The organism is Providencia alcalifaciens DSM 30120, assembly GCF_000173415.1.
Lineage (GTDB): Bacteria > Pseudomonadota > Gammaproteobacteria > Enterobacterales > Enterobacteriaceae > Providencia > Providencia alcalifaciens.
Map to the genome: position 1 here is coordinate 1 of NZ_ABXW01000018.1, position 57,671 is coordinate 57,671.

Annotated in this window: 48 protein-coding genes and 4 tRNA genes (1 of these 52 running past the window's edge); 17 read left to right on the top strand and 35 right to left on the bottom strand. The window is 42.6% G+C overall.

Annotation, left to right across the window (positions count from 1 at the left end; genetic code table 11):
• Positions 1-374 precede the first annotated feature (374 nt).
• The gene (gene orn / locus PROVALCAL_RS05590; protein ID WP_006658163.1) at positions 375-917 is read right to left on the bottom strand and encodes an oligoribonuclease; all 543 of its coding nucleotides are present in this window, start codon (positions 915-917) and stop codon (positions 375-377) included.
• A 137-nt stretch (positions 918-1,054) separates the two neighbouring features.
• Between orn and rsgA the strand changes: the two genes are divergently transcribed.
• The 4 genes from rsgA (at position 1,055) to PROVALCAL_RS05610 (ending at position 6,925) form a co-directional block, all read left to right on the top strand.
• Positions 1,055-2,107 (top strand): small ribosomal subunit biogenesis GTPase RsgA, encoded by a 1,053-nt coding sequence (rsgA, locus tag PROVALCAL_RS05595; RefSeq protein WP_006658164.1) that lies wholly within the window; start codon positions 1,055-1,057, stop codon positions 2,105-2,107.
• Positions 2,108-2,252: 145 nt separating this feature from the next.
• Positions 2,253-3,146, top strand: coding sequence for an archaetidylserine decarboxylase (gene asd, locus PROVALCAL_RS05600; RefSeq protein WP_006658165.1), 894 nt, complete (start codon positions 2,253-2,255; stop codon positions 3,144-3,146).
• A gap of 48 nt (positions 3,147-3,194) precedes the next feature.
• Positions 3,195-6,536 carry a miniconductance mechanosensitive channel MscM gene (gene mscM / locus PROVALCAL_RS05605; RefSeq protein ID WP_006658166.1) on the top strand — a complete coding sequence of 1,114 codons (3,342 nt, stop codon included), beginning with the start codon at positions 3,195-3,197 and terminating at the stop codon, positions 6,534-6,536.
• 59 nt (positions 6,537-6,595) lie between these two features.
• Positions 6,596-6,925, top strand: coding sequence for a hypothetical protein (locus PROVALCAL_RS05610; RefSeq protein ID WP_006658167.1), 330 nt, complete (start codon positions 6,596-6,598; stop codon positions 6,923-6,925).
• Positions 6,926-6,939: 14 nt separating this feature from the next.
• Here the strand turns inward: PROVALCAL_RS05610 and PROVALCAL_RS05615 are convergent, their stop codons facing one another.
• The 5 genes from PROVALCAL_RS05615 to pldA all read right to left on the bottom strand — a co-directional run bounded on the left by PROVALCAL_RS05615 (position 6,940) and on the right by pldA (position 12,648).
• Positions 6,940-7,737: a tetratricopeptide repeat protein gene (locus PROVALCAL_RS05615; RefSeq protein ID WP_006658168.1), complete on the bottom strand. Its 798-nt coding sequence runs from the start codon at positions 7,735-7,737 to the stop codon at positions 6,940-6,942.
• Positions 7,738-7,998: 261 nt separating this feature from the next.
• Entirely contained in the window at positions 7,999-8,811 is an 813-nt protein-coding gene (gene yigL / locus PROVALCAL_RS05620; protein ID WP_006658169.1) for a sugar/pyridoxal phosphate phosphatase YigL, read from the bottom strand.
• A 19-nt stretch (positions 8,812-8,830) separates the two neighbouring features.
• Positions 8,831-9,826 (bottom strand): lysophospholipase L2, encoded by a 996-nt coding sequence (pldB, locus tag PROVALCAL_RS05625; protein WP_006658170.1) that lies wholly within the window; start codon positions 9,824-9,826, stop codon positions 8,831-8,833.
• 9 nt (positions 9,827-9,835) lie between these two features.
• Positions 9,836-11,662 (bottom strand): ATP-dependent DNA helicase RecQ, encoded by a 1,827-nt coding sequence (gene recQ, locus PROVALCAL_RS05630; protein ID WP_006658171.1) that lies wholly within the window; start codon positions 11,660-11,662, stop codon positions 9,836-9,838.
• Between the two features lie 92 nt (positions 11,663-11,754).
• Complete coding sequence (gene pldA / locus PROVALCAL_RS05635) at positions 11,755-12,648, bottom strand: phospholipase A (RefSeq protein ID WP_006658172.1); 894 nt, start codon at positions 12,646-12,648, stop codon at positions 11,755-11,757.
• A gap of 152 nt (positions 12,649-12,800) precedes the next feature.
• Between pldA and PROVALCAL_RS05640 the strand changes: the two genes are divergently transcribed.
• From PROVALCAL_RS05640 to prfH, 6 genes are all read left to right on the top strand, one after another.
• A complete protein-coding gene (locus PROVALCAL_RS05640) occupies positions 12,801-13,271 on the top strand; it encodes a thioesterase family protein (RefSeq protein WP_036963225.1) in 471 nt (156 codons plus the stop codon).
• Between the two features lie 149 nt (positions 13,272-13,420).
• Entirely contained in the window at positions 13,421-14,314 is an 894-nt protein-coding gene (gene rarD, locus PROVALCAL_RS05645; protein WP_039861667.1) for an EamA family transporter RarD, read from the top strand.
• 686 nt (positions 14,315-15,000) lie between these two features.
• Positions 15,001-16,374, top strand: coding sequence for an APC family permease (locus PROVALCAL_RS05650; RefSeq protein ID WP_036963223.1), 1,374 nt, complete (start codon positions 15,001-15,003; stop codon positions 16,372-16,374).
• Between the two features lie 262 nt (positions 16,375-16,636).
• Positions 16,637-18,358, top strand: coding sequence for an amidohydrolase (locus tag PROVALCAL_RS05655; protein WP_006658176.1), 1,722 nt, complete (start codon positions 16,637-16,639; stop codon positions 18,356-18,358).
• Positions 18,359-19,220: 862 nt separating this feature from the next.
• The gene (locus PROVALCAL_RS05660) at positions 19,221-20,357 is read left to right on the top strand and encodes an RNA ligase RtcB family protein (RefSeq protein ID WP_006658179.1); all 1,137 of its coding nucleotides are present in this window, start codon (positions 19,221-19,223) and stop codon (positions 20,355-20,357) included.
• Positions 20,354-20,965: a peptide chain release factor H gene (gene prfH / locus PROVALCAL_RS05665; RefSeq protein WP_006658180.1), complete on the top strand. Its 612-nt coding sequence runs from the start codon at positions 20,354-20,356 to the stop codon at positions 20,963-20,965. Before PROVALCAL_RS05660 ends, prfH begins: the two co-directional genes overlap by 4 nt.
• Positions 20,966-21,009: 44 nt before the next feature.
• Here the strand turns inward: prfH and PROVALCAL_RS05670 are convergent, their stop codons facing one another.
• The 9 genes from PROVALCAL_RS05670 to lptM all read right to left on the bottom strand — a co-directional run bounded on the left by PROVALCAL_RS05670 (position 21,010) and on the right by lptM (position 29,469).
• Complete coding sequence (locus PROVALCAL_RS05670; RefSeq protein WP_112860781.1) at positions 21,010-21,708, bottom strand: hypothetical protein; 699 nt, start codon at positions 21,706-21,708, stop codon at positions 21,010-21,012.
• 192 nt (positions 21,709-21,900) lie between these two features.
• Positions 21,901-22,485: a 2OG-Fe(II) oxygenase gene (locus PROVALCAL_RS05675; protein ID WP_006658182.1), complete on the bottom strand. Its 585-nt coding sequence runs from the start codon at positions 22,483-22,485 to the stop codon at positions 21,901-21,903.
• 259 nt (positions 22,486-22,744) lie between these two features.
• Entirely contained in the window at positions 22,745-23,515 is a 771-nt protein-coding gene (locus PROVALCAL_RS05680) for a hypothetical protein (protein WP_117584508.1), read from the bottom strand.
• A gap of 188 nt (positions 23,516-23,703) precedes the next feature.
• The gene (gene uvrD, locus PROVALCAL_RS05685) at positions 23,704-25,866 is read right to left on the bottom strand and encodes a DNA helicase II (protein ID WP_006662365.1); all 2,163 of its coding nucleotides are present in this window, start codon (positions 25,864-25,866) and stop codon (positions 23,704-23,706) included.
• Positions 25,867-26,084: 218 nt separating this feature from the next.
• A complete protein-coding gene (gene yigB, locus PROVALCAL_RS05690) occupies positions 26,085-26,801 on the bottom strand; it encodes a 5-amino-6-(5-phospho-D-ribitylamino)uracil phosphatase YigB (protein ID WP_006658185.1) in 717 nt (238 codons plus the stop codon).
• On the bottom strand, positions 26,801-27,730 hold the full coding sequence (xerC, locus tag PROVALCAL_RS05695; RefSeq protein WP_006658186.1) for a tyrosine recombinase XerC: 930 nt from the start codon (positions 27,728-27,730) through the stop codon (positions 26,801-26,803). The genes yigB and xerC overlap by 1 nt, the downstream gene beginning before the upstream one ends.
• A complete protein-coding gene (locus PROVALCAL_RS05700) occupies positions 27,712-28,416 on the bottom strand; it encodes a DUF484 family protein (protein WP_006658187.1) in 705 nt (234 codons plus the stop codon). The genes xerC and PROVALCAL_RS05700 overlap by 19 nt, the downstream gene beginning before the upstream one ends.
• A gap of 27 nt (positions 28,417-28,443) precedes the next feature.
• Positions 28,444-29,268, bottom strand: a complete 825-nt coding sequence (gene dapF, locus PROVALCAL_RS05705) for a diaminopimelate epimerase (RefSeq protein ID WP_006662364.1) — start codon at positions 29,266-29,268, stop codon at positions 28,444-28,446.
• Between the two features lie 21 nt (positions 29,269-29,289).
• Positions 29,290-29,469, bottom strand: coding sequence for an LPS translocon maturation chaperone LptM (gene lptM, locus PROVALCAL_RS05710; protein ID WP_006658189.1), 180 nt, complete (start codon positions 29,467-29,469; stop codon positions 29,290-29,292).
• 214 nt (positions 29,470-29,683) lie between these two features.
• Between lptM and cyaY the strand changes: the two genes are divergently transcribed.
• Positions 29,684-30,001 (top strand): iron donor protein CyaY, encoded by a 318-nt coding sequence (gene cyaY / locus PROVALCAL_RS05715; protein WP_006658190.1) that lies wholly within the window; start codon positions 29,684-29,686, stop codon positions 29,999-30,001.
• 82 nt (positions 30,002-30,083) lie between these two features.
• Here cyaY and PROVALCAL_RS05720 read toward each other — a convergent pair whose 3' ends face one another.
• A complete protein-coding gene (locus PROVALCAL_RS05720) occupies positions 30,084-32,669 on the bottom strand; it encodes a class I adenylate cyclase (protein ID WP_006662363.1) in 2,586 nt (861 codons plus the stop codon).
• Positions 32,670-33,285: 616 nt separating this feature from the next.
• Here PROVALCAL_RS05720 and hemC point away from each other — a divergent pair.
• The 5 genes from hemC (at position 33,286) to PROVALCAL_RS05745 (ending at position 37,888) form a co-directional block, all read left to right on the top strand.
• Positions 33,286-34,230, top strand: a complete 945-nt coding sequence (gene hemC / locus PROVALCAL_RS05725) for a hydroxymethylbilane synthase (protein WP_006658193.1) — start codon at positions 33,286-33,288, stop codon at positions 34,228-34,230.
• Positions 34,227-34,982 carry a uroporphyrinogen-III synthase gene (locus tag PROVALCAL_RS05730; protein WP_006658194.1) on the top strand — a complete coding sequence of 252 codons (756 nt, stop codon included), beginning with the start codon at positions 34,227-34,229 and terminating at the stop codon, positions 34,980-34,982. The genes hemC and PROVALCAL_RS05730 overlap by 4 nt, the downstream gene beginning before the upstream one ends.
• A gap of 3 nt (positions 34,983-34,985) precedes the next feature.
• Positions 34,986-36,251, top strand: a complete 1,266-nt coding sequence (gene hemX, locus PROVALCAL_RS05735) for a uroporphyrinogen-III C-methyltransferase (protein WP_006658195.1) — start codon at positions 34,986-34,988, stop codon at positions 36,249-36,251.
• Between the two features lie 2 nt (positions 36,252-36,253).
• Positions 36,254-37,447 carry a protoheme IX biogenesis protein HemY gene (gene hemY / locus PROVALCAL_RS05740; RefSeq protein WP_006658196.1) on the top strand — a complete coding sequence of 398 codons (1,194 nt, stop codon included), beginning with the start codon at positions 36,254-36,256 and terminating at the stop codon, positions 37,445-37,447.
• Positions 37,448-37,657: 210 nt separating this feature from the next.
• Positions 37,658-37,888: a DUF4014 domain-containing protein gene (locus PROVALCAL_RS05745; RefSeq protein ID WP_006658197.1), complete on the top strand. Its 231-nt coding sequence runs from the start codon at positions 37,658-37,660 to the stop codon at positions 37,886-37,888.
• Between the two features lie 760 nt (positions 37,889-38,648).
• On the opposite strand, the gene PROVALCAL_RS05750 is transcribed toward PROVALCAL_RS05745, so the two are convergent.
• The 19 genes from PROVALCAL_RS05750 to trxA form a co-directional block, all read right to left on the bottom strand.
• Positions 38,649-38,725: transfer RNA gene (locus PROVALCAL_RS05750), tRNA-Pro, on the bottom strand.
• 43 nt (positions 38,726-38,768) lie between these two features.
• Positions 38,769-38,854: transfer RNA gene (locus PROVALCAL_RS05755), tRNA-Leu, on the bottom strand.
• Positions 38,855-38,870: 16 nt separating this feature from the next.
• Positions 38,871-38,946 (bottom strand) — tRNA-His (locus tag PROVALCAL_RS05760).
• A gap of 79 nt (positions 38,947-39,025) precedes the next feature.
• Positions 39,026-39,102, bottom strand: a tRNA-Arg gene (locus PROVALCAL_RS05765).
• Between the two features lie 164 nt (positions 39,103-39,266).
• Positions 39,267-40,646 (bottom strand): bifunctional threonine/serine APC transporter ThrP, encoded by a 1,380-nt coding sequence (thrP, locus tag PROVALCAL_RS05770; RefSeq protein ID WP_006658198.1) that lies wholly within the window; start codon positions 40,644-40,646, stop codon positions 39,267-39,269.
• Between the two features lie 235 nt (positions 40,647-40,881).
• Positions 40,882-41,619: a lipopolysaccharide N-acetylmannosaminouronosyltransferase gene (wecG, locus tag PROVALCAL_RS05775; RefSeq protein ID WP_006658199.1), complete on the bottom strand. Its 738-nt coding sequence runs from the start codon at positions 41,617-41,619 to the stop codon at positions 40,882-40,884.
• Between the two features lie 10 nt (positions 41,620-41,629).
• Positions 41,630-42,985, bottom strand: a complete 1,356-nt coding sequence (gene wzyE, locus PROVALCAL_RS05780) for an ECA oligosaccharide polymerase (protein WP_006658200.1) — start codon at positions 42,983-42,985, stop codon at positions 41,630-41,632.
• The gene (locus PROVALCAL_RS05785; RefSeq protein ID WP_006658201.1) at positions 42,982-44,064 is read right to left on the bottom strand and encodes a TDP-N-acetylfucosamine:lipid II N-acetylfucosaminyltransferase; all 1,083 of its coding nucleotides are present in this window, start codon (positions 44,062-44,064) and stop codon (positions 42,982-42,984) included. Before PROVALCAL_RS05785 ends, wzyE begins: the two co-directional genes overlap by 4 nt.
• Positions 44,061-45,311, bottom strand: a complete 1,251-nt coding sequence (gene wzxE / locus PROVALCAL_RS05790) for a lipid III flippase WzxE (protein ID WP_006658202.1) — start codon at positions 45,309-45,311, stop codon at positions 44,061-44,063. Before wzxE ends, PROVALCAL_RS05785 begins: the two co-directional genes overlap by 4 nt.
• The gene (gene rffA, locus PROVALCAL_RS05795; RefSeq protein ID WP_006658203.1) at positions 45,311-46,441 is read right to left on the bottom strand and encodes a dTDP-4-amino-4,6-dideoxygalactose transaminase; all 1,131 of its coding nucleotides are present in this window, start codon (positions 46,439-46,441) and stop codon (positions 45,311-45,313) included. The genes wzxE and rffA overlap by 1 nt, the downstream gene beginning before the upstream one ends.
• A complete protein-coding gene (gene rffC, locus PROVALCAL_RS05800) occupies positions 46,428-47,168 on the bottom strand; it encodes a dTDP-4-amino-4,6-dideoxy-D-galactose acyltransferase (RefSeq protein ID WP_006658204.1) in 741 nt (246 codons plus the stop codon). The genes rffA and rffC overlap by 14 nt, the downstream gene beginning before the upstream one ends.
• On the bottom strand, positions 47,146-48,027 hold the full coding sequence (gene rfbA, locus PROVALCAL_RS05805) for a glucose-1-phosphate thymidylyltransferase RfbA (protein WP_006658205.1): 882 nt from the start codon (positions 48,025-48,027) through the stop codon (positions 47,146-47,148). Before rfbA ends, rffC begins: the two co-directional genes overlap by 23 nt.
• Before the next feature lie 8 nt (positions 48,028-48,035).
• Entirely contained in the window at positions 48,036-49,109 is a 1,074-nt protein-coding gene (gene rffG / locus PROVALCAL_RS05810; protein WP_006658206.1) for a dTDP-glucose 4,6-dehydratase, read from the bottom strand.
• Complete coding sequence (gene wecC, locus PROVALCAL_RS05815; RefSeq protein WP_006658207.1) at positions 49,100-50,362, bottom strand: UDP-N-acetyl-D-mannosamine dehydrogenase; 1,263 nt, start codon at positions 50,360-50,362, stop codon at positions 49,100-49,102. The genes rffG and wecC overlap by 10 nt, the downstream gene beginning before the upstream one ends.
• On the bottom strand, positions 50,359-51,489 hold the full coding sequence (gene wecB / locus PROVALCAL_RS05820; RefSeq protein WP_006658208.1) for a non-hydrolyzing UDP-N-acetylglucosamine 2-epimerase: 1,131 nt from the start codon (positions 51,487-51,489) through the stop codon (positions 50,359-50,361). Before wecB ends, wecC begins: the two co-directional genes overlap by 4 nt.
• Positions 51,490-51,585: 96 nt before the next feature.
• Positions 51,586-52,644, bottom strand: a complete 1,059-nt coding sequence (gene wzzE / locus PROVALCAL_RS05825) for an ECA polysaccharide chain length modulation protein (protein WP_006658209.1) — start codon at positions 52,642-52,644, stop codon at positions 51,586-51,588.
• A gap of 29 nt (positions 52,645-52,673) precedes the next feature.
• The gene (wecA, locus tag PROVALCAL_RS05830) at positions 52,674-53,741 is read right to left on the bottom strand and encodes a UDP-N-acetylglucosamine--undecaprenyl-phosphate N-acetylglucosaminephosphotransferase (RefSeq protein WP_006658210.1); all 1,068 of its coding nucleotides are present in this window, start codon (positions 53,739-53,741) and stop codon (positions 52,674-52,676) included.
• Between the two features lie 536 nt (positions 53,742-54,277).
• Positions 54,278-55,537 (bottom strand): transcription termination factor Rho, encoded by a 1,260-nt coding sequence (rho, locus tag PROVALCAL_RS05835; protein ID WP_004915469.1) that lies wholly within the window; start codon positions 55,535-55,537, stop codon positions 54,278-54,280.
• 585 nt (positions 55,538-56,122) lie between these two features.
• Entirely contained in the window at positions 56,123-56,449 is a 327-nt protein-coding gene (gene trxA, locus PROVALCAL_RS05840) for a thioredoxin TrxA (RefSeq protein WP_006662353.1), read from the bottom strand.
• A gap of 117 nt (positions 56,450-56,566) precedes the next feature.
• Here trxA and rhlB point away from each other — a divergent pair, with 117 nt between their 5' ends.
• On the top strand, positions 56,567-57,671 hold the 5' portion of the coding sequence (gene rhlB, locus PROVALCAL_RS05845) for an ATP-dependent RNA helicase RhlB (RefSeq protein ID WP_006658212.1). It continues 182 nt past the right edge of the window; only the first 1,105 of its 1,287 coding nucleotides appear in the window; the start codon lies at positions 56,567-56,569; the stop codon falls past the right edge of the window.

Sequence of the window (57,671 nt, forward strand, 5' to 3'; positions counted from 1 at the left end):
AACCAATTCTTGGTGCTTTAATCGCGCCGACAAAACAGTAAAAACTTCATCGGTACGGGGAGCGCATTATACGAAAAATTAAGATACTAGCAAGGGTTTGAACTCAAATTTTTTATTTTTTTGTTCGTTTGATGATAAAACAATCACAGTGATGATTTTATCATCGCTGATTGTTAAATAAGAATTTCAACGTGTTAAGTTTGTTAACCTTTTACTTTCTTATAATGACGTCACCTAATCTTCCACTCTCAAACCATCAACGCTTTCAAACTCGCGAGTGTAATTTGCCATGATGATATCTCCCAAACAATGCCATATAACTTGAGCATATGGCATTCTTAAGATTGCTATAATACTGGGTACTCTAGAGCCCGTTATTTAATAAACGTTTCTCGGTAATAAACCAGCTCGGCAATCGACTCGCGGATATCATCCAGCGCTTGGTGGGTATTTTTCTTGGAGAATCCAGCAAGGATCTCAGGTTTCCAACGGCGGGCTAACTCTTTTAATGTACTCACATCCAAATAGCGGTAGTGAAAATAGCTTTCCAATTCTGGCATATAATTAAATAAGAAGCGGCGATCTTGACCTACGCTGTTTCCACAGATTGGTGATACGCCTTTTGGTACCCATTTTTCTAAAAATTCAATGGTCGCTAACTCAGCTTCACGTTCACTAATCACACTTTTACGGATTCGCTCGACTAAACCGCTATTGGTATGAGTATTTACATTCCACTCATCCATTAATGCCAGCTGCTCCTCGGTTTGATGAACCGCAATAACCGGACCTTCCGCTAAAATATTCAGGTTACTGTCAGTCACAATAGTGGCAATTTCAATAATACGATCACGAATAGGATCGAGTCCGGTCATTTCTAAATCGATCCAAATTAAATTATTCTCATTCTTTTGCATGATATGCCCTAACTGAATACGGTGGAGTTAAGGTATGATAACACCCTTCGTGCTATCAGTTATAGGTATGTCATTTTTGAACAACGTACCTATCGGTTATAATATAGACGCCAAATTATTTATGTGAGAGAGGTCAGGTGGCTAAGCAGAAACTTTCGAAAGGTCAACAGCGCCGCGTGCAAGAAAATCATCAAAAAAGACTCAAAAAGCAGAAAACGATTGAGATTGATGATAGCCAATTAGGTGAGGCTCAAGAGGGCTTAGTGATTAGCCGTTTTGGTCAGCATGCGGATATTGAAGCCGCAGATGGCACCATACAGCGCTGTAACCTGCGCCGAACCATCTCATCCTTAGTAACGGGTGATAATGTTGTCTGGCGCCCTGCTCTCAATACCCAAAGTGACATTAAAGTGAACGGAATTGTGGAAGCGGTTCATGAACGCCACTCTGTCTTAACTCGCCCTGATTATTATGATGGGCTCAAACCGATCGCTGCTAATATCGACCAAATCGTGGTAGTTTCTGCGATTTTACCTGAATTATCTCTGAATATTATCGATCGTTACTTAGTTGCCTGCGAGACAACAGGAATTCAACCCATTATTGTCTTAAACAAAGTTGACCTGCTAGATGATGAAAATCGTGAGTGGATTAGCGATTTAATGACAATTTATACGGATATTGGTTATCAAGTCCTCGAAGTGTCCAGCCACACAGGCGAAGGAATGGAAGCACTCACTAACATTTTAGCAGGGAAAGTTTCCGTCTTTGTCGGTCAATCTGGGGTAGGTAAATCCAGTTTATTAAATACATTACTCCCTGATAATGCACAGAGCATCTTAGTCAATAATGTTTCCGATATCTCTGGTTTAGGACAACACACCACGACAGCGTCTAGACTCTATCATTTCCCACATGGGGGCGATGTTATTGACTCACCTGGGGTACGCGAGTTTGGTCTATGGCATCTCACGAAGGAACAAGTCACTAAAGGGTTTGTCGAATTTAAAGATTACCTTGGCGGCTGCAAATTCCGTGACTGTAAACATTTAGATGATCCTGGATGTTTGCTGCGAGAGGCGATGGAAGATGGCAGGATTGCCGAATCACGCTTTGAAAACTATCACCGTATTTTAGAAAGTATGGAACAAGTGAAACTGCGCGGTAACTTTACCGCTAAAGAAAAATAATCCCCAAAATCAGTCTAAAATAAGTTAGTGGGCGCTTACATTCGATCGATCGTTTCACCCGCTTTCTGAAATAATTCGAAAGCGCATTAGTTTCGGTTACAATAGCGCCCTTTCACTAACTTACCTTTAAAATTCAGAGGTTAACGTGCTAGATAAAATCAAAATCCGCTTGCAGTTTATGCTGCCTAAACAAGGGCTTACCCAACTTGCAGGATGGTTTGCTAGTCGAAATGTGGGCATTGTCACCCAGTGGGCCATAAAACTGTTCGCTAAAGCGTATAAAGTGAATATGAATGAAGCTCAAAAAAGTGAGTTAACAGCGTATTCAACCTTTAACGACTTTTTCATTCGTACGCTAAAAGATGACGCACGCCCAATTGTGGCAGCCGAACATCAACTTGCACAGCCAGCAGATGGCGCAGTTAGTCAGTTAGGCTCTATTGATAATGATTTGATTTTACAAGCAAAAGGTCATAACTATACCGTTGAAGCCTTGCTGGCAGGTCAATATGAATTAGCGGATAAGTTCCGTAATGGTGATTTTATCACCACCTATTTATCCCCAAGTGACTATCACCGCGTCCATATGCCGTGTGATGGTTTATTAACCGAGATGATTTACGTTCCTGGCGACCTTTTTTCTGTTAACCCATTAACCGCAGCCAACGTACCTAATTTATTTGCACGTAATGAACGTTTAATCTGCGTATTTGATACCCCTTTTGGTGCCATGGTACAGATTTTAGTCGGGGCAACCATTGTCGGTAGTATTGATACCGTTTGGAGCGGTTGTGTTAATCCACAACGTGAAGGCGTAATCAAACGTTGGACTTACCCAGAGCAAGATGAAGAAGGGGCAATTTTCCTACGTAAAGGGGAAGAAATGGGTCTATTCAAGCTGGGTTCTACTGTCATCAACCTGTTTGAACCAAACAAAATTCGTTTTAATGCATCATTGATCCCTGGCTATGCAACCCGCATGGGTGAGCTGTTAGCAGAGTCTGTTGATGGACAACAACGCACTGAAACTGTTAGCTAATCATTTAAACTATAATTAAGTTATCTATCGCTGAAGGAGCTCCTCACTGTGCGTTTGATTATCAGTTTTTTACTTAGCCTGTTAATCGTTTTTTCATCTTATGCGGCGCCAGCCTCCGTACAAGATGAAGCACAGATTACGCAGGAGCTTAAACAGCTTGATCCAAGCAAAAACCCGAAGGACGCTGAGGTTGCTCAAGCGTTACAAGGGGCATTGAGCTGGATTAATGAAGCCCGTGAGTCAGATAGAAAAGCCAAGTCATACCAAGATGCGATTGATAATTTTCCTAAGATTATCAAAACAATCCGCCAGAATCTGCTCAATGAAGCGGATACACCGCCTGCCATTCCCACCAGCATTAGCTTAAGCGAATTAGAGCAACGCATCACCCAGCTCAGCAGCCAGTTGCTTGACCAAGGTCGATTAATGCAGCAAGAACAGGATAAAGGGCGCGAAATTAGCGAATCCCTAAATGTTTTGCCGCAACAATTATCTGAAGCGCGCCGCCAGTTAACCGATGCATCAACACGGCTTCAATCGCTCAATACTCCGGGAACACCATTAGCAGAAGCTCAATATACACTAGCTCAAGCCGAAGTAAGCGCTCGCAAATCTACTGTGAATGAGCTAGAAATGGCGCAATTGTCTGCCAATAACCGCCAAGAAATTTCCCGAATGGCGCTTGAACTTGAGAAAAAGCGTTATCAACGCCTAGAGCTTGAGTTACAACAGTTACGCGATTTCCAAAACACTCAGCGCCAACAGAAAGCCATTTTGGCGTTAGAACACACGGAAATGTTGGCGGAACAAGGTGAATTGACGCCGTTCTTAAAAGAGCAGCTTGATATCAACCGTAAGATGTCTCAAGAGTTGACCGAGCAAGCTCAACGTATGAGTGCCATCACCACCAATCAAACAGAGATTTCCACAAGCATTCGTAATGCACGACAAGCGCTGTCAACGATCCGTGAACAAGCTCAGTGGATCAGCAGCTCGAGCACCTTAGGGGAAGCACTGCGTACCCAGCTTTCTCGACTGCCTGAAATTCCGAAAAGCCAACAGCTTGACCGAGAAATGGCAGATTTACGTGTCCAGCGCTTAAATTACGAAGATATGCTTGAGCGCCTCGCTAAACTCGACGTTTCTGTACAAGAAAGTGCGAATGATTTAAACCCTGCTCAGTCGCAAGTGTACCAATCCTTAATGAAAACCCGTAAAGAGCTATTAACCTCACTTATTTCGGGTTTTGACGGTGAAATGTTGGAGCTAACCAAGCTCAATGTGGCGACAGGACAATTGACTGATGCATTAAAAGAAGTGAAAGATGCATCAAACCGCTATCTCTTCTGGGTTGCGGATGTTCCAGCAATTAGCATCAATTACCCTGTTATTGTGGTCACAGACATGACCCAATTACTATCACTGGATACCCTCTCCCAGTTGGCCGGGGCACTAGAGGTCATGGTCACCAGCCAAGATTCATTCTTGTATCTGCTGGGTTCTATTATCTTAGTGATTTTTAGTGTCAGTACACGTCGCCATTATCAAGCTTTCTTAGACCGCTCTAGCTTGCGTATTGGCAAAGTGACACAAGACCGCTTTTATCTAACGATTCGTACAATTTTTTGGTCCATTATCGTTGCACTTCCCCTGCCCATGATGTGGTCGGCTATTGGTTACGGGTTGCAAAGTGCTTGGCAATATCCGATGGCAGCCGCTATTGGCTACGGTGTTAGCGCAACCACCCCGCTGCTCTGGCTATTTATGATCAGTGAAACGTTTTCACGACCAACAGGACTATTTATTGCGCATTTTGGTTGGGATAAAGACGCGGTCAAACGGGCAATGCGCCATTATCGTTTAGCGATTTTTGTGATTGTCCCACTTGTGATGGCCATCATCACCTTTGAACACTATAGCGAAAGAGAGTTTTCTGCGACCTTAGGGCGCCTCTGTTTCCTCATTCTGTGTGTCGCATTAAGCTTAATCACCAATAACTTACGCCGTTCTAAAATTCCATTATATTTGGACCGACACGGCTCCGGTGAAAACTTAATCAATACCGCATTATGGTGGCTGATCTTTATTGCCCCTGTGATTGCTGCATTTTTCTCCGTATTAGGGTACTTCTCTACCTCTCAAGCGTTATTAGCTCGCTTAGAAACATCTGTGGCGATTTGGTTTGTGATTTTGATTGTCTATCACACTATCCAACGCTGGATGTCGATGCAACGCCGTAAATTGGCATTTGAACGGGCTAAGCAGCGCCGTGCGGAAATGTTAGCTCAACGAGCCAAAGGGGAAGAAGACGCACAATTTCCGAATGCCAGCGGCGAAGGGAATATTGATATCGAAGAGCAGGTTATCGATCTGGATGCCATCAGCTCCCAGTCTGTGGGATTGGTCCGCTCCATTCTCACGATGATAGCGCTGGTGTCATTAATTTGGTTGTGGTCTGAATTGCATACTGCATTTTCATTCCTTGAAAATATTCGTTTATGGGATGTCACCTCATCTATCAATGGTGTAGAAACTGTTCAAGCCATTACCATGGGGTCGATTTTTATCGCCATCTTGGTCATTATCGTCACTGCACAATTAGTGAGAAACCTGCCCGCACTCTTGGAACTGGCTGTACTTCAACATCTTGATTTAACACCCGGTACCGGGTATGCCATCAGTACCTTAACCAAATACAGTATTACCATTATAGGGACCATTGTCGGTTTCTCCATGTTAGGGATCGACTGGTCGAAGCTACAATGGTTGATTGCCGCAATGGGGGTTGGGTTAGGATTTGGTTTACAAGAGATTTTTGCCAATATTATTTCTGGTTTAATGATCTTATTTGAAAAGCCAATCCGTATCGGGGATACCGTCACTATCCGTAACCTAACGGGCAGTATCACCAAGATTAATACCCGTGCGACCACCTTAACGGACTGGGATAGAAAAGAAATTATTGTGCCAAACAAGGCATTTATTACCGAACAGTTTATTAACTGGTCTCTGACTGACACCATTACCCGTATCGTGATGACTATCCCTGCTCCGGTGGATGCCGATAGCGAAAAAGTCACTGAAATTATCCTTCGTGCAGCGAAACGCTCGACAATGATCCTTGAAAATCCTAACCCTGAAGTCTATTTAGTGGACTTACAGCAAGGGATTCAAATTTTCGAGCTACGGGTGTATGCCGGTGAAATGGGGCATCGTTTACCTGCACGCCACGAAATTCATCAACATATTTTGGAAGCTTTTGCGGAACAAGGAATTACCTTACCATTCCCACCTTTCCAAGCGCGTGTCGATGTGCGTAATAACACACTGCAAAGTGCCACAAATAACCTTTCAGGTCGCAATCCATCACGTGGTACTGGGGAGCTCTAAGTTTTAAGTTTATAGAGGGAGCTTGCTCCCTCATTCTTACTCGCAAAAAAGGCAATATAATGATCCATACAGTGGAAGCCCAAGACGAATCCATCAAATTGAGAATCACGCAATATGAGCGAGTGGGCTCCATACTGTTTTTTCTGATCCCATTGGTGATTTTACTGATTGTTGGCAAAAGCTTTGCCTTTAATACACTCTATCTATGGCAAGGCTTGAGTCTGCTATATTTGGTGGCTTATCGTTTACAAATTCGTCGATTGTCGACCCAAAAGCTACAAATCATGGTGCGTCGAAGCTGGGGATATAATCGGTTTTATCGCTTCTGCTGGGGATATTTGATTCTGTCGATTATTGGATTGACGGGATACCTACTGATATCCCGTTAAATTGAGGTAGATATTTAGCTTTCTTGGTTGTTACCGTAGGTTTTAATGTAATTGTCAGCAAGCTTCTGTGCTTGTTTTAGCTCTTCTGCACTCAGCTGTTCTGCAATTTTTTTCTGTAAGCGCTGACTCTCTTTGTTTCCACTATACACCGCGGTAGACAACCAAGCATAAGCTTGCTGAAGGTTCTTTTTCACCCCTTTACCCTCGGAGTACATAACCCCTAAACGGTCTTGGGAGTTAGCATCACGCTGTTTCGCTGCTTTTCTGAACCAGAATACCGCTTTTTCATTATCTAATGCGACACCACTACCTATCGAATACATTTGCCCAATTTTAAATTGCGCAATGACATTGCCGCTTTGTGCCGCTTTTCTAAACCAATAGGCGGCTTTTTCGAGATCTTGCTTGACCCCTAAGCCCTGTGCATACATGGTTGCCATATTTGTTTCTGCCCGAGTATCACCATTTTTGGCAGCTTCTTCATACCACAACATCGCTTTATCATAGTCACGGCGCACACCAAAGCCATTAACATACATCGTTCCCAGTCGGAACTGCGCGTCTGAGTTACCTTGATCCCCTGCTTTGATAAACCACTCAGCGGCCACTTTCGAGTCTTGAGAAACCCCCTGACCTTTGAAATAACGCTCACCTAATAGGAATTGAGACGCGGGATCGCCTTTTTCAGCTAACTGCGTGATTTGCTCTATCGTCGTCTGTTCACTTGCTGTTGTAGGTTTCGCCGGTGTAGCAAGTAATAATGAACTATAACAAACAGATCCTAACAACAGCGCTAACGCAATTTTTTTCATCCTAAACAACCCTCAACAGTGCAGTATGGCAATTGGCAACACAGTAATACCCGTTATTATCGGCTGATCTTTCAGATTATACAGCCCAAACTTGCTTTTCATCTGAGTAGTTTAAATTTACTCGCCAACAGACAAAATAGGATAAACACCTTAATTTAGATAAATAGCACTTTTCGTTGCCATTTCATCTCAAAGGCAAATAAAAAGCCAGATAGCTTTTTATTCTATCTGGCTTTCTACTAATGCACATACAAAAACTAATTATTTGTTGTCTAAATATTTACTTCTCAAATAACGCGCTACCGCATCATCTTGGTTAGAACCGATCACTTCCATATGAGGCAATGCATCTTTTAGCAATTGATGAGCATTCTGCATGATGCAGCCTTTACCCGCTAGCGTCAGCATCTCTTTATCATTCATGCCGTCACCAAACGCAATGCTATCATGGGTTCCATAGCCATGTAATGCCGTCACTTGCTTTAACGCTTCCCCTTTAGACACAGAGCCTGCCATCACTTCAAGGCAACTACGTAAGGAGAAAGTCACATGCACTTTATCTTTCCAGCGGCGCTGAATTCGCTGCTGAAGATCCACCAGTAAATCATGATCTTCACTGGTGTAGTACACCTTACAGACTTCAGAAGTTGGAAAATCATGACGATCAAACAACTGATAATTAAAGACGGATTCCTTAAAAAACTCTTTTTGCTCTGGGCTTTCACGGTTAATAAACCAATCATCACCATGATAGTAGTTAGTGATGATTTCTGGATGATCAAACTCCATTAAGCAGAGTTCCTCAGAGATATGAGGGTCAACATTATGCTCAAAAATCAGATCACCATTTGTATTGTGAATACGAGCACCGTTCGAAGTGATCATATAGGCATCAATCCCCAGACCATCACGGATCTGTGCAACATCGATGTGATGGCGCCCCGTTGCGAATACAAACCGCACACCTTCTGTTGCCACAAGCTGCTTGAGCGTATCTTTGGTGTATAACGTTAAATCATGATTGGGAGATAAAAGTGTTCCGTCCAAATCGGAAGCAACAACCGGATATTTCATACAGGATCCCTAACTATGGCTAATACTGCTCAAAAAAATCACAAATTGCATTGAGTGCCATGGCTCTCAATGCATCTATTTCAAATAGGATTTCGTGGTGAGCCCCTTCGATAATGAGGGGTAATTTTTCTTCTCGTCCTATTTGCGCTTTTTGCCGACTTTGACAAAAAGCTTGTAGCTCTCGATTGCTGACCACCTTCTCTTCGCTCGCTTCAAGTAGCATCAGAGGGGTCTCAATCTCTCCCGCTTTCGCAACCAGCTCTTTGCCAATCGCAAAACTTTCTCGTAACCAGTGGTAAGTTGGACCACCGAGACGTAATTCAGGATAATCCGCATAGTAACGTAAGTAACGTCGATAACGTTCTTGGCTATGGGTTAATACATTGATTAAATAAGGTAATGGCTGCCACTTCCCCGTTGATACAGCGTAGTCATTTCGCACACTTCGGCGCGGTTCTGCCCGCTCAACAATAAAGCTTGCTAACCAATGGGGCATCGGTAAATTGACCCCAATCATGGGAGCACATAATGCAGCAGCATCAAATGTCACGTTGTCTCGAAGTAAATAACCCGCGAGAATAGCTCCGCCCATTGAGTGCGCCAGTGCATAGCATTTAAGATAGTGGCGATCTCTGACCTCTAAATCAATGAATTTAGCGAAGTCATCAATGTAATCTGTAAATTTTTCAACGTGTCCTTTTTGCGGATCGGCTAACATACGCCCGGATCGCCCTTGTCCACGATGATCAATAATAAAAACATCAAAACCTAAATGATAAAAATCATAGGCAACTTCAGGGTATTTAACGTAACTTTCACTGCGACCTGGTGAGATAACCACCGCTTTGTGATGCTTTGCATGAATAAAACGCACATAGTGAATAGGAAGCTCATCAACACCGAGAAATTTCCCCTCTTCACGTAACTGCCAAAAATCTAAAAGCGGACCGTTGGTAAAGGCCGAAAACTCAGTTTCTCGATTTAACCAACTGGCTTTTAGACTATCTGGCGACATGGCGTTTCCTCATTCATAACCTTCTAGATGGTCTTGGATCAAGGTCATAAATGCCTCTCCAAAACGTTCTAACTTACGCTCGCCCACCCCATTGATCAGCAAGAGTTCAACCGGTTTAGTTGGGCAATGCTCTGCCATTTCAATTAACGTTGCATCATTGAAGACCACAAAAGGTGGGATATTCTCTTCATCTGCGATGGATTTACGTAATTTACGCAATTTGGCAAACAGCTTCTTATCATAATTGCCATGGTAAATTTTGTTTTGTTGATTCCGGCTTTTGGTGACTAAAACTCGAGGAACCGCCAACTGTAATGGCATTTCGCCTCGGAGTATCGGTCTGGCCGCTTCGGTTAACTGTAATGCTGAAAAATGGGTAATATTCTGGGTGATCATCCCTAAATGAATCAATTGGCGCAATACACTCACCCAATGTTCATTCGTGTGTTCTTTACCAATGCCATAGACTGGTAGCTTATCGTGCCCTAAATCACGGATCCGCTGATTATTCGCTCCCCGTAGCACTTCAACAATATAGCCAATACCAAAACGCTGTCCAACACGATAAATGCACGATAAAGCTTTTTGTGCATCCACTAATCCATCATAGCGTTTTGGTGGATCGAGACAAATATCGCAGTTACCACATGGCTTTTGGCGGTTTTCACCAAAATAATTCAGTAACACCAAACGGCGACACGTTTGTGCTTCTGCAAACGCGGCGATCGCGTTCAATTTATGACGTTCAATATCCTGCTGCATTCCTGCCGGCTTTTCTTCTAAGCACCGACGCAACCATGCCATATCCGCAGGATCATAAAATAGAATAGCTTCCGCCTCGACGCCATCACGCCCTGCTCGTCCTGTCTCTTGGTAATACGCTTCAATATTACGAGGGATGTCAAAATGCGCCACAAAACGCACATTGGATTTGTTAATTCCCATCCCAAATGCGACGGTCGCCACGACAATTTGCAGGTTGTCTTTCTGAAAAGCATCTTGTACCCACTCACGCTGAGCATTTTCTAAACCCGCATGGTAGGCCGCAACACTTAAACCTCGCTTTTGTAATCTTTCTGCGGTTTCTTCCACTTTGCTACGGCTATTACAGTAAACAATACCGGACTTGCCTTTTTGAGCCTTAATGAAAAACCAGAGTTGATCTAACGGCTTATATTTTTCGACTAAAGTATAGCGAATGTTTGGTCGGTCGAAGCTGCTAACATGGATTAATGGGTCGTTCAGTTCCAATAAACGAACAATATCAGCGCGAGTAGTTTCATCGGCTGTTGCCGTCAGAGCCATCACTGGTACATTAGGTAACGCGCGGCGTAATTGACCTAATGAACGGTATTCTGGGCGAAAATCATGGCCCCATTGGGAAATACAGTGTGCTTCATCTACCGCCAGTAAGGCGATATCCCAACTCTCCAACTGTTGAATAAAATAGTCAGTCAGTAAGCGTTCTGGTGCCACATACAAGAGTTTAATTTTCCCTTGGGTGCACTGTTCCATGATTTGGCGTTGTTCGAGAGAAGTTTGCGAAGAGTTCAAACAGGCGGCTTCAACACCGTGTAATTTCAGTTGGTCGACTTGATCCTTCATCAAGGATATCAAGGGAGAAACCACCAATGTTATCCCTTGTTTCACCAAGGCTGGAACTTGATAACAGAGCGATTTTCCGCCCCCCGTAGGCATCAATACTAAGCAATCGCGACCATCGAGGATCCCACCAATGACAGCATCTTGCCCTGGACGAAAGGATTGATAACCAAACGTGCTGTTTAGCACATTTTCAGCGAGTGAAAGTTGATTGATAACGCAAGCGGTAGACACGAATTTCCTCTAGAGGTTGAAACAAATAGCTGCCCGAAAAGAGCAGCTATTGGCAAGATATTACCTTGAATTGACCGGAATGTCTGCCCAGATCACATGATATCGTTCAGCATAACACCGATACCAAAACGCGTTTGACGGTAGTTATAGTCTATCATCGACTCACCATAACCACTAAACAGTTGGGTATAAAGGCGCACATGTTTCGTCATCGGGTAGCTCCATCCCAACTCTGCATTGCCATAACCAGAGTTCCAGTTATAGTGTCCTGCTACCGAAATTACACTTTCGCCAAGGTCATAGCCCACTTTGACGCGATAATAACCAAGGTATTTATTGATATCTGGGTTGTCATCACTGCTTTCGCTTTCAGGAATGCGGTACCACGGTTTTAACTCAACTTGCCAATCCCCTTTTTGTGCCATCGCTCGGGCATAAACTCGATTCCAGCTACGAGATGTAGGATCTGAACGACCGTTCGACTCGTGGTTAAAACCTGTTTCAAACTCACGTAACGTCCAGCCAGCAAATTGGTTATCTAGCGCCCAGCCCACAAAAATTTGGGGTTGATAGTTGGTTTCACGAAATGGTGAAGATTCTTTCTTGTTACTTAGTTGCCACCAAGAACGCTGAGTATAAGAGGCGGCGAGCACTGAGTTTTCCCCTGCGATGCCACGCCAAATTGGAAATGCCAAACTCAATTGGAATTTCACTTCATCGTTAAGCGCATCATTCCCCCAATCATAGCTCGCGATGGCTTTTTTATTCATCGACGAAGTATAGGTATAAATGATGTAGTTAGGTTCGTAAGGATATAAAACAAAGGGGTTATCATAATGTTGCAGTAACCCAGAAATAATACTTCCGCGAACGGGGGTATGATTTGCTGCATCCTGCTGTGCCGGTTCTTCGGTATTATCAGATGCAAAGAGTGAAACAGACCAGAAACAGAGCACAGAACTCAACAACATTTGTAAAGCGCGCATTTGCCATTCCTATTTCAACAGCAGTGAAAAAAAATTTGTCTCATTTTACACCGAAACATGATTAACCGTTGAAAGATTATTCATTTGTTTTCTAGATATTAGCACATACATAATGTTAACTTATGATTAACATCATAGACAAGGATCCTAAAATGAATGACCGCATCTATACCTTCGAAGAAGCCAGTAAATTTATGAGTGATGCTTTTATCTACAAAATGCCATTTAATCAACTGCTTGGGATTGAGCTTTTGCAAATGACGGATGACTTAGTTCAATTGTCCGTAAAAAATCGCCCTGAACTTATTGGAAATTTTACCCAAAATATTCTGCATGGCGGTGTTATTGCATCCCTGTTAGATGTGGCAGGAGGCATGGTCTGTATCAATCGGATCCTACAACGCATTGACACTCTCACATATCAAGATATTGCAGATAAGATGTCAAAGATGGGCACTATCGACTTACGCGTTGACTACTTACGTCCTGGTCGTGGTGATGTATTTATTGCGAGCGCCAGCTTACTCCGTGATGGCAATAAAATAGCAGTAACTCGCAGTGAATTGCACAATGAAAAAAACCAACATATTGCGACGGCAACGGCGACTTATTTAATCGGATGAAACACCCCAATAAATAATTAATAACCTCATTAACTAATAGCTTGTAAAAAAACCTGAGCAATGTCACATTAATGGCATCACACATCGAACCATCCGCTTTCTTGGTTTCGATCTCTCAGTTTGACTTTATATCAATTTCAGAGCTATTCATGAGCCAACAAAATACTACCAAAGGCGTGTTATGTGCCTTAGGCGCTTATTTTATTTGGGGTGTTGCTCCCATTTATTTTAAATCTATTAAAGAAGTTCCAGCCGAAGAAATTTTGACTCACCGGATTATTTGGTCATTTTTCTTTATGCTGCTACTGCTCACTATTTCACGCCATTGGAGTTATTTCCGCCAAGTATTAAAACAACCTAAAAAAATCTTAGTCTTAGGTGTCACTGCGGTAACAATTGCGTCTAACTGGTTGATTTACATCTGGGCAGTAAATAATGGTCATATGCTACAAGCCAGCTTAGGATACTTTATCAACCCTCTGGTTAACGTACTGTTTGGTATGCTATTTTTGCATGAACGTTTTCGTAGAATGCAATGGGTCGCGGTTGGACTAGCATTGACGGGCGTGTTAATTCAGCTATGGCAGTTTGGCTCTGTGCCTATCATTGGGTTAAGTCTTGCGGTGACATTTGCAACCTACGGATTATTACGCAAAAAATTGGGGGTTGATGCCCAAACAGGCATAACATTTGAAACCTTATGGTTACTACCTGTTGGTATCATTTTCTTATTGTTCTTTGCAGATAGTCCTACAAGTGACATGACGATGAACAGTTGGCATTTAAATATCCTCTTAATTGCCGCAGGGATTATCACCACTGTTCCATTGTTGCTATTTACTGAAGCTGCCAATCATTTAAGGCTATCAACATTGGGCTTTTTCCAGTATTTAGGTCCAAGCATTATGTTCTTACTGGCCGTCTTTATGTATGGTGAAGTGATGACCCAAGAACTGCTCATCACATTTGGCTTTATCTGGGTTGCATTAATTTTATTTACTTTAGATGCGTTATATACACAGCAGAAGCTTAGAAGAAAATAACATTTAATTTTTCCTATTATGGGCATTCGTGCCCATAATATCGGACTTAAATTAGTGCTAACACGCTAATTATATTATTTTGTTTATATAGGTTTCATTTAATGGAACTAGAAAGATTAAATTATTTTATATAAATAAGTGATTTTTATTAAAATTCAATTTAACTTTTTATCATTTTTATCCCGTTTTCAACCTCTTTAAAGCAAACCCGTTTTATTCTTTTATTTCAATAAATTACAAATATTTTAATCACTTGATTTTAGATAAAAAATGATTCATATTTAACTTACATTAAATTCTACGTTATTTATTTACCTTTCAAACATCAACTCGTTGAAATAAAACAGTATATTTATTTATTGAAATAAATGATTGCTTAATAGGAGCTTGATAATTATATTGTACGCCGCTTGTATTCACCCCAGCGGATGGTAATGGTCCGATTCATTACTGACGTTTCATTAAAGTGCGCACGATGACAGTGATTTTATATTCTGTCCTGGTGCGAGGTTTTCTGAAATTGAATACAAAGCGTCTACCACATACCTAATTCAATAATTAACGTATGTAAAAAACAAGACATGTAGTGCTATAGCTGAAGTTATATGGCTGCATTTTTAGGTTCACTCGGCCTGTGTATTCAGACAGAGTTAACGTTGTTAAGGGCTTTTGGGAAGGGCTTCAAAATGCAACAGAATACCGTTCAAATGAAACGTGTACTGACCACCCCTGCGTTAGTGTTTTTCGGGCTTGCCTATATGGTACCGCTCGGGATTTTTACCACCTATGGACAAGTTACTGTATTAAGTGAAGGCCACCTGCCTATCGCTTATTTAATTACACTTGCTGCTGTCTTCTTTACAGCCATGAGCTATTGCCGCATGACCAGCGCACTCCCACTTTCTGGGTCTGCCTATTCATATGTGCAAAAAACCTTTGGCGGCACTCTTGGATTTCTTGTTGGTTGGGCACAACTACTGGATTATCTATTTCTTCCGATTATTAACTACATTGCCATTGGGATCTTTGTCCACGAAGCACTCCCCAATATCCCAATGCCAGTGATAATCTGCTCAACCATTGCGATTGTTAGCATCATGAACATTCTGGGTATCAAACTGGTATCTTGGATGAATATGCTGATTATTCTGATGCAATTTGTGTTTATCGCCATCTTCTTATACATCTGCTTCCAAAATGCCTATGTTTTAGATGTCGAAGCACTAATGGCGCCATTAACGGTGATGTCATCACAAGTATCAGGGCTCTTCGCCGGTGCTGCGGTACTGTGCTTAGCCTTCTTAGGCTTTGATGCTATTTCGACGATGGCAGAAGAGACTAAAGATGCTCGTCGTGCTTTACCAAAAGCCATTTTATATACCGTATTTATCGCGGGAGCGATGTTCATTGCTATCTCTTACGGCGCACACTTAATGTACCCGGTATGGCAAGACTTTATCCCGAACACCGATGTTGCCAGTATTGCAGTGATGCAACAAGTGGGCGATAAAATGAAGTGGATCGGCGCATCCTTAATGGCATCAAGCTTTATTACCGCTTATGTTATTGGTGTATTTGCTTCCGCAATGACATCTCAAGCCAGTATTGTGCGTATTTTCTATGCTATGGGTCGTGAAGGTGTGCTACCGCGTTCTATCTTTGCCTATTTACATCCACGCCTGAATACACCGGTATATTCCATTATTTTTGTGGCGGTAGCTTCGCTGCTGTCTCTTGTGCTATCTCTTAGCATGGTTGCCTCCATGATAAGCTTCGGTGCACTGATCGCCTTTACCTTCGTGAATTTATCGGTCATTAAACATTTCTATATTGACCGTAAAGCTTCCTTGGATAATACCAAACTGCTCACGTGTTTGATTATGCCATCGATTGGGGTTGTTTTAACCTTGTGGTTATGGACAAGCCTAGATGCAGAAGCCTTTACAGTGGGTTTATGTTGGTTAGCCGCAGGTGCAGGTTATCTCACTTTATTAACCCATGGTTTTACTCGTCGTCCGCCTGCTATATCCGATGCCGAGACTGAGATGATTATCAATTAATTTTCCCAGTACCTTTCGTTGATTATGGGGAAGCTTATCTTCCCCATTGAGGTTGTTGACAAAGCAGGATAAAAACGTCGTTTTTCCTGCTTTGTGTTATCAGCCGAAAATCAATGAATTGATTTTCCTAATTATTTTCAAAACCTATTCAACCTGCCACCAAACCTAGCCGGTTTGTCAGCAGTCTGTATGGGGAAGTATATCTTCCCCATTATTTTTTTGGTTCTGGCTCCTTAGGAGCCCCTGATACAGACGGTTTACGATGAATAATAAAATTGCTGATGTTATTTATTTCAACGGTTATATCTATACCGCAGACAGTCAAGATAGCGTTGTTGACGCTATCGCCTTGAAAGATGGTTATATTCTTGGAACAGGGACTTCAAATGAATTGCATCAATATGTAGGTCCAGAAACAGAGAGCATCGATCTTGAAGGCAAAATGATGATGCCAGGGATCATCGATGGACATATGCACCCATTTTGGGGAGGCATTCAGCTTTTTGGCTGCCATCTGAACTATGAATCCCTGACTATCGAGCAAATTTTACAACGCGTGCAAAGCCACCTCGATAAAGACCCGCGCACGGGAGAAAATGACTGGCTAAAAGTCACTGCGTGGTTACGTCAAGGCATGTTACCTGCGGGTATTGATATGTATCGTGAAGATATGGATAAACTCAATACCAAACGCCCTGTAGTCCTGTTCTCCAATGACTGCCATACGCTATTAGCCAATAGCCGAGCGCTCGAATTATTTGGGATCTCTAAAGATACTCCTGAGCCGCCAGATGGCAAAATTGGTAAGTACGAGAATGGTGAACTCAATGGTATTCTCGAAGATGCTCCAGCCATGCGTGCTGCCGATAGCATTCCATCGATCCGCGATGAACAAGCGGTAGAAGTGGCTGAGCTCGTTCAAAAAGTATTGAACCAGCAAGGTGTCACGATGGTGATGGATGCCCGTGTTTCTGAGCAGCAATTAAACGCATTCCACCAACTTCAACAACGTGGCGAACTGACATTACGTTTCCAAGCTGCGCGAGAAATCACGCCTGATGATACGCCAAATGTTGCTGCGGTCGCCGCTGCGGTTGATAAAGCTGTTGCTTTCGCCAAAAAATGGCACCAAGCCGAATGGACACCAGCACCTGGCATCGGATTACGTAACATCAAAATGTTTGTGGATGGTGTGCTGCAATATCCAACCATGACTGCGTCATTACTACAGCCATATCGTGTGAATAAAGGCACCGATAGCGCCCCTAATTGGGTTGAAACCGATAACTACGGCGATCTCTATTTTACCGCTGAGATCCTCAATGAGCTACTCGAAAAAATTGCTGCCGCAGGCTACGATCCTCACTTACACACTGTAGGAGAAGGTGCCGTCTCTATCGTGTTAGATGCGATTGAAAAAATGCGAGCTGCACATCCTGAAAAAGATATTCGCCCAGGACTCGCTCACAATGAGCTGGTTGACGCTAAAGACTATGCGCGTTTTGCACGTCTAAACACTATCGCCTGCTTATCATTCCAGTGGGCTGCTCCAACACCTGAACTGGCTGCATTCGAGAAAAACATGCTCGGTGAAACCCGCTTCCAGCAACTAGAGCCTATTGCTAAGTTTATTGATGCAGGTGCCGTGGTTGCTTTTGGTAGTGACTGGCCAATCGATGATTTTGACGAATGGTATGATTTGAAAGTCGCAGCCACACGTCGTGGACGCGATATTAATGGTCAACCCGCGCCAAGACTCGATAATGATCGGGACATGACTGTGATTGAAGTTTTGCGTTCTGCAACAATAGATTCCGCTTATGCACAGCATCGTGAAGATGTTGTCGGATCCCTTGAGGTGGGTAAATTTGCAGACATGATCGTGTTAGATCGCAATGTATTTAAAATACCTGCTGATGACATTGAAAATGTGAAAGTCTTGCGCACTATTGTTGGGGGTAAAACTGTTCATATTGCTTCGTAGTTTTTTAATTAGTTAAAATAGTAAAAAGTGCCCCAATTATATTGGGGCACTTTAGTTTGAGTGCTTGATATCCCAACCGGTAATAAGAAAGAAGAAAGAGTGGGGAATTCATTGTCATTAAATTGAATTAATTAAAATTCTCTCCCCACTCGGTGATTAATTGATTTCGTAATCCAATTTCACCTGAACGACTGTATTGTCATTATCAATATGCAAATAGCTTAATCTATCCTTTATTAAAAATGAGCAACCCAATATTGTTACGCAAATAGAAACTACAGCTATCATTGCGTACTTTGTCATTTCTCCTTGACCTCTCTTTTATTAAGAGGCACACTCCCGATTGTCTGGTTGGGAGTGCAGCCTCGTTGGTGAATATCACTAACGGGGCTTTTTCTTTCCCAGACCAAAAATAAATGCTTGAACTGAGCAAGATCAAGCACCCAGCAAAAGAGTAGCAAAGTTACAATAGCGAAAATATACCTGTTTGCACTTATCTTAATGAAATATTTTAATAATATTCAAATCTGTAATTAAATATCAATTTTCGTTTTGGATTATTATTTATCATAAAAATAATTAATTTCTAATTTATTAATTACTTTAGGATAAAAATTAATTTTACTTTTTTCCTCTTTTCTCTCTTGCAAAAGAAAAAAGTTCCCGTTAATATCCGCCGCGTTTTCATTCAATCAATTCACTGCAAGGAGGTTCATCATGACAACAATTAATCAAACTCTTTGCAGGCAGACCCAGAAATAGTCTTAAACGTAAAAATAATCTTAAACGTTAGTCCAGCTATCTTCTCAAAACTTGCCTGCTAATTACCTTATTTTTCACTTTAGAAATGAGTCAATAGCTTATGGGCAATACCCTTCATTCTGTGAGCGAACATGTTAATTACATCGCTACAGAATCTACATGGATTGAAAGTAAAGCAATCCAACAATTACAAACAACAGCAAATTTACCCAACATGCTTGCCGTCGTTGGTATGCCAGATTTACATCCTGGTCGAGGTTATCCAATTGGTGCCGCATTTTTCTCAGAAAAACGCTTTTACCCTGCACTGGTAGGCAATGATATTGGCTGTGGAATGAGCCTATTCCAAACAGATATTAAGCGAGCAAAAGTTAACTTAGATAAGCTAGAAAAGCAGCTTTCTGATATGACTGACCACGCTTCCCAAGAATGGCTAGATGAGCATGTGCCTGACAAAATGAAATCCCACCGTTTTATGACGTCACTTAGCTCGATTGGTGGTGGTAATCATTTCGCAGAATTTCAAGCCGTTGATAAGATTTTGAACACTGAGCTGTTCGAGCAAAGCGGTCTTGATAAACAAAAATTACTCTTGTTAGTACACAGTGGCTCGCGTGGTTTAGGGCAGTCTATTCTGCGCCAACATGTCGAACAACATAGTCACAACGGGCTCGATGAACATTCCGATGAGGCCGCAACTTACCTAAATGCTCATCAAGATGCATTGGATTTTTCGCAGCTCAATCGCCAGTTAATCGGGCTACGCATGATGCAACAAGTGAAAACGTCAGGCGAACAATATTTGGACTTGAATCATAATCTTGTAGAACCTTGTCGTATTGATGAGACAGATGGCTGGTTACACCGCAAAGGCGCAACCCCCGCTGATCGTGGTATGGTGATTATTCCCGGTTCTCGAGGTGATTACAGCTATTTGGTCGCACCAGTGGCTAATGAAATTAGCTTGAATTCCCTCGCGCATGGTGCTGGTCGAAAATGGATGAGAACTGAGTGTAAAGGGCGATTATCTCACCGCTACACGCCACTCCAATTGTCTCGAACATCCTTAGGTAGCCGAGTCATTTGTGCCAATAAGCAATTGATTTATGAAGAAGCTCCACAATCCTATAAATCAATTGATACCGTGATAGACAGTATGGTTGATGTGGGGATTATTCAAGTCATCGCACGTTTAATCCCCGTAATCACCTATAAAACCAGCGGAGACTGCGAATGATCTTATTACAGTTTTCTTCTGCTCAAGGTCCTGAAGAATGTTGCATTGCAGTAGAAAATGCATTTGCATGTTTTGTAAAAGAGGCTGCTTTACTCAAGGTGAATACCGAATTACTAGAGTCATGCCCATCTAAGCAAGGGCTAAAATCAGTGCTGATTGCTTTAGACGGTATACATGCCGAAAAAATGGCAGAACGTTGGAGTGGGACGATTCAATGGCAATGTCAAAGCCCGCTGAGACCACGCCATAAGCGCAAGAACTGGTTCATCAGTGTGATGATGTTTACACCAATACAACCTTTAGAAAACAGTGAAATCGAATATGAATTTACTCAATCTCAAGGTGCAGGGGGACAGCATGTGAATAAAACATGTTCCGCCGTTCGTGCCAAACACGTAGCAACCGGAATTAGTGTCAAAGTACAATCGGAGCGTAGTCAACATGCTAATAAAAAATTAGCCAAGGAACTCATCCATTGGAAGCTTTGCGAATATCAATCTCAACAGCTAAACACGTTAGATAAACAACGCCACCTTTCTCACTACCAGATTGAACGAGGAAATGCGGCATTAATTTTCACCGGCAAAGAATTTAAGCAAATGAACTAAAAACAGGGGCGCCACACTATTGCGTGGCACCCCATGATTACGCATTAAGCACAAACAGGATAACCAAGATAAATATCACAAGTAGGATACGTCGAGGCAAATGAGCTGATGGTATTATTACCCATAAAGCTGCTATCAGCAGAATCCATCGCGGTGATCTGCTCAGCTAATCGTGTTGCACGTGAAGAACCAAAGCAATCAGGTAATTGAGGTTCATTCAACGTATCGAGCTCTGCACTCACCATCTCAGACAAACGAATACGCTGCGCATCTAACGTTGCGAATTCTCCATTGATCCATTGGTTTTGGATAAATAGCGATATTACCGCATGGCGCACAAAGGGTGAATCTGAAGGGATTACTGAAGGGAATGGGGATTCCGTATTCGAAAATGACGCCAAACTCAGCTCTAGCGCATTAATACTGTCCATAACTTTATCAAAGTTATCTGCATCACCAATAGTATTAATATATTTTTCTATTTCCACGATGTTATTTTTAATAATTGAAAATTTTTCTTTATTATTATTTAAATTCATCTCTTCCTGATATATGAACTTATCAGTGGGTTTAATCTCCCGGGTTGTTAACGTATCTAAACTTCTACCTGTATGTTCTCTTAAAATATTAATATTTCTTTGCTGCTCTTTTTCATAAACTGCAAACTTTGCACTATAATCTTCAAATTTCAACTTAAACGAATTAAACTCGATTTGTGACTTAAATTTATTATTTAAACTCATTATATAATTCATCCTTTATTTATATTTTGAAATAGAAAATAAACTCATCTGATTTTCATTAAAAATCAAAATTAAAATAATCTAAAATATGAAAAATGACAAAATCATAGTTTATATACTACGTTTAGTTTTATTATTATGATGATTATATAACAACCAGCCCCCTAACGGGGGCGGCATACAAGGGGAACGTTAAAGTATTTTTTCAGTTAAAAACCAACCCGCTATACTTTCACGCTTATTTTCTGTGGGTAAAACTTCATGAGGAAAATTTTCTGACATAAAAAAGATCATTCGCCCTGCAACGGGTTCTAACTTAAACAAATGATTATCTTCATGGTCATAAACAACCAATTCTCCACCATCTTGAGGCGGCCATCGCTCATTCATATATAAAACCGTTGTGATTTTACGACGTCCAACTCCTCGCGGGTTATCAACATGTTTTTTATAGAATCCACCATTGGGATAGCGGCAAAAATGGGTTTCAAAATCACGTAAACCAAGATAAAGCTGACGATTTAATGCTTGCCTGATGTGCTCCATCTTATCCATATAACGCGCAACAGCATCTCCCATCTCGGGTTCTAACCAAATTGTTTGGTCGCCACGAATACTTTTATTACCCTGCAATGAATCACGATGCCCAATGCGAGCGTCTTGTAATTTATCGGGGATACAATCTTTAATGGTATGAATCTCTGACAGATTCAGAAAATCGTCCCACACATACCAACCTTGTGAAGCAAGTGAATCAATAAGTTGATCAATTGACATGATGAATTTAAGAGTGGTTACTAGGTAAGATTTTATACTTTATTAGTGGAAAAATTTAAAATTAAAAACTCAAATCCTAATGATTCAATAACCCTATCAATGCGAATCACTAAAACATTATGATTGCGAGAGTAAAACAAACAACTCCTTTTATATCATTAGCATAGAAAAATTGGAGACAAAAAAAGGACTTAAACAAGATTAAGTCCCTTATCTCATCAGCGAGAAATTAGTTCACTAATTGTAAAACTATTTAAAATTAAGCGCACATTGCTGTTCGACCAACACCGCCACAGTCACAGAAAGGAATTGATGCTTTCATAGAATTTATAGGCATAGAATTGATTGGGTTCTCTGCTGAAAAATAGCCTTCATTCGTGGGTTCAAAGCCTGACTGCTGTTCGGAAAGCATATCCAATAATGCAGGTTGTACATCTAATTGTACGGGATCTTTCATTGCCTTAAGCGCATCTAACTCAATATTCAAACGTTCTTCATTTATCTTTTTAACTAAAACGTCAATTTCATAGCGCACTTTGGCGAGTTCATCATTTTTTTTATTAAAATTAGCAATAGGCGTGAAAATCATCCCTCTCAATCCGCCATGATTAGTGAAGTCTATTTTTTCAAAGTTATTTTTTGGTTGATTCCAACTTTCATTATTCTTTAAATCTTGTTGAACTTGTTTAATATAAAAATAAATTTCATTTTGACTATAAAATACATTATTTTCTTTCAAATCAGTAAGGATGGACTCTTGTTCCAACAGAGTATTATGGCTTAGGCTTACTTTATTCACTTGCTCACGCAAGCTATTATTTATTTTATTCTTAACTGCATCCATGGTTTGTTGCATTTTATTAATACCATGCCTTCCAGATATTAATAATTTTTCACTCACAGAATTCATATTCTCTATGGCTGCATTGGCTCTATCATTTAATTCAGCCAATAACTCTTTACTTCTTTTTATTTTCACTCTAACTAAATCTAATTTTTCATCTAAATTAGCAAATATTTCCATTTCCATATGATAAATCTCCATTGATTATTTTAATTAATTAAAATTCAATCGGAGACTATAGTAATTTAACGTAGAAAACAAATATTTAAATTATATGTTTTTAATATAAAAATAAAGAGAATTTATTATAATTTGGGGGGATTTATTTTTGAGTGAGCACCGCGATTCTTTGCGGTGCTATATTTAATCTGGATCTACAACATTTCTAATCGAGCATAAGACGCTACCAGCCATTTAATGCCTTGTCCCTGAAACGCAATTTGCAATCGGCAATGCTCACCACTTCCCTCAAGGTTAATGATGGTGCCTTCGCCAAATTTCGCATGTCTGACTCGCTGCCCTAATGCATAACCTGAATCATTCTGGCTGATTGGCGTACCAAGACGTTGATGACTGACAGGACGAGAAACTGTCGCTCTTAAACGTACCTCTTCCACACATTCTGTTGGCAACTCACCAATGAAGCGAGAAGGACGATGATAAACTTCTTTACCATATAAACGACGGCTTTCTGCATAGGTAATCGTCAGCTTTACCATCGCACGGGTAATCCCTACATAAGCCAGACGACGCTCTTCTTCAAGGCGGCCGCTTTCGTCCATAGACATTTGACTTGGGAACATACCTTCCTCCATTCCTACGATAAATACCACAGGAAATTCAAGCCCTTTAGCAGAGTGCAATGTCATCAATTGAACGGCATCTTGGTTGACATCAGCCTGTCCTTCACCAGACTCTAATGCAGCGTGAGATAAAAATGCCTGTAATGGCATTAAATCTTGGTCTTCATCTTGATAGCTAAAGTCACGTGTCGCGTTGACTAACTCTTCCAAGTTTTCAATTCGAGCTTGGGCTTTCTCACCCTTTTCTTGCTCATACATTGCTCGTAAACCGGAATCATTGATCACTCGGTCGGCTTGAACATGTAATGGCATCTCTTGGGTCTCTTTCGCTAATGCTTCGATTAACTCAAGAAAACGTTCAATTGAACTCGCAGCCCTGCCGCCCAATACCTGTTCGCGAAGTAAGTACTCACAACTCTCCCATAAAGTCAGTTGCTGATCCCGAGCAGTTTGACGAACTGTATCCAATGTTCTCTCACCAATGCCTCGCGTTGGTGTGTTCACCACACGCTCAAAAGAAGCGTCGTCATTACGGTTAGCAATCAATCTCAAGTATGAGAGCGCATCTTTAATTTCTTGGCGCTCAAAGAAGCGCTGGCCGCCGTAAATACGGTATGCCATCGCACCTTGAATTAACGCTTCTTCCATGACACGAGATTGGGCATTACTTCGGTAGAGGATCGCGCAATCTTGTAAAGCACCACCGTTTTCATGCCATTGCTTGATGCGTCCAACCACATAGCGGGCTTCATCAAGCTCATTGAAGGCACAATAAAGGGAAATAGGTTCGCCATCGCCGCCCTCTGTCCACAAATTTTTACCGAGTCGGTCACTATTATTGGCGATGAGCGTATTCGCTGATTTCAAAATATTATTGGTTGAACGGTAATTTTGCTCAAGACGGATAGTTTCAGCGCCGGGAAAATCATTCAAGAAACGCTGAATATTCTCAACTTGTGCACCACGCCAACCATAAATTGATTGGTCATCGTCCCCCACGATCATCACTTTGCCCGTATCGCCAGCTAATACCCGAATCCAAGCATATTGAATGCTGTTGGTATCTTGGAATTCATCCACCAAGATATTAGTAAAACGCTCACGGTAATGCTGGAGAACATGAGGCTTGTTCAGCCATAACTCATGAGCACGCAACAGTAATTCAGCAAAATCCACCAGCCCAGCGCGATCACAGGCTTCTTGATAGGCTTGGTATACCTTCAACCACGTCGCCTCTACTGGATTACCATAACTTTCAATATGCTGAGGACGCAGCCCTTCATCTTTTTTACCGTTGATGTACCACATACCTTGGCGAGGTGGCCACTGTTTCTCATCGAGATTCATAGCTTTAAGTAGACGGCGGATCAGACGATATTGGTCGTCACTGTCTAGAATTTGAAAATCTTGTGGCAAATTGGCATCTAAATAGTGCTGACGGAGTAAGCGGTGTGCTAAACCGTGGAAAGTACCAATCCACATTCCACCTTCGCTGGTTCCCACTAACTGATTAATACGATGACGCATTTCTGCGGCAGCTTTGTTGGTAAACGTCACAGCCATAATCGAAAACGGAGACGCATTTTCCACCGACATTAGCCAAGCAATGCGATGTACCAACACACGCGTTTTACCGCTCCCCGCCCCAGCGAGTACCAGTAAATTAGTTCGCGGGGCGGCAACCGCTTCGCGTTGTTTGTCATTAAGACCTTCGAGCAGATATGAGACGTCCATAGTTACCATCAAAGCAAAACAGTGACTTGCACCACTGTGGGGTTACTGACAAAGAGGGAGTAAAATGTGGTTTTTCACTCTTTGTGTTATTAGGCGAAAATCAATAAATGATTTTCCTCGTTTATTTTCATAAACCCAAGAAGCCATTTCAAAACCCGATGGATTTGGAAATAGTTTAACAGTGGCTTACACCACTGTGTTTTTATACAGAGAGAGGATTATACCAATGACAAAAGAGAATCCAACCGACAAATTTCTACGTGAGGTAATAAATGCCCTTCTTTCTCGTTCATCAACGTTGAATGGTCCACGTTAAACCAGCAAGCTTGCATTCCACTTTTGATTGCCCCTTCCACATCCGTTAGTAGGTTATCCCCAATATGTAAAATTGCGCTAGGCTCAATGTTTAAGCGCTGAGAGGCTAGATGGTACATATCACAATACGGTTTTGAGCGCCCATCAGGACCTGCTTTTAAGACAAACTGGAAATATTGCCCTAACCCACACTCTTGTGGTTCTGCATTACCGTTAGTGATGGCTACCAGTGGTAATTTTTCGGCTAATTTTGCTAACGTTTCATGTGTTGATTGCGGCACATCGATTTGGTTACGCCAGTAAGTAAAGTGCGACATAATCTCATCCGCACCTTTCAGAGCATCTTCTTTACTGTAACCATAGTGGCATAACATCATTTTCGACGATAACCAGCGCCAACGGGTAATATCATGACGAATATTGGGTTCTTGCTCTTCAACTAAATAACGAAATGCATAAATATCATCGTTAGTAAAATGATGAAAACGCGGGTCATATTCACGGATAAACCGTAAAACTTCCTCTTCGGTTTTATCAATTACTGGGTGGTTGTCGTACAACGTATCATCCAAATCAAACGTCATCGCTTTGATGGGTGATAACGGACGGTAAAAGTGCATTAAGATTTCTCCCTCTTCGCTCGCGGATGCGCCACATCATAAACATTTGCGAGATGTTGGAAATCAAGGTGGGTATAAATTTGGGTTGTTGAGAGATTGGCATGACCCAATAACTCTTGGACCCCGCGTAAATTACCACTTGATTCGAGAATATGCGTTGCAAAAGAGTGGCGTAATTTGTGGGGATTGATATGGCTATTCACCTCTTGTTTGATTCCCCATTGTTCGAATCGCTTTTGCACATTACGATTCGAGATACGTTTACCACTTTGCGTCGAAATAAATACCGCACCATCAACTGGCTCATACAATTCACGCATTTCAAGCCAGCGCTTTAACCAGCTTACCGCTGTTTTTCCTAGGGGAATTTTACGTTCTTTGCTACCTTTCCCCATCACCCAAACCTCGCCTAAATCGAGATCTAGATGCTTCACATCTAAGCCAACTAACTCAGATAGACGTAATCCTGCGCCATACATCACTTCTAACATCGTCCTATCTCTCACGACGAGAGGGTCACCACTGTCCATATTCAATAATTGAGAGATTTCATCCACATCCATATTTTTGGGCAGACGTTTTTTGGCTTTAGGTGCATGGAGAGTTTTCACCGGATTTGCAGGTAGCTCCCCTTGCTGCACCATCCAATCACAAAAACTGCGAAGGGCTGAAAGCCTTAGTGCCATACTCGCGGCTTGTAAGCCAGTTCGACGGCTTTTCGCCGCAATACTGCGCCCTAAGGTAATATCCAGTTTTTGCCATTGATTGACTTTTAGCTCACCCAAAATTTGGCACACGACACTTAATTGACGACGATAATTGGTGATAGTCACTGGACTTAACCGCCGTTCGACGCGCAGATAGCGAAGAAAGGCTTCGACTTGGATCATCAGCCCTTCTGGCTGAACGTCTACAGACGCTCTATCCATTGACATAATAACCTCGGTAGGATTTGAGCCACTTTTTCCAGCATCACTGTTCCCATACCATGTTGATAGTGTTCACGGTCGCGGCTACTAAAAATAACCATACCTGACTCACCATGATGACCAAACAGTGAAATCGCCACTGAACCTACATTTTGTGCATCAGGCAGTAAAAGTTGAAGTTCAGGACCATTAAGACGACCAAGATAATTGAGGCGATCCCCAAAACGCTGAATACGTACAGGCTCGAAAATACGACGCGGAAGCACTAATTCGTGAGCATCTAATGGGGCGGATAACCGCCAACTGTCACTAAACAGGCGTACTGATGCGCCTGATAAACCCAGTTTTTTTGCCCAACGGTTTAATGAAAATAACATCTCCCGCAAACTGTTTGCAGAAGACATCTCAATCACAAGATAAAGAAGTTCATCGAACAGCAGCCCATTTTCATGCGCCTGTTCCACCATGAAGCGAATATCCTGTTCAAGATTTTTAATTTTTTGACGTTGACGACTCATCACGAGCTCAGGAAGCGAAATAGCCTCCTGAACAACGTGAGGAACCTTGATTTGCTCAGCAAGAGATACATTGCGAATAAAGAAATAAGGGTTCTGTTTTAAATATTGCACCACATCCTGCTCATCCATTCGCTGAGCAATCTCTGGCACCGTTTCACGCTTATCCATTATTCCCCTCTTTGCACTCAATCAAGATTAAATTTGGATCACTCCATCATAGACATGGGTTGCAGGTCCCGTCATGTATAACGGCGATCCGGGACCATCCCAACTAATATCCAGAGAACCGCCTGGTAAATCCACGCGAACTCTGTTCGCTAACAACCCCTGCCCAACACCGACGGCCACAGCCGCACATGCCCCACTCCCGCATGCTTGGGTTTCCCCTGCACCACGTTCATAAACACGTAGACGAATGTAATCCGCACTGACAACCTCCATAAACCCGATATTGGCACGTTCAGGGAAGCGCTCATGGCTTTCTAGTGCAGGACCTAAAACTTCCACTTCAGCGGTCTGTACATTATCGACTTGTACAACACAATGGGGGTTTCCCATCGAAACAACCCCCGCAAACACTGTACGTTCTTGTGCTCGAATAATATAGGTTTTTTCCGCTTTCACGGCGCGAAATGGAACGTTTTGTGGCTCGAAATCAGGCTCGCCCATATTCACGCAAACATCATCATTTTCATTAATGGTAAGAGTCATGCGCCCTGATTGAGTGCTCACTTTAATTTTTTGCTTGTTCGTCAGTCCTTTTAAGCGCACAAAGCGCGCAAAACACCGTGCACCATTGCCACATTGTGCCACTTCGCTACCATCCGCATTAAAAATACGATAATGGAAATCAAGATCGGGATCATAAGGGGCTTCCACCAGCAAAAGCTGATCAAAACCAACGCCAGTATGTCTATCTGCAAGGCGGCAGATCAGCTCTGGTGAAAAATAGACGTTCTGTGTGACGCCATCTACCACCATAAAATCATTGCCTAGACCATGCATTTTTGAGAACTGCAATTCACGTTCCATAGCAGAGGCTTACTGTTTATTCGCAGCAGGCTCTTTGTTTGAGCTGCTTGGAGCTTTAGGTTGCACGTCAGATTTAGCAGGCGCAGCTGCATTGTCTTCAGGCGGAAAATACAACGGACCTTTTAAGCCGCAGCCTGAAAGGGTAAGTAAAACGAGAAGTGCACTAAGCCCAAATAAACTTTTTTTCATTATGTTTCGCCTGTAAGACTAAATTTTGCAATCTGATATTTCACACAGTAACAGGAGTCGCTTTTCAAATCACGCCTGTTTATCAAACATATTAATATTATATACGTTAAATAATTCAAATGGCATCTCACATCTGAGATGTGAGCCGTTTGACCCCTGAACACATTCAACCCTATAATTTCGCCTAAATAAAAGTATAAACAGGAAATACATCATGAACGATAGCGAATTTCATCAGTTGGCAGAGCAATTGCTTAGTTCGATTGAAGAACATTTAGATAATTACGATGGCGATGCAGATATTGATAGTGAAATTAATGGCGGCGTCATGACATTGAGTTTTGAAGATGGCAGTAAGATTATCATCAACAAACAAGAAGCGTTCCACCAGATCTGGTTAGCGACAAAACAAGGTGGCTATCATTATGATTACAAAGATGGAAAATGGATTTGTGACCGCTCAGGTCAAGAGTTTCTGTCTATGTTAGGCAATGCAATTACCTTCCAAAGCCACTTCCCTTTTTCGTTCTAAACACGCACTCATTCTAAAACCACAGGCAGAGGCAATAATATACTCTGTCTGTCGTTTATCACGATTAAAACCAATAATCATATTACGCGTGCTGTTTAGATAGGCTTAGCGGCTCAGGCGAGCTTAATGGTGGTGCAGAGGGGTAATCATCATTATCTTCTTCGTCTGCAGTAAATGGCCAAGTCGCATCAGAAAAGACCATGACTTGCTTTTTGCCTGCCTCTTCTACAATTTGATAAAACTGAGGTAAATTGAAATTAATAAAGTTCGCACCGTAAGTAAAACGGTCATGGGAAGATGAGTAAAATTTACTCACATCACGCACCAATTCTTCTTTTGAACCTTCGCAGTGAGAATAGATTTCCACGCGATTGGCTTCATCCAACACGTAAATATTAAAGCCAGTGTTGTCGTCAGTATTTTCAAAGAAAAACTGCACAATACCTTCACTTGCGTAGCCATCAACAACCGCAGGAAGATGATTATCCCCCTTCGCTTGTAATTTTACTGGCCAACCATGCAATTTGTTATGGGAGATAGCGCCATAGAACTCAACCGCATTTTCAAGCTTTTGCACAGAAACGTTTAAACGTTCAAAGAACAGACCCCATGTTTGCCCAGCGATACGCAGAGCCTTAAAGCGCCCTGGCTCATTATGGTTACTGGATAAACGCAGCTCAATACACTCTGATACCAACTGTTGGACACGAGTACGAATAAGACCGCGTAAATGTTCGCTATAACAAAATACTTCAACTGCCTCTGGCGGCGCCGCGTCTTGGTGCATTTTGCCAAGGATGGTTTTCAGCGCTTCTAACATACACTGCTCACCACTGAAATGCAGAGTACGAACCTCATTCCATGAATTACGGTACAGCAGGTCAATGCTGCTAATCAGGCATTTTTGTGATTCACCAAAGCTGAAAATATCTAGCTTTCTAAAATCCACATGCACCACTTGCTCAGAGTAAACCTGAGTCGGGTCTTTCTCCAAGTTAACAATAATGGCTAAGTGGCGGATTTCACATGGACTATACAATGCTTTAGGGGTTGGAGCTGGCAATCTTATTGGGAAATGGCTCGATACATCATGCATTAATTCCAATAACTTACGCTCATCGCATTGGGACTTGCCATGATGCATATGGACTTGCGTATTTTCAGTCAGTAACCCATTAAAATAGGCCCACGCCACTAACTTATTCAAATAGCGGTTATATTCTAAAGGTTGATGACCAATAATGGTGTCAATTTGCGGTGCTTGGTTATACAGGTACCAACCACTGCGATTTGCACGACCTTCAGGGACATAAATAAACGTCAGATGCTCTTCACTGAGGTCTGGCGAAATCTGAGGGTTAACCAGAGTCACTTTCCCTGGTAGCGCTTCAAAGGCCGCATATAACTTACGGGTTAATACCCCAATATCTTGTGGGCTAGCACTAACACTTAAATTATTACGGCGCGCAAACCGAATTAAATTACGGTAACTTTGCATCATCGTATCGAGCAGCTCATTATGAGCTTCACGTACTCGCTCAATTTTCCATTGGTTACGCGTATCCAATAATGCCAAACGCTCTGAACTCCATCCCCACGATTCCACTAACTGAGACAACACATCACGACGCCAACCTGAACACGAATTACCTTCATCTTCAGACAGTTTTTCACAGACTTTGAGATAGAAACAGCGGCGAATTAAATCTAAACGTGTTGAGTCGTTAATTTCAGTCAAATAACGAGTAACACGTTCCAACATCAAACAGTATGAATCCAACCCGTAACAGACAATTTCACCTGCATGTAAATGACGTTTGAATTCTAACGCTAATAATTTACCGTGTGGATAATCCCAAGAATAGGATTCCAGTAAAATGCTTTTTAATACCGCTTTATAAGGAGAATCGACACTTTTATACAGCTGCCACAGGCTCGCGCCAAAGTATTCCGCAGCTGAAAGTTCACCAAGGCCCCCTAAATCTAGCCATTCGTTTGGTGTCAAAACGCCTTGCGCATAGAGTCCCATGACATATTCGTCATAGTGTTGCTCTTCCTCAACAGGGACCATCGTCCACAATAAGCGTTTTCCGGCCATTCTTACCGCAGTACGGTAAAATTCATCCAGCAGTAAAATATGTTGAGTAGAACCGCAATCTTCACCACCGATATGTCCACTCGCATTATGGCGAAAACGGTTTTCATCAATTAAAAAAATCGTGACATCAATCCCCAGAGAAGCTGCCCACTGTTCGATTAATGTGCATTTTTTCTGTAGGAATCGTTTCTCTTCGTTATCTAACCAAGAAGGATGACAGACCCAAACGTCAATATCTGAACAGTGACTTTGGCCCACTGAAGACGTACTTCCCATCGAGTAAATGCCCGTAATTGGCAATTCACCATTCGCTTGGTTTTTGGTGGGTAAAAAACGTTCTAAAGGTTGTAACCATTTGAGTTGTTCTGCATCGGGAGAAAAGAAACAGACACCATGAGGGACGTTGCCTTCAATATAACCCGGCATCATTGGATGATGATAATGAAACAAAACCGGCAACAAGTTGTAAACCTTCGAAAAGGTTTCACTCATAGAAGCCGTCGCGCGTTCCAACCGCAGTTGGTTTATCGCATCAAGTCTTTGCTTTAAAGTTTCAATATAGAGGTACAAAGGTTACGCCTGACTGAATGAATGTAATGACAAACCTGGGGGAATTTTCCCAGCACCCAACAGATAGAGAAAAACTTAAATTACTTTTCAAAGGGATTGTCGGAAACGTGATCAATTTAACACCTTGGAGCAAAAGGGTAAAGTAGATCACAGAATTTTTCCCGTCTATTTTTAGTACAAATTATTTTTCAACATATTGTATAAAAAGACTTTTTATTTTTGTATCACGGAAATATCCCTTGTTTTTCAATGGAATAATATCAGTGCCGTCGATTGTCTAACAAAAAGGCAGCCATAATCTAAATCCAGCTTAGTGCTGTCCGGCTCTACGCTTACTCGCTTCAACAAAAATCGCTTAATCCGCTCTCCATTTTATTTTAAAAAAAGCACGAATAGCTAAAGAATTTTGTTATATAGATCCTTTTTTTACCCGTTTTTCTTCACTCTCTGCCCCAAAAAGATGTAAAAAAGCGAACGTAAGATTATTCACTCTCTCTGCACACTCACTGAATATCGTTCATTCTGCGACCAACTGGAAAAATGGCCGCTAACATGTTAAAACTAACGCCAATTGTATGGTTAATCTGCGGCAATATTCGCCTGAGAAAACAGTGAAATGACATCAACAAATATCGTACGCATCGCGACGCGTAAAAGCCCTCTCGCTCTATGGCAAGCTTATTTCGTCAAAGCGAAACTCGAGCAACTCCACTCAGGTTTACAGGTAGAGTTAGTTCCAATGGTCACCAAAGGGGACATCATTTTAGATACCCCATTAGCAAAAGTGGGTGGAAAAGGATTATTCGTCAAAGAGTTAGAGTTGGCTTTACTCGAAGGGCGTGCAGATATTGCCGTTCACTCCATGAAAGACGTCCCCGTTGAATTTCCTGAAGGGTTAGGTTTAGTCACCATTTGTGAGCGAGAAGACCCACGGGATGCATTTGTTTCAAACCATTATGCCAATATTGATGCGCTTCCTGCGGGTAGCATCGTCGGGACATCCAGCTTACGTCGCCAATGCCAATTAAGAGAATTACGCCCGGATCTCGTTATCCGAGACTTACGCGGCAACGTGGGTACCCGCCTATCCAAGCTTGATAATGGCGAATATGATGCCATTATCCTTGCAGTCGCTGGTTTAAAACGCTTAGAGCTCGATGAACGTATCAAAACCGCGTTGGAACCAGAACAATCTCTACCTGCGGTAGGACAAGGCGCGGTAGGCATTGAGTGCCGTTTAAATGATCAACGTACTCGCGATTTATTGGCAAAATTGAACCATGATGCAACATCGATTTGCGTTCTCGCGGAACGTGCAATGAATATGCGCCTCGAAGGGGGTTGCCAAGTCCCTATTGGCAGTTACGCCATCTGGCAAGGCGATAAAATCTGGTTACGTGCCCTTGTGGGAGCGCCAGATGGTAGCCAAGTCATCCGTGGTGAGCGTTTAATCGCACCTGTGGATGCAATCCAAGCAGGTATTTCTCTCGCGGAAGAGCTGCTTAATAAAGGCGCGCGCGAAATTCTAGCTGAAGTCTATAAAGGAAATGCACCAGCATGAAGGTCCTTGTTACTCGCCCTGAGCCATCAAGCTCAGCGTTGATAACAGCCATTAATGCAATAGGGGCACAAGCTTATGCTGCCCCCCTAATTACGATTGAAGCTGGCGCGGAACTGAATACGTTAATCCCACGCTTAGATGGATTATCGAAAAACGACCTCGTCTTTCTTTTGTCCAAAAATGCCGTCTGGTATGCAAATTTAGTGCTGCAACAAGCAGGACGAGACTGGTCAGATAAGTTATCCTATTATGGTATAGGACAATCGACAGGACACTATTTTCAACGGTTAACTGGACAGACTATCCATTGGGCTGAAGCGGGTGAAACCAGCGAAGTGTTACTCACTCACCCTGACCTACAAAATTTAACCGGAAAATGTGCCATACTCCTGCGAGGAAATGGTGGGCGTGAGCTTCTTGCCTCAACATTGCGCGCACGAGGTGCCAATGTTGATTACTGCGAATGTTACGCAAGACGCCCTGTACCGTATGATAAAACTGAGTTTAACCAAACTTGGTTTAACGCTGATATCACTGACATCGTCATCACCAGTGGAGAAATGTTAACGTTGCTTAATGATTTGCTCTCTGAAGAGATGAAACAATGGTGGTATTCCCGCCGACTACTGGTTGTCAGCGAACGAATTGCAGAAAAAGCCCACCAAAGTGGGTGGCGTCGAGTCTGCGTAGCAACTAGCGCAGAGAATAACGCTTTACTTGAAGCATTAATTTCAACCGATATGGGATGCTAATTTATGACGGAACAAGACAAAATTACCGATACTGTTAATGATGAAGTGGTCACCGAGAAGCAAAAATCTCGCCAGCCTGCACCTTCATCCAAGCAGAAACGCTCTGGTCTTGCAGTCAGTGCGATTGCTATCGCAATCCTCGTCGTCATGGGCGGCGGGATGTACTACTTTACTCAACAAAGCAATGCGCAATTAGTTCATGATAACAATCAACTGAAACAGCAAGTTAGTGAGCTAGTTGAGCAACAAAATGCCGATAGACAACGTGTTGATGCGCTCATTGCCACCAATACCGAACTGAAAAACCATGCTCGTGATTACGAAGATCAACTCAATCGTCGCATGCAAGAATTACAAGCCCATGTCACCGCACTTTCCAGCTCTGATGTAAAAAACTGGCTGATCGCACAAGCTGATTTTATGGTGAAAATGGCAGGTCGAAAATTATGGAATGACCATGACCCTGTTACAGCGGCGGTCCTCTTAAAAAGTGCGGATACCAGTCTGGCGGAAATGAATGATCCGAGCCTACTCGATATCCGTAAAGCCATCGCTAATGATATGAATCGTTTAGCCGCTATCAATCAAATTGATTATGACGGTATTATTTTGCGCCTGAATCAGTTAAGTAATGACGTTGATAACTTACGTCTTGCTGATTTAAATAATGGTGATGCGCCAGAAGAAACTGGAACAGATGTCAGTGAGGACATCGCTGACTGGAAAGATAACCTCGCGCGCAGCTGGAAAAGCTTCACGAGTGATTTCATCACCGTTCGTGCTCGTGATGGCTCTGAAGCCCCACTATTAGCGCCGAATCAAGATATCTATCTACGCGAGAATATCCGTTCCCAACTGCTTATTGCGGCACAAGCAGTACCTCGTTATCAAGAAGAGACCTATAAACAGTCCCTTGAGCAAGCCTCAACATGGGTGCGGGCGTATTTTGACGTGGATGCTCCAGCAACTAAGGCATTTTTGACTGAGCTGGATGATTTAATCAATCAACCTATCGACGCAGATATGCCAGAAGCCTTAGAAAGCCAAGCTAAGCTGGAAAAAGTGATGCAAACGCGAGTACGTAATTTGTTATCTCAAAATCCAGAACCAACTGGTGTTTCCGAAGATGCCGCGCTTGAGGCGGTAAAAGAATCTGGCAAAGCCGCCCAAGAGGCAACGGCTCCTGCGGATACGCAAACCAACAAACCGGACGTTGCCGTCGAAGCTCCTGTAACGGGTGCGGCAAACGCCCCTGAGCATAAGGGGTGATCATGATTAAAGTCTTTGTTCTGTTTATCGTTTTGATTGCTGGCATTATTTTGGGTCCCCTGCTCGCTGGGCACCAAGGTTATGTGTTTATTCGTACCGATAGCTACGATATTACGACCAGCGTCACTAGCCTTGTGTTGTGCTTTATCTTGCTGCAATTTGTATTGTTATTCTTAGGCTGGTGTTACCGCCGTTTTATGAGTACCACCTCACGGACAAAGGGTTGGTTTACGGGTCACAAATACCACAAAGCCCATACCCAAACCCAGAAAGCCTTGCTCAAATTAGCGGAAGGGGATTTAGAACAAGTTGAGAAGTTGATGAGTAAACATGCTGATTTCTCGCAGCAACCCGTCATTAACTACTTGATGGCAGCAGAAGCAGCGCAACAACGTGGTGATAGCTACCGTACTCATCAATATTTAGACAGAGCCGCCGAAGCCGCAGGAAAAGACCAACTCCCTGTCAATATTAGCCGCGTTCGAATTCAGCTAGCAGAAGGTGAAATTCATGCTGCGCGTAATGGAATCGATAAATTACTCGACCAAGCACCACGCCACCCTGAAATTTTACGCCTAGCAGAACAAGCTTACCTAGGTACTGGCGCATACCAAGCATTAATCGAGCTGCTGCCAATCATGGCGAAAGTTCAATTACATAGCGAAGATGAGCTTGAAGCCCTAAAACTCAAAGCTTACAAAGGGCTAATGAACCAGTGCATGGCTGAAGGTGGAAGTGATGGGCTAAAAACGTGGTGGAAAAACCAGCCTCGTAAAGTCCGCCATGAAGTCCCTCTACAATCATTCCTCGCTGAACATTTAATCGAGTGTGGGGATGCCCGTAGCGCAGAGAAAATGATTATTGAGGGATTAAAACAGCAATATGATGAGCGTTTACTCCTCCTGATCCCAAAATTACACAGTGATCAGCCAGAAGCTATTGAGAAAACGTTACTAAGCCTTGTAAAACAGTCTGGCGCAACGCCATTACTAAATAGTACATTGGGCATCCTTGCACTACAGCATGCCCAATGGGAAAAAGCAGAAACCTACTTTAAAGCTGCATTAGCACAGCGTTTCGATGCCTATGATGCAGCTTGGTTAGCGGACGCTTATGATAAGCTACATAAACCGCATGAAGCGGCGAAGATTCGCCAAGAAGCGCTAACGCACTCTCTGAAACAAGAGCGAACATAGTCTTAAATTTCTACGCATACCTATTTAAAAACGCCTCCTAATCCGAGGCGTTTTTTTGTGATTAAAATCGAGTCATCTTTAAAAGATAATCGTTCTAGGCGTCATTTTTAGGCAATCGAGGTAAACCGCATATTGCTATGTTATAAAAGAGACACATAGTGTATAAATGGTCGTATACATTTTCGTTTTGAATGGTTTTAGGATAAAGATATGAATGTAGTGAAAACTCTCTGGCGTTGGATTGTAGCGAGTCAAAATCGTTTACAGATCTTTTTTGACCTGCTACTTCTGATTTTATCTCCATTTATTTTTATTTCGATCATTGGATTCAATACCGCCGATCTGAATAAAGATATCTTTATTATTACCTTTATTATTATTGCCTACACATATGTAACTCGCTGGATCAGCAAGTGGTTAAGCAAAGAGAAAAAAGCGTAAGTACGATAATGACTTTTCTTTCCTAATGCTAATCAGGTTAGGAAAGAAAATAAAAACGCAGATTAATACCAAAAAAAACACCTGCCGAAGCAGGTGTAAATACAATCAGGTCTACAGACGGATGGTGCCTCACTCAACGTTTCGCCCGTTCGCTGATGGTAAGAGGATTAGCTCTTGATCATCTAAATTGGACAATAGGCACCGATAATCGGCTTTGCGTCATCCCTGGGTTTATGAAGCTAGGCTGTCATAATAAGTGGGATGAGCATCTACATAATAGATAATGCAGAATACGTGCCAACTTTTCTCACTCCTGCATTCTTTCTTTTCACTTCCCGTATCTGTGCTATTTTAAACGAGATTTTTATCTCTTACTCTTTGTGATTCTTTCATACTCATTTCATACCAAATCATCTTCTGTTCGATTCAGCTATTTTGTCTCAATTTAGAGACAGCTTATCATCACTATCACTTTCTCTATATAAATCAAACAGTAAAATGTCTCTTTTTGACGACATGAAAATAGGGGTTTGTATCAGATCTGAGACAACCTTTTTTATCCCTTAAAAACATAGCATTACAAATATCATTAGATACGAATCATTATTATTCGATGACCCTCAACGAATCCCCGAAATAAAGATAATGAAATACTCAATGAAAAAGAAAAAAGGAGGGAGTGAACAAGAAATTGGAATGAGGATTTTTACGAGTGACAGAAAAGCAAAAACCCCACTCGATTGAGCGGGGTTCTTTAAATTGGTCGGCGAGAGAGGATTCGAACCTCCGACCCACTGGTCCCAAACCAGTTGCGCTACCAAGCTGCGCTACTCGCCGAAATTTAACTGCTTAAGGCAGTAACTCGACATCATTTTTTTCGTGGTGCGAAAGGGGGGACTTGAACCCCCACGTCCATAGGACACTAACACCTGAAGCTAGCGCGTCTACCAATTCCGCCACCCTCGCAATATCACAAAAAAAATGGGGTGGCTAATGGGACTCGAACCCACGACAACTGGAATCACAATCCAGGGCTCTACCAACTGAGCTATAGCCACCATAACTTCACTTATTTCAAAGCGTTGTTATACTACTACATACAACCTTGTTTTGCCACCGTAGCTTGTCACCTTTTGATGGTGCGCCCGACAGGATTCGAACCTGAGACCTCTGCCTCCGGAGGGCAGCGCTCTATCCAGCTGAGCTACGGGCGCTTAACGCCGTTGCGGGAGAGGATAGTACGGATTTATCCCCCTGCTGTCTAGTCCTTTTTTCAATAAAATTATCGATTGCTTGCCTTTTATCCATTTCGTCGAGAAAGAGAGCATTTTTTCCCTCTTCCTCGCTTATTTTGATGTTTTTTACTCACAAAATATTTTTACGATGGGCTTTTTTCATTGCGCCTAAAGCAACGGATCACAAAATATAACCCAGAAACGGTCAATAAAAAGATAGCGCCGACAATCAGTGACAACCGAGTCTCAGGATTAATTGCCATTCCGACCAGAACGCAGGCTAAAAATAATAACGTCGCATAGTTCACCCATGGAAATAGAATCGATTTAAACGTATGCCCAGCCATATGTTGCTGGTTCTGCTTACGAAAACGTAGCTGGCTGGTTAAGATAACTAACCAAGGCACCATTCCGGGTAAGACACTGGCGCTATACACATACACGAAGACTTGTTCTGGGTTTGGAATGATGTAATTCAAACTTGAACCTGCCACTAAGCATAAGATAGTAAAACCTACACAGCGCGCTGGAACGCCATTTTTCGTCAGTTTTAATAGTGAGCTAGGTAACTGTTTATTTTGCGCCAGTGCATACAGCATGCGCCCGCCGCTATACATTCCGCTATTACAACCAGATAATGCTGCCGTCAGAACAACAAAGTTAATCACCGCAGCCGCAGAAATAATACCCACTTTAGCGAAAGTCATGACAAACGGGCTACCTTGTTGCCCAACTTCTGTCCACGGGAATAAGGTCACAACAATAAAAATTGCCCCGACATAGAAAATTAAAATTCGCCACAAAATATTATTGATGGCTTTTTTCAACGTTACTTGTGGATTTTTTGCTTCGCCCGCGGTGATCCCAACTAACTCAACACCTTGGTAAGACGCCACCACAATACACAGCGCAAACAGGAAACCTTTCCAGCCCCCCGCAAAGAAACCGCCATGCTCTGTTAAGTTGGCAAGCCCAATCGGCTCAAAGTTATTGCCAATCCCAAAGAAAATCAGCCCCAAACCAATCAAAATCATCACGACAATCGTGGTGACTTTGATCATCGCAAACCAAAACTCTAATTCACCATATAATCTCACTGCCGCGAGGTTTGCCAGTGCCACTAAGGCAACCGCAATCATCGCAAATATCCATTGGGGGACGTCAGGGAACCAATATTTAGCATACTCCCCTATGGCTGTAATTTCTGAAATGCCAACAGCCACCCACATAAACCAGTAGCCCCAAGCCGTTAAGCACCCCCAGAATGGGCTTAAATACTTATAACCAAATGACGCAAATGACCCCGTGACGGGCTCAAGAAATAACATTTCTCCCATGGAACGCATGATGAAAAAGACAAACAATCCCGCAATGATATAGGCTAATAACACTGACGGACCGGCCCACTTCAACGTACTCGCTGAGCCCATAAATAGCCCAACCCCAATTGTTCCGCCCAAAGCAATCAGCTCAATATGACGGGCTTCTAGCCCTCGCTGAAGACCTTGCTGTGGCTTATCCATAATTTCCCCTGTCGATAATAATCATTCGATATTCGCAGCTTTAATTGCAATAAACTTTTTAGTAATCGCGGCTTGTTATCGAAAATAAGATAAAAAATACAATCCCCCAAGATACCGTGAGATCCCTTAGGTTGCATCTATTTTTGAAAAATTGTAGGTATATTTGAAGACAGAATAAAGCATCATTGATATAAATAAACCCGCATTGCGCGGGTTTATTCAGTTAAAAAGAGGCTTAAAGCTTACCACCGTAATAGTAGCCTAAAAACTTCAACAACTTAAACTGTCGTTTGATTCGAGTTGGCTGCGAAAGCAAGCGATACAGCCATTCTAATCCTAAGTTTTGCCAGACTTTTGGTGCACGCTTAACGTGTCCAGTGAACACATCATAAGTGCCACCAACACCCATATACAGTGCATCTGGATGGACTACACGGCAATCACGCATAAATATTTCTTGCTTAGGAGAGCCCATCGCTACCGTGACAATTTTTGCGCCACTCGCATGAATACGTTCAAAGAGCGCATTGCGATCTTCCGCTGTGAAGTAACCATCTTGAGAACCGGCAATATTCACATTCCATTGCGCACGTAACTTCGCTTTAGTTTGTTCAAGAATTTCAGGCTTTCCCCCCACCAAAAACACTGGCGTGCCTTCTTTTCCTGCGCGTTCCATCAAGCCTTCCCATAAGTCAGCCCCTGCCACGCGGGAAACGTCTGCTTTGGGATATTTACGGCGAATCGCACGCACAATGCTAATCCCATCAGCATAAAGATATTCTGCCTGCCCCAACAAAGTATTCAGTGCAGTATCTTGCTCAGCAATCATCACTTTTTCTGCGTTGATAGCGACAAGTGTGCCGGTTTTAGTCTTACCGTCAGCAAATAGATAGTCCAAGAAATGGGACATATTTTTAAAGCCCCAAATGTTATGACCTCTGATGCTATATTGAGGAATTGACGACTGTTCCATGATGCTCCTTTTAACGGCTTTCCCGTTGGCCACTTTTGAAATAGGAAGTGGCTTTAATACGAATAAGACCGGCACTTTCAAATAACCAGTACAGTAATTTTGCTAACACTAAACATAGTCCGAAGACTAAACAGAAAAAGACCACGCGCGAGACAAAGGAATCAACTCCTTCACGGGCTAGGACGATCATATTGAAGATGGCACCGAAACAAAATGCCTGCATGATAGCGGCTTTATAGCGGTTAGATTCTTTCAAACTCAAACCATAAATCCAGTCAAACCATTTAATAATCAAACCAACTACGATAGCACCTAATGGGATAAACAGGACACCGCCCATCACCACCAGCGAGCCAATTAAAGTCGGAGAAATGGCTAACCCTGAATGGTTATTGAGCACTTCCCAAGTAAAATAGTTAGCCGAATTTAATACGGTATCTGGACGTTCTGGCCATACCCATGATGGAATAAACACATAGAAATCACGGATAATCGGCGCTAAGCCTTGGAAATCCATTTGGTCATAGTAACTGAGCAGTAACCCGAGGTTTTCCCACGGAGAGAACGTATCGCGGGTTAGATACAAGAAAGTGTAAAATGCCTCCGCACCGCTCACATCAAGACCGTAACGCTTGAGAGCTAACCAGAACATTCCAACAATACTCGCCACACCCGCTGCTGCCAGCATCCAAAGTGTAATCCAACCGCGAACAATCCCAATAAATAAAAACAGCGCAAAAGCCAAAATAATATTCGCGCGCGTTCCACCGACGATCACATAGGTTAAAAAACCAAATGACACGGTACTGACGAGGAAGAAAATCCAGCGTTTTTGCGTTGGCTTCAGGAAGTAAACAATCAGCATGGCGGGGATAAAGAAATAGAAGAAACGCTTCAACGCCACGCCGGATACCTGACTCGAGAATATCTGACTATAAGACTTCAACTTAAACAGTAAGAAGCCATTGTCCATGAAGAAAATGCCCACGGTTACCACAGCAACTGCGATTAACAATAAGCAAGTTAAGTTGGTTTCCACTTTATTCATGCTAAATACCGCACGACGCTGAACATCAACGCGCTTCGTTAAGCGGGTTTTGTACGTCACATAGTAAATAGCATAGAAGCTTGTTGACGCTAGCATGGCATACATCAGGTAATCTGCGGGAACTATCGCCACATCAAACTGGAAAACCAATGCACATGTCAGAGGAAAGCCGAAATAAAATGTCAATAAATACAACAAAGTAAAGAAAATATTAAAATTAAAGCGCACACGAAGAAACTCTTTGTACATCAGTGTGCCAATAAAAATAATGGAGATCAGGTAGATCAGTGATAATCCCCCCAATTCAAGCAATGTCATACTTTCGCCTCCGCAATGCTGAGGATCTGTTTCCAGCCATCAGTAAAGTTAGGTGCAAAGAATTCAATATCTTGCTTATTAAGGGTCTTCATTTGACGCTGAGCTTCATCCACTAACGGTAGTGTGAGCTTGTCACCATAGAAAAAGACCGGGACATTCTGTGCCGTTAAATCTTGCCAGAAGGTATTTTGACGGCTAATGACGAAAGGAATAGAGAACTGGATAAGCAAACAAACCGTTCCAACCCCTTGTTGGCGATTAAAAATAAAGTAGCCAAGGTCGCAGGTTTTCAGCAAATTCAGGTAATCATCGAACGCCATACGTTCTTTAAGAATATCCACCTGCCCCTGAGGGAATTCACTTTGTGCTGCTTGTTCGACTTCCGCAATATAGTTTTGGTTATTGGCAGGGTAGCCCATTGGCACTATCACCTTAACGTTATCACCAAACTGCTGTTTAATCGCACCCAGTGCTTCCACATGACGATTAGAACGATCCCCCGAGTTACCAAGCAATATCGTTAATTGCTCGCTCTCACGAGGCTCTCGTTCACTTAATGTCAACGCAGGGTCCATACGTGTTGGGAAATAGAGCACCGACGATTGCACATTCGGATTCGACTGATGAAAATAAGACAGGTCTCCCCGAGTGGCACACACATGCCCTACTTTCTTTTGCGCCAAGCGACGTAAAATATAAAATAGCTTAAATTTCAGTGAACTAGACTCTTCATATAAGTCTGCTCCCCAAATATGCCACCAAAATTGATGGGATTTTATCTTACCAAAGAGCAGCGCTAACCAGATTGGCGCATTAAATTGCCCATGGAAGAAAAAGCGCGTGCGGCGCTCTGCTTTAGCGCGACGAATAACACTATCGGCAATCGATTTTTTGCTGTCAAAAACTTCAATTTCGAGCTTTGGATAGGCAGCAGCTAGCTGCGCATCTTGGCTCACCACCATAAAATGCGGCTTTTGAGATGGTGCCATTTCTTGGCAAATAACGTCATTAAAAAACGTTAAAACCGTCTGATTATGATGCGGGAGGTCAGATCCCAGTACATGTATTAAGGTTGTCATGCTCGCCTACGGTAGATCAAAAATACGCAACAACAGAGAGTAAAATATACGATATACGTTGCCATATAGGCTTGTGTTGCCCCGACTGCGCCATGTTCAGGAATAAACCAATGGGCAAAACCTGTTAACAGAACAAATTGGCTAACTTCCGTGAGAACATAAAAGCGCAATGCCGCTTTCGCGATGACTAAATAACCAAAAACGTAAGCACCCACTTTCAATACATCGCCGACCAGCTGCCAAGCAAACAGGTCTCTCATCCCTGTAAACTCTTTTGAAAATAGCAACCAAATCGCAAAATCACGCAGTAACCATACCGTAAAGCTCACGGCAGCGACCGCAGGTAAAACAAACTTCAGCGCCTTAATAATTTCGGCAGAAATTTCATTTTTATGCTGTAAACGCGACAACGTTGGCAATAAATACACTGAAAACGTTGCGGTGATGAATTGTAGATAAGCGTCCGAAATGGTTGTCACACCCGTCCATAATCCAACTTCATCCCAACTATAGGTTTGTGCCAATAAGTTTCGCATCATGATATAGGCAACAGGCAGTGTGATTGCCGTTAACATTGCCATGATGGTGAACTTACCGAGATTGGTGGCTATCGCTTTGTCCCATGCAGGCTTTAAGGATGACAACGCAAATTGCTTACGTCGTATAATCAGACCTGCGGCGGGCAACACCACCAATGCGGGAACCAATGCAAGCCCCGCCAACGCACCGTCATACCCTCCCATGAGATAGCATAAATAATAGGCGACTACACCGATTATGCTACCAAAAATGATGGCCGTCGCATTCCCAGCTGCATCTCGGTAACCCTTTAAAATCGCCAAAAAATAGTTCGCATATGCGATACCCATCTGAATTAAGGCGACCATACGGATCACTGAGCTATATTGCTCAGTATCAAATAACGCGGCACTAATAGGCGCGCTGCATAACAAAAAGACAATGGCCAGTAACGTCGAGAACCCAAGAATAATCGTTGAAGACGTTCCCAGCACGGCTCGTAATTTTTGAGGATCTTGATGGTGCTCTGCCACATATTTTGTGACGCCATTGAAGATCCCTGCGCCAGATAAAACACCTAGCACGGTAATTAATTGACGAAAATTTCCCGCCAGCCCAACACCGCTAGGGCCAAATGAGACTGCAAATAATTTCACGATCAACAGGCCCACCCCGATTTTAATCAGGGTAGACCCAGCAGTCCAAACCGATGCTTTAGCTAATGACATTAGGCAAAGAACGCTTTAATTCGCTCAATGACCACTTGCTGCTCGTCATCTGTCATGTTGTAGAACATCGGCAGACGCACTAAACGGTCACTTTCAACCGTGGTGTATTTATCTTCACCGTGGAAATAACCAAACTCCATTCCAGCTGGGCTGGTGTGCAGTGGCACGTAATGGAAAACAGTTAAAATACCGTGAGATTTCATATAGTCATTAAACGCTGTACGCTCTTCCACATTTTTCAGTTTGATATAGAACATATGCGCGTTATGTTTCAAACCGTCTGGTACAGTTGCTAATACTAAACGACCCGCAGTAACCAGAGGTTGTAACGCTTGATAATAGCGATCCCACAGTAATAAACGACGTTCATTAATTTTGTCTGCTTCTTCTAACTGAGCCCATAAATAAGCCGCTTGTAAGTCGGAAAGCAGATAACTTGAACCGATGTCACGCCATGTATATTTGTCAACTTGACCACGGAAGAATTGGCTACGGTTAGTACCTTTTTCGCGGATCACTTCTGCACGGTTAATCAACGCTTTATCATTGATTAACGTTGCTCCACCTTCACCACCTGAAGAGTAGTTTTTGGTTTCATGGAAGCTGTAGCAACCAATGTGACCGATGGTTCCCAATGCTTTGCCTTTGTAAGTCGACATCACACCTTGCGCAGCATCTTCAATCACAAATAAGTTGTGTTTTTTCGCAATCGCCATGATGGTGTCCATTTCACAAGCCACGCCTGCGTAGTGAACAGGAACAATTGCACGTGTACGATCAGTAATTGCAGCTTCAATTTTGGTTTCATCGATATTCATGGTATCTGGACGAATATCCACGAACACAATTTTAGCGCCACGTAACACGAATGCGTTAGAGGTCGATACGAAGGTAAAGCTCGGCATGATGACTTCATCGCCCGGCTTAATATCAATCAGGATCGCGGCCATTTCTAATGAAGCGGTGCAAGACGGCGTTAACTGGACTTTCGGACAGTTAAAACGTTTCTCCATCCACTCTTCACAACGTTTAGTGAAACCACCATCACCGCACAGTTTGCCACTTGCCATAGCCTGCTTCATATACTCAACTTCAGTGCCTACAACGGGTGGTTTATTAAATGGAATCATGTTGTCCCCTGTATAACCAATATGCTGTGCTGGCAATCGCCGCACCGCTGCGTGAATAAAGATTTAACGCCGCAACATTACTCATTTGCGTGGCAACATTTAACTGTCTTTTTTGGTGTTGCACACACCATTGATAAGCCGCTGACATTAATTTCCGACCGATACCGCGCCCTGTTGCATTTGGTATTGCCGCTAACAACCCAATTCGCGCTGTATCAGCATCAAGACTACGTAGGCTAACGAAACCTAAAATATCACCTGCTTGATCTCTAAGGAGTAAACAGGTGTGGTCAAATGTCCCAAGAACCGCTTTTTCTATCCATAATGCATAAAACCGACCGCTATCCCCTTCTCGATACCAAGGCGTACGAAAGCGGCTGTTACTAAACACAGCTGCCGCGGTGTCGCGCAGAAAAACAATATCCCCTGTTTGTGCGACAACCACATTATCCGTCTCTGATAACGCTGTGTTTAGATAAGCATTTTCTGTGCCAACCGTTAACGCAAAATCGATTTCACCTTCAACAAAACTGAATCCCATACTGGCAAGATTATCAATTCTCGCAGTCTCAGATGCCGCAACTTTCGCTTGCACAATTTCAAACTTATCCAGTTGATAAGCTAAGATAATTTGCGCATCTGTTGCGGCGAAATTCAGTTTCGCCGTAGAACGTTTAAAAAAATCAGATTCCCAATCTAAGGGATCAATATTGGCGCGGACGGACACGAAGTAAGTCCTCTAAGTATTTGCCATAACCTGTTTTATTCAGGCGAGCGGCGGCGTCTTTAACTTGGTCATCAGATAACCAGCCATTGCGCCATGCAATCTCTTCTAAACAAGCCACTTTGAAACCTTGGCGTTTTTCCACAGTTTGAACAAATGTTCCTGCTTCAATCAAGCTGTCATGGGTACCCGTATCTAACCAAGCAAACCCACGACCGAGTAGCTCAACGCTGAGTTCACCACGTTCCAAATACATTTGGTTGATAGACGTAATTTCTAATTCACCACGTTCAGAAGGTTTTACTTGTTTAGCAAAATCAACCACTTGATTATCATAGAAATATAAACCCGTCACCGCCCAATTAGATTTTGGCTGCTTTGGCTTTTCTTCAATAGACAACGCTTTAAAGTTGTCATCGAATTCCACGACACCAAAACGTTCTGGATCCATCACTTGGTAACCAAAGACCGTCGCACCTTTTTGACGCGCAGCAACTGACATTAATTTAGGGCTAAATGAATGACCAAAGAAAATGTTATCGCCAAGCACTAAACAACAGGAATCCCCATTGATAAACTCTTCACCAATGATGAATGCTTGCGCGAGCCCATCTGGAGATGGCTGCTCTGCATAACTCAGTTCAATACCAAATTCATGACCATCACCCAATAAACGCTGGAACATCGGCAAATCATCGGGCGTCGAAATGACCAAAATTTCACGGATCCCTGCCAGCATTAATACCGACAGCGGATAATAAATCATTGGCTTATCATAGATAGGCAGCAGCTGTTTTGAGATACCGCGTGTAATCGGATGTAGACGCGTTCCCGAACCACCAGCCAGAATAATACCTTTCATGCTTCCTCCTAGCTACCTAAGCCCAGACGCTCGCCTGCATAGGAGCCATCTTGCACACGACGCCACCATGTTTCGTTGTTTAAATACCACAGTACCGTTTTACGGATACCAGATTCAAACGTTTCTTCAGGTGTCCAGCCTAATTCACGCTGGATTTTATCGGCGTCAATGGCATAACGCATATCGTGACCAGGGCGGTCTTTCACATACGTAATTAAATCACGGTAATGCGTCACACCTTGAGGTTTCTGCGGATGCAACTCTTCGAGTAATTCACAAATTGTTTCAACAACTTGGATATTACGGCGTTCGTTGTGCCCACCAATATTGTACGTTGAGCCCGGTTGCGCTTGAGTGGCAACTAAATGCAGTGCTCGAGCATGATCTTCCACAAACAGCCAGTCGCGAATTTGTTCGCCCTTGCCATACACTGGGAGTGGCTTACCAGAAATCGCGTTCAAAATAATCAATGGGATCAACTTCTCTGGGAAGTGATACGGACCATAGTTGTTCGAGCAGTTAGTGATCATGGTGGGTAAGCCATATGTTCTTTGCCATGCTCGGACTAAATGGTCGCTCGATGCTTTTGACGCTGAATATGGGCTACTTGGCGCATAAGGTGTTGTTTCTGTGAAGAAACCTTCTGGCCCGTCCAAATCCCCATACACTTCATCAGTTGAAATGTGGTGGAAACGAAAAGCCGCTTTTTGGCTCTCTTCAAGTGCAGACCAATAATGGCGTGCTGCTTCTAACAGTGTATAAGTACCCACAATGTTAGTTTCGATGAATGCCGCAGGACCATCAATAGAACGGTCAACATGGCTTTCTGCGGCTAAGTGCATCACCACATCTGGTTTGTGCTCAGCAAACACTTTATCCAGTGCTGTGCGGTCACAAATGTTTACTTGTTCAAAGGCATAGCGTTCGCTATTAGCAACTCCCGCTAATGACTCTAAATTGCCCGCATAAGTCAAGCAATCAACCACAATGGCATGGTCTTGTGTATTCTCAATCACGTGGCGAACAACGGCGGAGCCGATAAAACCGGCACCACCTGTAATTAAAATGCGTTTCAACGCCATACTCCTTTTGTATCCACAACCCATTTTTGAGGGATAGCAGAACCTTGGATACCTTTAAACAGGTTATGGTCAACCAACATTAGGATCACATCAGCTTCGCTAACCGCTTTTTCAATTGAAACCAGTTCAGCAATGCCTTTCAGCGCTGTTGGTAACTCATCAATGTGCGGTTCAACTGCAAAAGTCTTACCTGGGTTCCAATTAGCAACCATCTTAGTGATGTGCATTGCAGGGCTTTCACGCAGGTCATCGATATTTGGTTTAAATGCCAAACCAAAGCAGGCGATTTTGATTTCGCTCGCTTTTTTACCTGTTTCCGCTAAGCAGTCTGCGACAGCTGCTTTCACTTGATCCACCACCCAAATTGGTTTGCCATCGTTAACTAAACGCGCAGTGTGGATTAAACGAGATTGTTTTGGACTTTGCGCCACGATAAACCATGGGTCAACTGCGATGCAGTGACCACCCACGCCAGGACCTGGTTGCAGAATGTTCACGCGAGGATGACGGTTCGCTAAGCTGATCAGTTCCCAGACATTGATATCTTGTTCTGCGCAAATCAGAGATAATTCGTTAGCAAATGCGATATTCACATCACGGAAGCTGTTTTCCGTTAGCTTACACATTTCAGCCGTTCTTGAGTTAGTGATTACACACTCACCTTCTAAGAAGATATTGTACAGCTCGCTCGCTCGCAGAGATGATTTAGGCGTCATACCGCCGACAACACGGTCGTTTTTGATCAGCTCAACCATCACTTGACCTGGCAGTACACGCTCTGGGCAGTAAGCCACATCGATATCAGCCTGTTCACCTGCTTGGTGAGGGAAAGTTAAATCAGGACGTGCATCCGCTAACCACTGGGCCATCTGCTCGGTAGTCCCTACTGGAGAGGTTGACTCAAGGATCACTAAGTCGCCTTTCTTCAGGACTGGCGCGATAGACTCAGCTGCCGCTTTCACGTACACCAAATCAGGCTCGTGTTCACCTTTGAATGGTGTCGGAACGGCAATCAGGAATGCGTCTGCAGGTTGTGGCTTAGTGAAGGCTTTTAAGTGACCTTCTTCAACCGCTTTTTTCACCACTACGTCCAGCTCAGGTTCCACAATATGGATTTTACCTTGATTGATAGTGTCAACCGCATGCTGGTTAACATCTACGCCGACAACCTGCTTCTTACGAGATGCGAAGGCTGCCGCTGTTGGTAAACCGATATAACCAAGGCCGATAACAGAAATAGTTTCAAAACTCATAATTTCACCTGATTGCTTTTTAATGCTGCAAGAATACGCTGACAAGCATGACCATCACCATAAGGGTTATGTGCGCGGCTCATTTCGTGATATTCCGCTTCATCTGTCAGTAACCGATTAACTTCATTTACAATGGTTTGTGTATCTGTACCCACTAAACGAACTGTCCCTGCATCAACAGCTTCAGGGCGTTCGGTGGTATCTCTCATAACTAAAACAGGTTTGCCTAAAGATGGCGCCTCTTCTTGAATACCGCCGGAATCCGTTAAAATCAGATACGCGTGGTTCATCAAATAGACGAACGGTAGATATTCCTGAGGACTAATTAAGATAATATTATCAATGCCATGCAGAATTCGTTTTACTGGTTCACTCACATTTGGGTTCAAGTGAACAGGGTAAACCACTTGAACATCAGGATGCGCTTGAGCGATATCCGCTAAGGCATGGCAAATACGCTCAAAACCACCACCAAAGCTTTCACGACGGTGACCCGTTACAAGGAGCATTTTTTTATTTGGGTCGATAAATGGGTAATTTCCGGCTAATTCGGCCATCATATTTTGGTTACCCATCACCTTCTCTTTCACCCACAACAGCGCATCAATGACTGTATTGCCAGTCACAGAAATATGGCTATCGGGAATAGATTCGTTGAGTAAGTTTTGGCGCGAGTTTTCTGTCGGCGCGAAATGGTACTGAGCAAGGTGCCCCGCAATTTTACGGTTACCTTCTTCTGGCCATGGCGAATAGAGGTTTCCTGTGCGCAGTCCAGCCTCAACATGCCCTACAGGGATGCGATGATAGAATGCCGCAAGGCTAGTTGCCATCGTCGTTGCAGTATCGCCATGAACAAGGACAACATCGGGTTGGAAATCTGCAAATACTGCCTTTAATCCTTCCAAAATACGGCAAGTAATGTCGGTTAAATCCTGACCTGGTTTCATAATATTGAGATCGTAATCGGGAGTGATCTCAAATAAGTTCAGTACTTGATCTAGCATTTCACGGTGCTGAGCGGTAACACACACTTTCGCTTCAAAATCTGCATCATCAGCAAGTGCATGAACCAATGGAGCCATTTTAATAGCTTCAGGTCGTGTGCCGAATACAGTCAATACTTTCACAGTGACTCTCTTATATTTTCTTCGCAGTTTACTGCTTTATTTAGTTTTAATGATGCAATCTCGCCACCGACCTTTCCGTCAGTGGCGAGTAAGACATTACGATGGGCGACGGCGAGACAGTACCACTCCGGCACCTACTAACACACCAATTGCACCCCACAGAACCGCAATGAATGCTCTGCGCGGACTATCGCGTTTGATTGGATCTTCAGGAGTTCGCAGATAACGATACGCGTGAAAATTATCTTGAAGAGCTGGACCAACATCTAGTGTCGCTAGCATCGCAACATTTTGGTCATAATCCGTATCAAAATCAGGACCTGTTGCTTTTAAAGTCTCGATTTGAGCTTGCAGTAATGGAACCCCTAACATGAACATTTTTGAGTCAGGAATTTCATCTACTGGCGCAGTCGTTTGATTACGAGAGATACCTTGTTTTTCAGCAACTTTAAGTGCTTGCTCAAGGCTGTTTAGACGACGATCATACGCTGCATTTGCCACCATGGCTTCACGCTTGACCAACGCTTTCATAGATTGGGTTTTTGTTGCCCAAGCCCCTTCCAACTCATCATTCAGGTTGGTGGTTGCACGTTGATTAGCAAACTCAATATATTCGCGTAATAGCTGATTAGAATCAGTCGCTGTTTCAGCCACTAACTTCACACTATCTGTTGGGTTTTTGAGTGCATCTGCCGGTGTATACTCAATGTTGTTGATCAATTCATCCAACAAGGCAGCATCTGCTTTCGGGTCATTTTCCAAACGTTGCTTATAATACTCAGTACCTAACCAAAACTGGCGACGAGTATCGTAAGAGCCTAATTGTTTGGTAAATTCTTCATAAGCTTCTTTCGCAATGGTGGGTAACTGTCCTTCTTGCCCTACGACATTAATGCGAGAATCAAGGTTGCGCAGAAACTGTTGCTGAGAATAATAACTTCCCAGATTGTTCACAGTTGGTAGATCCGTGATAGCCGTTGTACTCCACTTCGGCTGCATAAAATAGGATGCTCCCAGTGCAATCGCAGCAAAAATCACTGCACATGCGACGATCCAAATTTTACCCTGCCATAATGAACGGCATAAATCACGAATATCTAACTCCGCTTCAATCGGAGTTTGATGCTGACTAGGTTGTGTTTCTGAGTTATTCACTGCACAGAACCTCTATAGTTCGTTTGTCTTTACCGGACCGCACTCTTACGCGCACGACGTCTAATTCGTTTGATAAAACGGGCGACTTTCCATGCTCGTTTGATGCAGTAACCATACATCATAAATACAAGCAAAAATAATGCCAACATTACCCATTCTGGGATGAATGATATGCGTTCGCCAAGAATACCAATGCACGCAAGTATTGCCGCAGCCAATGTGATGATTACAAATGCCCCTTTCGGGGTAAATCCTGAACGCATAATCAAGTGATGAATATGCTGACGATCCGGTGAAAATGGACTCATCCCTTTACGAATACGGCGGTACATAATTGCCACCATATCCATAAGCGGAATAGCAATAATCCATAATGCAGTCACAGGATTAATTGGATGAACATCTTCTTGCGTCGATGCAACCAAGATCCAAATAATGGTGAAACCAATCAAAGTACTTCCCGCATCGCCCATGAACACTTTAAATCGACGACCTAAAACACCTAGGTTCAGCAGGATATAAGGAAGAATAGCCGCTATAAACGCAAAACACCAAAACGCTAACGCGTAGTTACCATTTTGATACAGTAAGAAACCTAAAGCACCGAAAGAGACCGAAGACAGGCCGCCTAACAGACCATCAATACCATCAACCATGTTGAAAGCATTGATTGCAGCCCAAACAGCAAATAGGGTCACAATGTAACCAAATGGTCCAAGCACCAGTTCCCAAGGACCGAATGCATGCCCCAGTGACTCTAATGAGAGCCCGCCTGCCGTCATCATCACGACAGCAACAATAGCCTGAACGCCAGCGCGTAATTTCACGCTAATGTCGAATCTATCATCCAGTGCACCAACGAACACTAAGAGCCCAGCACAAGCGATATATAACCACTTATGGGGAATGTATTCTTCCGTGATCATAAACGAGAAGCAAACGCCAAAGAAAACAGAGATCCCTCCAACGAGAGGTACCAATCCTACGTGTTTCTTCCTGAAATTCGGTTTATCAACCAAGCCAATTTTTTTTGCCACAATACGTGCGACAAAAATAAAAGCTAAGGTAAACAAAAAGACATAGAAGAGATTACTCATAAAGTGTGTGCTATCCACTGTTCTACTCTCTTATATTTCTATCTAACTTTTAAACACTAACAATCTGGGTTGCTGTGATAAAGTACCGCGCCAACATAGTATCCGAGCAAAAAAATCGTACACTAAAACAGAATCATTCTTTTTTTGATATGCACAAAACATGCCGAAAAGTACAATAAGGCGTAAATAGTTTTGCGTTACAAACTTACCTTAACGATTTTATCCTTTAACATTGCAAGATGCATGCCATAAAAAACAATCTCAACCTGATTAGTCGACTTTTACCATCAATTTTTATCTAACCGAGTAAATATCAGTCATTGAGTAAATTTAAGTATAAAAATTAATCTAGAAAATACCATCTTCTTATGAATAATCTAGCATCCGTTTATTATTTCATTTTACTCATGAATAAAGTAATTTGTGCTCATATTGTTAAATAATAAAGACTATTATTTTATGAGCGTTCATAACATACGGATAAAAAAATAGGCGCCCTATTAGAGCGCCTATTTCTATACTTATAATCCTAACGATTATGCTCTTTTCATGAAGTCAAAGAACTCTTCGTTAGTTTTTGTCATTGCTAATTTGCTGATAAGGAATTCCATCGCATCGATTTCGCCCATTGGGTGAATAATCTTGCGTAGAATCCACATTTTTTGCAGCTCATCTTGGGAAGTGAGCAGCTCTTCTTTACGTGTACCTGAACGATTGTAATCAATTGCAGGGAAGACGCGTTTTTCAGCAATTTTACGAGACAGGTGTAATTCCATGTTACCTGTTCCTTTAAATTCTTCGTAGATAACTTCATCCATTTTCGAGCCAGTATCAACCAGCGCGGTTGCGATGATAGTTAAACTACCGCCTTCCTCAACGTTACGAGCAGCACCGAAGAAACGTTTCGGACGATGTAATGCGTTTGCGTCCACACCCCCCGTCAGAACTTTACCTGATGAAGGCACAACGGTGTTGTATGCACGAGCAAGACGAGTAATGGAATCCAGTAAGATGATAACGTCTTTTTTATGTTCAACTAGACGTTTCGCTTTCTCGATAACCATCTCAGCAACTTGAACGTGGCGTGCAGCTGGCTCATCAAATGTTGAAGCAATCACTTCACCTTTAACAAGGCGTTGCATCTCGGTAACTTCTTCCGGACGCTCATCGATCAGCAGAACCATCAATACACAATCAGGATAGTTGTGAGCAATGTTAGCCGCAATATTTTGCAGTAACATTGTTTTACCCGCTTTCGGTGGTGCAACGATCAGACCACGTTGTCCACGACCGATTGGTGCGGCTAAATCTAATACACGAGCGGTTAAATCTTCAGTAGAACCATTACCACGTTCCATGCGCAGACGATTATTAGCATGTAACGGAGTTAAGTTTTCAAAAAGGATTTTGCTGCGGGCGTTTTCAGGTTTGTCGAAGTTAACTTCGTTAACTTTTAAGAGGGCAAAGTAACGTTCACCTTCTTTCGGGGGACGGATTTTACCTGAAATGGTATCGCCTGTGCGTAGGTTAAAACGGCGAATTTGACTAGGAGAAACATAGATATCATCAGGACCTGCGAGGTAAGAACTGTCTGCTGAACGGAGGAAACCAAATCCATCCTGCAATATTTCCAGTACGCCATCGCCGAAAATATCTTCTCCACTTTTAGCATGCTGCTTCAAAATCGAGAAAATAATATCCTGCTTTCTCATACGGGCTAAGTTCTCTAGCCCCATGTTTTCGCCTAACGTAATCAGTTCTGATACTGGCGTATTTTTTAATTCGGTAAGATTCATAATGGTGGGTTCTTTAACTCGGGGTATTTCTCGAACTATGAACGTAAATTGGAGGCAACTTTTATAGTGAACCTATGAAGTATAGTGAACCTATGAAGTGCCAGTTTAACTTTATAGTGCCCTGTTGATAGATATGGATTCATAACCAACAACAATGCATTAAAATCTGTGCTAGCTACAACTAATATTGCTGTGAAGGTGCTGTGACTAACGAAAGCGTTATTATCATCGAGATGATATGCTGCATATTATTAGAAACGTAATCAATATTAGCAATAGTTTTTTATACATTTTAGGACAACATCTTATCCCTAATACAGACCATTTACCTTATTCAAGACTTAAGTCACAGTGATACAACCATGGATTTATCAACTTTAGATTAGTCATAAGTCACGCTAAAATTGTCACTGAACAGAACTGTAAGCTAGACGGTTAAGAAAAGAGCAAAGGAAAATAAGGTAAATCTTATGGGTACTCTATGAGGAATGCGGATAACTTATCATGCTTAAATGGGGACGTCTAGCGGCTCTCTATATAAAATAAATGCGCCGCTAAACGTTTTGGCTTATATAAAGCTATAACTTACAGATTTTCGTCTAGAAATTCTTTCAGTTGAGTTTTAGATAATGCGCCAACTTTAGTTGCTGCTACACTACCGTTTTTGAATAATAGAAGTGTAGGAATACCACGAATACCAAATTTTGGTGCCGTTGCTGGATTATTATCAATATTCAGTTTTGCGATGGTCACTTTGCCTGTATATTCTTCAGCAACTTCATCCAAAATAGGTGCGATCATTTTACAAGGACCACACCATTCTGCCCAGAAGTCTACCAGAATTGGTGAATTTGCATTTAGAACGTCTGATTCAAAACTCGCATCAGTAATATGTTTAATTTTGTCGCTCATGTTGTACTCCAAAGGATCATTTTTACAGACATAGTGTAACATTAATTGGCGGCAGTATGCTTTATTTCAAAAGATACACTTTCGTAAACCAACCGATAACTGATATTCTAACATACTATGAGTAAAGCACACTTGACAGAAAAGAAGTTTTCCGACTTCGCATTGCACCCAAAAGTCATTGAAGCACTTAACAAAAAAGGCTTCAACTTTTGCACGCCTATTCAGGCGTCTACCCTGCCTTATACTGTCGAAGGCAAAGATGTTGCGGGGCAAGCGCAAACAGGTACAGGTAAAACGTTAGCATTTCTAACGTCTACATTTCATTTTCTCTTAACTCACCCAGCTATTGAAGGGAAAAAAACCAATCAGCCACGTGCGCTGATCATGGCTCCTACTCGCGAATTAGCGGTGCAGATTTATTCCGACGCGAAAGAATTAGCAGAGTACACCGGTTTAAAAATGGGTCTAGCCTATGGTGGTGATGGCTACGACGAACAATTACGCGTATTACAAGACGGCGTTGATATTCTCATCGGAACAACAGGTCGTCTGATTGATTATGCCAAACAAGGCCACGTTGATTTAGCGGCTATCCAAGTTATTGTATTGGATGAAGCGGACCGTATGTATGACCTTGGTTTTATTAAAGATATTCGTTGGTTATTCCGTCGCATGCCTAGCGCAACGGATAGACTAAATTTACTGTTCTCCGCAACACTCTCTTACCGCGTGAGAGAATTAGCATTCGAACAAATGAACAGTCCAGAATATATCGAAGTTGAACCGCTGCAAAAAACAGGTCACCGCATTAAAGAAGAACTGTTTTATCCATCCAATGAAGAAAAAATGCGTCTGCTGCAAACGCTGCTTGAAGAAGAGTGGCCTGAGCGCTGTATTATTTTCGCAAATACCAAGCATCGTTGTGATGATATTTGGGCTCACCTTGCTGCCGACGGTCACCGTGTAGGATTACTCACAGGTGATGTCGCACAGAAAAAACGCCTGCGTATTTTAGAACAGTTCACCCAAGGTCAGATTGATATCTTGGTTGCGACTGACGTTGCCGCTCGCGGACTACACATTCCATCAGTAACTCATGTCTTTAACTATGATTTACCTGACGATTGTGAAGACTATGTACACCGCATCGGACGTACTGGTCGTGCAGGTGAAAGCGGAAACTCCATCAGCTTAGCTTGTGAAGAATACGCACTGAATTTAC

Coding starts and splice junctions, on each gene's coding strand:
- wecC (WP_006658207.1), bottom strand. CDS start 50,362: ATGAGTTTTGAAACTATTTCTGTTATCGGCCTTGGTTATATCGGTTTA.
- PROVALCAL_RS05675 (WP_006658182.1), bottom strand. CDS start 22,485: ATGTCAATTGATCAACTTATTGATTCACTTGCTTCACAAGGTTGGTAT.
- hemC (WP_006658193.1), top strand. CDS start 33,286: ATGACATCAACAAATATCGTACGCATCGCGACGCGTAAAAGCCCTCTC.
- PROVALCAL_RS05680 (WP_117584508.1), bottom strand. CDS start 23,515: ATGGAAATGGAAATATTTGCTAATTTAGATGAAAAATTAGATTTAGTT.
- hemX (WP_006658195.1), top strand. CDS start 34,986: ATGACGGAACAAGACAAAATTACCGATACTGTTAATGATGAAGTGGTC.
- trxA (WP_006662353.1), bottom strand. CDS start 56,449: ATGAGCGACAAAATTAAACATATTACTGATGCGAGTTTTGAATCAGAC.
- hemY (WP_006658196.1), top strand. CDS start 36,254: ATGATTAAAGTCTTTGTTCTGTTTATCGTTTTGATTGCTGGCATTATT.
- pldA (WP_006658172.1), bottom strand. CDS start 12,648: ATGCGCGCTTTACAAATGTTGTTGAGTTCTGTGCTCTGTTTCTGGTCT.
- wecG (WP_006658199.1), bottom strand. CDS start 41,619: ATGGAACAGTCGTCAATTCCTCAATATAGCATCAGAGGTCATAACATT.
- xerC (WP_006658186.1), bottom strand. CDS start 27,730: ATGGATAGAGCGTCTGTAGACGTTCAGCCAGAAGGGCTGATGATCCAA.
- pldB (WP_006658170.1), bottom strand. CDS start 9,826: ATGTCGCCAGATAGTCTAAAAGCCAGTTGGTTAAATCGAGAAACTGAG.
- PROVALCAL_RS05660 (WP_006658179.1), top strand. CDS start 19,221: ATGGGCAATACCCTTCATTCTGTGAGCGAACATGTTAATTACATCGCT.
- rffA (WP_006658203.1), bottom strand. CDS start 46,441: ATGATTCCATTTAATAAACCACCCGTTGTAGGCACTGAAGTTGAGTAT.
- wzyE (WP_006658200.1), bottom strand. CDS start 42,985: ATGACATTGCTTGAATTGGGGGGATTATCACTGATCTACCTGATCTCC.
- PROVALCAL_RS05670 (WP_112860781.1), bottom strand. CDS start 21,708: ATGAGTTTAAATAATAAATTTAAGTCACAAATCGAGTTTAATTCGTTT.
- PROVALCAL_RS05615 (WP_006658168.1), bottom strand. CDS start 7,737: ATGAAAAAAATTGCGTTAGCGCTGTTGTTAGGATCTGTTTGTTATAGT.
- rfbA (WP_006658205.1), bottom strand. CDS start 48,027: ATGAAAGGTATTATTCTGGCTGGTGGTTCGGGAACGCGTCTACATCCG.
- cyaY (WP_006658190.1), top strand. CDS start 29,684: ATGAACGATAGCGAATTTCATCAGTTGGCAGAGCAATTGCTTAGTTCG.
- PROVALCAL_RS05610 (WP_006658167.1), top strand. CDS start 6,596: ATGATCCATACAGTGGAAGCCCAAGACGAATCCATCAAATTGAGAATC.
- lptM (WP_006658189.1), bottom strand. CDS start 29,469: ATGAAAAAAAGTTTATTTGGGCTTAGTGCACTTCTCGTTTTACTTACC.
- PROVALCAL_RS05745 (WP_006658197.1), top strand. CDS start 37,658: ATGAATGTAGTGAAAACTCTCTGGCGTTGGATTGTAGCGAGTCAAAAT.
- yigL (WP_006658169.1), bottom strand. CDS start 8,811: ATGAAATATCCGGTTGTTGCTTCCGATTTGGACGGAACACTTTTATCT.
- PROVALCAL_RS05785 (WP_006658201.1), bottom strand. CDS start 44,064: ATGACAACCTTAATACATGTACTGGGATCTGACCTCCCGCATCATAAT.
- orn (WP_006658163.1), bottom strand. CDS start 917: ATGCAAAAGAATGAGAATAATTTAATTTGGATCGATTTAGAAATGACC.
- yigB (WP_006658185.1), bottom strand. CDS start 26,801: ATGCACTTTTACCGTCCGTTATCACCCATCAAAGCGATGACGTTTGAT.
- PROVALCAL_RS05655 (WP_006658176.1), top strand. CDS start 16,637: ATGAATAATAAAATTGCTGATGTTATTTATTTCAACGGTTATATCTAT.
- PROVALCAL_RS05640 (WP_036963225.1), top strand. CDS start 12,801: ATGAATGACCGCATCTATACCTTCGAAGAAGCCAGTAAATTTATGAGT.
- PROVALCAL_RS05730 (WP_006658194.1), top strand. CDS start 34,227: ATGAAGGTCCTTGTTACTCGCCCTGAGCCATCAAGCTCAGCGTTGATA.
- rffG (WP_006658206.1), bottom strand. CDS start 49,109: ATGGCGTTGAAACGCATTTTAATTACAGGTGGTGCCGGTTTTATCGGC.
- prfH (WP_006658180.1), top strand. CDS start 20,354: ATGATCTTATTACAGTTTTCTTCTGCTCAAGGTCCTGAAGAATGTTGC.
- rho (WP_004915469.1), bottom strand. CDS start 55,537: ATGAATCTTACCGAATTAAAAAATACGCCAGTATCAGAACTGATTACG.
- thrP (WP_006658198.1), bottom strand. CDS start 40,646: ATGGATAAGCCACAGCAAGGTCTTCAGCGAGGGCTAGAAGCCCGTCAT.
- PROVALCAL_RS05650 (WP_036963223.1), top strand. CDS start 15,001: ATGCAACAGAATACCGTTCAAATGAAACGTGTACTGACCACCCCTGCG.
- uvrD (WP_006662365.1), bottom strand. CDS start 25,866: ATGGACGTCTCATATCTGCTCGAAGGTCTTAATGACAAACAACGCGAA.
- PROVALCAL_RS05700 (WP_006658187.1), bottom strand. CDS start 28,416: ATGGATAAGCGTGAAACGGTGCCAGAGATTGCTCAGCGAATGGATGAG.
- wecA (WP_006658210.1), bottom strand. CDS start 53,741: ATGAGTAATCTCTTCTATGTCTTTTTGTTTACCTTAGCTTTTATTTTT.
- wzxE (WP_006658202.1), bottom strand. CDS start 45,311: ATGTCATTAGCTAAAGCATCGGTTTGGACTGCTGGGTCTACCCTGATT.
- rarD (WP_039861667.1), top strand. CDS start 13,421: ATGAGCCAACAAAATACTACCAAAGGCGTGTTATGTGCCTTAGGCGCT.